Annotated in this window: 25 protein-coding genes, 1 tRNA gene and 2 pseudogenes (2 of these 28 running past the window's edge); 16 read left to right on the plus strand and 12 right to left on the minus strand. The window is 72.8% G+C overall.

The window, feature by feature from the left end; all coding sequences use genetic code 11:
* From LTT61_RS22010 to LTT61_RS22035, 6 genes are all read left to right on the plus strand, one after another.
* Nucleotides 1-477, plus strand: partial view of a hypothetical protein gene (locus tag LTT61_RS22010; RefSeq protein ID WP_233015956.1) — the 3' portion only. Its footprint begins 273 nt before the window's first position; 477 of the gene's 750 nt are visible here — the last part of the coding sequence; its start codon lies off the left edge, out of view; it ends in the stop codon at nt 475-477.
* Between the two features lie 2 nt (nt 478-479).
* Nucleotides 480-2,330: an AfsR/SARP family transcriptional regulator gene (locus LTT61_RS22015; protein ID WP_233015957.1), complete on the plus strand. Its 1,851-nt coding sequence runs from the start codon at nt 480-482 to the stop codon at nt 2,328-2,330.
* Between the two features lie 707 nt (nt 2,331-3,037).
* Nucleotides 3,038-4,222: an AAA family ATPase gene (locus LTT61_RS32680; RefSeq protein ID WP_269821781.1), complete on the plus strand. Its 1,185-nt coding sequence runs from the start codon at nt 3,038-3,040 to the stop codon at nt 4,220-4,222.
* Nucleotides 4,223-4,263: 41 nt separating this feature from the next.
* A complete protein-coding gene (locus LTT61_RS22025) occupies nt 4,264-6,045 on the plus strand; it encodes a VWA domain-containing protein (protein WP_233015958.1) in 1,782 nt (593 codons plus the stop codon).
* Between the two features lie 375 nt (nt 6,046-6,420).
* Nucleotides 6,421-7,203 carry a hypothetical protein gene (locus LTT61_RS22030; protein WP_233015959.1) on the plus strand — a complete coding sequence of 261 codons (783 nt, stop codon included), beginning with the start codon at nt 6,421-6,423 and terminating at the stop codon, nt 7,201-7,203.
* A gap of 93 nt (nt 7,204-7,296) precedes the next feature.
* Complete coding sequence (locus tag LTT61_RS22035; protein WP_233015960.1) at nt 7,297-7,704, plus strand: hypothetical protein; 408 nt, start codon at nt 7,297-7,299, stop codon at nt 7,702-7,704.
* A gap of 105 nt (nt 7,705-7,809) precedes the next feature.
* Here LTT61_RS22035 and LTT61_RS22040 read toward each other — a convergent pair whose 3' ends face one another.
* The 6 genes from LTT61_RS22040 to LTT61_RS22065 all read right to left on the minus strand — a co-directional run bounded on the left by LTT61_RS22040 (nt 7,810) and on the right by LTT61_RS22065 (nt 15,487).
* Nucleotides 7,810-9,228 (minus strand): cutinase family protein, encoded by a 1,419-nt coding sequence (locus LTT61_RS22040; protein ID WP_233015961.1) that lies wholly within the window; start codon nt 9,226-9,228, stop codon nt 7,810-7,812.
* Between the two features lie 26 nt (nt 9,229-9,254).
* Nucleotides 9,255-10,238, minus strand: coding sequence for an NlpC/P60 family protein (locus LTT61_RS22045; RefSeq protein WP_233015962.1), 984 nt, complete (start codon nt 10,236-10,238; stop codon nt 9,255-9,257).
* Between the two features lie 7 nt (nt 10,239-10,245).
* A complete protein-coding gene (locus tag LTT61_RS22050) occupies nt 10,246-11,157 on the minus strand; it encodes a replication-relaxation family protein (protein ID WP_233021141.1) in 912 nt (303 codons plus the stop codon).
* A gap of 139 nt (nt 11,158-11,296) precedes the next feature.
* Nucleotides 11,297-13,774 carry a type IV secretory system conjugative DNA transfer family protein gene (locus LTT61_RS32685; protein ID WP_269821782.1) on the minus strand — a complete coding sequence of 826 codons (2,478 nt, stop codon included), beginning with the start codon at nt 13,772-13,774 and terminating at the stop codon, nt 11,297-11,299.
* Nucleotides 13,771-14,790 (minus strand): TRM11 family SAM-dependent methyltransferase, encoded by a 1,020-nt coding sequence (locus tag LTT61_RS22060; RefSeq protein WP_233015963.1) that lies wholly within the window; start codon nt 14,788-14,790, stop codon nt 13,771-13,773. The genes LTT61_RS32685 and LTT61_RS22060 overlap by 4 nt, the downstream gene beginning before the upstream one ends.
* Nucleotides 14,791-14,839: 49 nt before the next feature.
* Nucleotides 14,840-15,487, minus strand: coding sequence for a hypothetical protein (locus LTT61_RS22065; protein ID WP_233015964.1), 648 nt, complete (start codon nt 15,485-15,487; stop codon nt 14,840-14,842).
* A gap of 474 nt (nt 15,488-15,961) precedes the next feature.
* Between LTT61_RS22065 and LTT61_RS22070 the strand changes: the two genes are divergently transcribed.
* The 5 genes and pseudogenes from LTT61_RS22070 to LTT61_RS32985 form a co-directional block, all read left to right on the plus strand.
* Nucleotides 15,962-16,888, plus strand: a complete 927-nt coding sequence (locus tag LTT61_RS22070; protein WP_233015965.1) for a hypothetical protein — start codon at nt 15,962-15,964, stop codon at nt 16,886-16,888.
* Nucleotides 16,885-17,283, plus strand: a complete 399-nt coding sequence (locus tag LTT61_RS22075; protein ID WP_233015966.1) for a pilin — start codon at nt 16,885-16,887, stop codon at nt 17,281-17,283. Before LTT61_RS22070 ends, LTT61_RS22075 begins: the two co-directional genes overlap by 4 nt.
* 362 nt (nt 17,284-17,645) lie before the next feature.
* Entirely contained in the window at nt 17,646-19,157 is a 1,512-nt protein-coding gene (locus tag LTT61_RS22080; RefSeq protein WP_233015967.1) for a hypothetical protein, read from the plus strand.
* Nucleotides 19,154-22,108: a PrgI family protein gene (locus tag LTT61_RS22085; protein WP_233015968.1), complete on the plus strand. Its 2,955-nt coding sequence runs from the start codon at nt 19,154-19,156 to the stop codon at nt 22,106-22,108. Before LTT61_RS22080 ends, LTT61_RS22085 begins: the two co-directional genes overlap by 4 nt.
* 983 nt (nt 22,109-23,091) lie before the next feature.
* Nucleotides 23,092-23,754 (plus strand): annotated as a pseudogene (locus LTT61_RS32985) (recombinase family protein); the annotation flags it as partial.
* Between the two features lie 354 nt (nt 23,755-24,108).
* Here the strand turns inward: LTT61_RS32985 and LTT61_RS22095 are convergent.
* The 4 genes from LTT61_RS22095 to LTT61_RS22110 form a co-directional block, all read right to left on the minus strand.
* Complete coding sequence (locus LTT61_RS22095; protein WP_233015970.1) at nt 24,109-24,357, minus strand: hypothetical protein; 249 nt, start codon at nt 24,355-24,357, stop codon at nt 24,109-24,111.
* A 317-nt stretch (nt 24,358-24,674) separates the two neighbouring features.
* Nucleotides 24,675-24,747, minus strand: a tRNA-Arg gene (locus LTT61_RS22100).
* A gap of 78 nt (nt 24,748-24,825) precedes the next feature.
* A complete protein-coding gene (locus LTT61_RS22105; protein WP_233015971.1) occupies nt 24,826-26,091 on the minus strand; it encodes a hypothetical protein in 1,266 nt (421 codons plus the stop codon).
* A gap of 71 nt (nt 26,092-26,162) precedes the next feature.
* Nucleotides 26,163-27,626: a flavin-containing monooxygenase gene (locus LTT61_RS22110; protein WP_233015972.1), complete on the minus strand. Its 1,464-nt coding sequence runs from the start codon at nt 27,624-27,626 to the stop codon at nt 26,163-26,165.
* 507 nt (nt 27,627-28,133) lie between these two features.
* On the opposite strand from LTT61_RS22110, the gene LTT61_RS22115 reads away from it, so the two are divergent.
* On the plus strand, nt 28,134-29,771 hold the full coding sequence (locus tag LTT61_RS22115; RefSeq protein WP_233015973.1) for a long-chain fatty acid--CoA ligase: 1,638 nt from the start codon (nt 28,134-28,136) through the stop codon (nt 29,769-29,771).
* A 5-nt stretch (nt 29,772-29,776) separates the two neighbouring features.
* Here LTT61_RS22115 and LTT61_RS22120 read toward each other — a convergent pair whose 3' ends face one another.
* Together LTT61_RS22120 and LTT61_RS22125 are read right to left on the minus strand one after the other, a co-directional pair.
* Nucleotides 29,777-30,346, minus strand: a complete 570-nt coding sequence (locus LTT61_RS22120; protein WP_233015974.1) for a hypothetical protein — start codon at nt 30,344-30,346, stop codon at nt 29,777-29,779.
* Between the two features lie 174 nt (nt 30,347-30,520).
* On the minus strand, nt 30,521-31,567 hold the full coding sequence (locus tag LTT61_RS22125; RefSeq protein WP_233015975.1) for a nitronate monooxygenase: 1,047 nt from the start codon (nt 31,565-31,567) through the stop codon (nt 30,521-30,523).
* A 218-nt stretch (nt 31,568-31,785) separates the two neighbouring features.
* Between LTT61_RS22125 and LTT61_RS22130 the strand changes: the two genes are divergently transcribed.
* From LTT61_RS22130 to LTT61_RS22145, 4 genes and pseudogenes are all read left to right on the plus strand, one after another.
* Entirely contained in the window at nt 31,786-32,619 is an 834-nt protein-coding gene (locus LTT61_RS22130; protein WP_233015976.1) for a M23 family metallopeptidase, read from the plus strand.
* A gap of 704 nt (nt 32,620-33,323) precedes the next feature.
* Entirely contained in the window at nt 33,324-40,739 is a 7,416-nt protein-coding gene (locus LTT61_RS22135; RefSeq protein WP_233015977.1) for a non-ribosomal peptide synthetase, read from the plus strand.
* A gap of 68 nt (nt 40,740-40,807) precedes the next feature.
* Nucleotides 40,808-51,139: pseudogene (locus LTT61_RS22140) on the plus strand (amino acid adenylation domain-containing protein); the annotation flags it as partial.
* A 367-nt stretch (nt 51,140-51,506) separates the two neighbouring features.
* Nucleotides 51,507-57,671, plus strand: partial view of a non-ribosomal peptide synthetase gene (locus tag LTT61_RS22145; RefSeq protein ID WP_233015979.1) — the 5' end (the start) only. The gene runs 9,105 nt beyond the window's last position; 6,165 of the gene's 15,270 nt are visible here — the first part of the coding sequence; it begins with the start codon at nt 51,507-51,509; its stop codon lies beyond the right edge, outside the window.

The following is a 57,671-nucleotide window of genomic DNA, read 5'->3' on the forward strand; positions in this document are numbered from 1 at the left end:
ATTGTCGCGGCACTGGCCGTGGTCCTGGCGGTCACCCCGACCGGCGGCCGGGACGCCGGTCAGCAGGTCCAGTCCACCGCCGCACTTCCGAGCCCGGACATCACTGCCCAGGGGCCGTGTGCCGGGCTCTCGGGTGAAGTGGTCACCGACCGCGCCGGTGACCCCGCCACCCTGGCCGGGGTAATCGCCTCGTTCGAGGCCGCCTACTTCCTCGACCGCGACGCCGCCAAGGCGATGCCGCTGCTCGCCCCCGAAACCGGGATCACCGCCGACGCCCTCGCCGCGGGCATCTCCAGCATCCCGCCGGGCACCCGGCACTGCGTGGCCATCGACCCGATCGCCCCGGGCACCGCGAACGTCCACATCGCCGAAGTGCACCCGGACCGCACACGGGTCGATTACCTCCAGCTGATCAACACCCGCCCCGCCGATACCGGCACCGCGCTGCTGATCTCCAACTTCCAGAAGCGGGGATAGCCATGAGATCGGGCTCGCAGGCGCCCCTGCTGATCGCGGTCGCCGGACTGAGCCCCCGGGCCGGAACCACCACGACCACCCTCGCCCTCGCTCACACCTGGCCCGGCCCGCAGACCGCCCTCATCGTGGAAGCCGACCCAGCAGGCGGTCAGCTCGCCGAAATGACCGGCGGGGACCCGCAGCTGGGGCTGGCGAGCCTGGCCCACCGAACCCGACCGGGTCAGCGCGTCACCCCTGATCTGCTGGCCCAGCACGTGCAGTTCCTACCCGGAGGTGAGGCGCTGCTGGCCTCCCCGACCCGCCACGACCCCACACGAGCCGTCCCGGCCGCAGAACTGCTCACCGATCCCGAGGTGGACTGGCGCGGTCTCGGGGCGACAGTACTCGCCGATTGCGGCGTGCCCGAGCCGGATTCGGACCCGCACCCGGTCATCGACGCCGCCGACGCCTGCCTGTTCGTCATGCGAGCCGAGCACATCGACCCCGGGCTCGCCATCGCGCGCATCCATGCCCTCGCCCGCCACGGCAGCCTCCGGGGCGTCGTGCTCATCGGCGGCACCCGCGACTATGCCACTGCCCTCGGTGTCCCGGTCGTGGGTACGCTGCCCGCCACCCGCACCGGTGCCCGAGCCCTACTGACCGGCCGTCGCGTCCGGCGGGCCGCGCAGCTCCTCCCGTCCGCCGGGCTCATCGCCACCGCCGTCGAGCTGCAGCTGCGTACAGCCCGCCACCCGGCCCGGCCCGCGCCGCCGCCCGCACCCTACGACGCCCACCACGACTACCCCAGCCGTCGTGACGACACCGGGCCGAGGGTCTACCCGATCGACCCGCTGCCACCACCGCGCCCAGCCGCGTCGGAACCCGTGGAGAAGGAACTACCGGTGCTCAGCGCAGAGCCATCCGCCCCCCACGGTGTCCTTGCGGACCGAGCCGAGGACGCCGGCCAGCTGGGTGAGGACGTCGGCCAGCTGGGTGAGGACGACCTCGCCGCCCCACCGGAGTTCCCTCCGGCCTCCGTCCCACCGGAGGCCGACTCGCCCGCGCTGTCGATCGTCGTGTTCGGGGCGACGCGGGTGTTCTGGCGTGCGCCCGAGGCCGGTGAAGCGGTGGAGGTGACGAGTCAGTTGCAGCCGCGCAGCCGCGAACTCGTGGCCCTGCTGGCACTACATCCGGACGGGTTGAGCCGATCTCGGTTGATCGATCTGATCTGGGGCGGGCATTCCCCGGAGCGCTCGGCCGCGCTCAGCAACGCCCTCTCGCGGCTACGTGCCTCGATCACCACCGCCACCGGCGGGCAGATCACCGGAATCTTGACCCACGACCGGCTGCACTGCCGCCTGTCGGCCGCCGCGGTGAGTGTCGACTACTGGGAGTTCCTCGTCGCTGTCGCCGCGCGCCGCCGCTCCAGCGGCGACACCGACCGCAGCGCCGCCTGCCGGACCATCACCGCCATCGCCACCAGCGACCTGGCCGCCGACCTGACCGGCTCCTGGATCGAACCGCTGCGCGAATCCGCCCGCCGCGACGCCCACAACGCACTGGACTGGCTGGCCACCCACGACGCCGAGGACGACCCCCGCACGACCCTCGGACTGCTCGAGATGACAGCCGAAGCCGACCCCTACAACGAGACCGTGTGGCGCGACATCCTGCGCCAGCACGCCCGCCTGGGCGAATATGCCGCCCTCGCTCGCACCTACACACTCATGACCCGAAAACTCGGCGAGATCGGCGAAACCCCGAGCCGGAAAACCCGAGAACTCCTCGAACACCTCCGCCGAGGAGAAGACCGAATCCATTCCGGCCCGAACCCCGGCCGGGCACGCAGAAATCAATCATCCCCACACACCTGAAATGTGGGAACATCCGGTAGTCTATTACCGGGCGCGGCCGAACCCGCTGGAGTTGCACGCCCGGAATCGTCACTGCGATTTTCAGTTCGACGGAAATATTCTCCCCGATTCGTCAAATCGGATCTTTACTGAGATCCGGAGTGTCTCTCCCGGAGACCTTCGTAATTTTAATTGTGGGAAATGCGTGGGGAAGTGCATGGGGAAATGCGTGCGGAAATGCGTGGGGCGATCAAACCTCCCCACCCCCGATAGTCATATCGCCAGGTAGGGCGGCAGATATCCGGGCGGATATCATCCGGGATTGTCCATACACAAAGCTATATGGACATGCGATGGCGGCCCGCCGATGCTGATCTCCCGTGTTCGTTCCACGCCTGTCTCCCGCTTTCCATTTCCTTTTCCCTGTCTCATTTCCGTTCTTCCTGTTTCATTACCTCTTTTTCTATCGCGTTGGTCGGTGGCGTGCGATCGTGCGCGGGCATTGCCGTGTGTGGTTCGGGCGCTTATTGCGCAGCGTGACTCGTCGTTGTCCGGAAAAATTCCGGGAAATTCGCGCACTTTTGGGGTTGTGAGCCTGTTCGAGGTCGAGCTAGCGTCGAGCCGTTCCCGGAATTCGCCGGGGAATTCGCAGAAATCCGAATGGCGGCCCCGCCGCACCTGTGCCGGAAAGGCGCGGGAATTCGGAGCTGAACTTCCAGGAGTTGCAAATGCCCACCACACCCGCCACCGTTGCACCGGCCGCCGGTCGTCTGCCGAATGGGGAATTGCGGCGCATGGTCGCCGGTGCGCTGGCCGCCGACCCGGGCCGCGAACAGTCCCCCCGCGAAATCGCCAAGGGGCTCAACCGGTCCTCCGGGGCGGTCGGCAACGCCCTCGAGGCGCTGACCGCCGCCGGGCACGCCGAGCGCACCTCGGCCGCCCCCCGCCGCTACCGCGCCACCGCTGCCACCGCCACCGCCGCCGCATCGGCCGCCACCACCCCGGCAACGCCGCCCGCCCCGGCGGCCCCGGCCCCCAGCACGGCGAAACCGGCCCGCCGCCGGAAGAAGAACGCCACCCCGGCCGCGCCCGCCGCCCCGGCGGCCCCGGCCCGCACCGGCAACACGGTGGCGCGGCCGAACGGGCAGGACTACCACCTGCGCAAGTTGGCCGGGCGCGCCGATGTCGAGGTGCTGCACACGATGCGCACCGCCGAGGTGCCGGTGCTGCTGTACGGGCCGCCCGGAACGGGCAAGACCTCGCTCATCGAGGCCGCCTACGGTGACCTGCTGACCGTGCAGGGCGACGGCGACACCACGGTCGCCGACCTGGTGGGCGAGTACACCCAGAACCCGGACGGCACCTTCGTTTTCGTGCACGGGCCGATGGTCCGGGCCATGCGCGAGGGCCGGGTGCTGTTCATCGACGACGCGACCCTCATCCCGCCGACCGTGCTCTCGGCGGTGTACCCCGCGATGGACGGCCGCCGCGAGATCGTGATCAAAGCCCACGGCGGCGAGGTGGTCAAAGCCGAGCCCGGATTCTTCGTGGTGGCCGGGCACAACCCCGGCGTGCACGGGGCGGTCCTGTCCGATGCGCTGGCATCCCGGTTCGCGTTCCAGGTGGCCGTGGGCAGCGACTACGACCTCGCCACCCAGCTCGGGGTCGACCGGCACGCGGTGAAAGTGGCCCGCGCGCTGGCCACCCGGCAGGACAAGGGCGAGGTCGGGTGGGCACCGCAGCTGCGCGAGCTGCTCGCCTTCGCCAAGATCGCCGCCGCCACCGACCAGGCCACCGCCCTGGCCAACCTCGTAGGGGCCGCACCGGAAGAGGACCGCGATGTCGTGGCCGCCGTGGTGAAAAGCGTGTGCGGCCGTAACCACGCCCCCCTCGCCCTCGGCCCCCGACTCTGACCGCCCACCCGCCCGCCCCACACAGAAAGGCACCCGCCGCCATGACCGGCCACGTGATCACCACCCCGCCCGCACACCCCGCCGCGCCCGCTACCCCGGGCACCGGCCCGGCCACCCCCACCCCGCCCGCCACCGCCGCGCCCGCCCCGGCGTCGGTCCCGGTGACCGGCGGATGGGCGAGTCTGTCGGCCGCGATGACGACCGAGGCCGCGCCGATCGCCGACCGTGACGACCTCACCGTAGCCATCGCCCCCGGCGCGGCATTCGGGAACCCGGCGGTATTCGTCCCGAGCCAGGCGGCCATCGAGATCGACGGCACCCGCCTCGCGATCGACCCGGCCCACGCGCACCCCGAACGCAACAGTGACCGCAACCGCTACCCGGCGGTGTGGGGCGCGCTGGTACACGAGTGCGCCCACGCCAAACACTCGGTATGGGAGGCACCCCGGGTCGCGCACCCGGAGGTGGTCGATGCCGCCTACCTGCTCGAGGAGTCCCGGATCGAGGCCGCCCACATCCGCCGCCGCCCCGACGACCGGCACTGGTTGCGCGCCTGCACCACCGAGATCGTGATCGGGGACAACGGCGGCGCGCTCGCCGCCGCCCGGACACCGGCCACCCCCTACAACGCGGCCCGCAACGCCGCCCTCATCCTGGCCCGCCAGGACGGCGGCATCCTCACCGAGGCCGAGTGCGCGCCCGCCGCCACCGCGATCGAGGCCATCCTCGGCACCGACACCCTCGCCAAGTTGCGCGCCATCTGGCGCGAGGCCCACACCGTTGCCGATACCGACACCGCCGCCATGCTCGAACTCGGCCAGCAGTGGTTCGACCTCATCGGCCCCGACCCCCACACCGACCCCGACCCGGGCTCGGTGCTGGGATCCGCGATCGGGGAGACGGTGAGCAACATCGGCGACGCGGTGGCCGCCTCACCGGCCGACCCCGACCCGGCCGAGGTCGCCGCCGCCGCACGCGAGGCCGCCGAGCAAGCGGCCGACGCGGCGGCGAAGCAGGCGCGCAGGGTATTCGGCAACGCATCGAGCAGGGGCCGAACCGCGAGCCGCCACAGGACCCGCGCGGCGCGGGCGGACGAGCGCACCGCCGCGCGGCTGCTGGCCCGCACTCTCGATACCGCCGCCACCCGCGAACGGGTCGCGGTGAAAACGACTTCCGCGCTGCCGCCGGGCCGGTTGCGGATGCGGGGCGCGCTGGTACGGGAAGCGCAACGCGCCGCCGGGGCGATCCCGACCGCCGAGCCGTTCACCCGCATCACTCGCAAGATTGTGGAGGTGCCGCCGTTGCGAGTCGGTATCGCCTGCGACGTGTCGTCCTCGATGAGCAACTACGCCGCCCCGGTGGCCTCGGCCGCGTGGATCATCGCCCACGCCGCCGAGCTGGCAACCATGCCCGCCGACACCGCGACCGTCACCTTCGGGGCCTCGGTCGAACCGATCACCTACCCCGGCACCACCCCGAGACGGATCACCGAATTCGATTGCCCGGACTACCTGCACGTGATCGATGCCGCTGTGAACGCCCTCGACGGTGCCCTCGATCTGGCCCGGCCCGGCGCGACCCGTCTGCTGGTGATCATCTCCGACGGGTTCTACTACGGCACCCAACGCGACAAAGCCCAGCGCCGCGTCAACGCACTGCGCGCGGCGGGATGCGCGGTGCTGTGGCTGGCACCGCACAACCCCGACCCGGAAGCCGACGACCCGGACCCGCTGGACGGGGTCACCGTGCACCTGGTCACCGACCCCGCCACCACGGCCACCGCCATCGGCCGCGCCATCAGCGCCGCCGTGCGCGCCGCCTGATCGCCCCGGGTGCCCCGGGCGCGCTACGCGCCCGGGGCACCCGGTCGCACCGGGGGCCGCGCCCGGCTACCGGCACGCCCCACCGCTCGCCCGGCCCCGCGGCGAGGTCGTCGGCGTGAGGCACCCGGCCTCGGCGCGCATGCGTAGCCGCGAGTCGAATTCCTCTCGTGCCGTGCGCATTCCGAAAATCGAAGAGAGGAATTCGGGGCCGCGACCAATTTCCACATTCCGCTTGACATCACACGCCCTATCGAGCGGTCATGGAACCCGGAACAGCACCGACCCCCCCGGGGGGAAACGCCCCCATCGGTGCGCATTCTGTCCGAACGTGGCGTCACCGATTCCACCCGAACCCCCATGTTGGAAGGAACCCCCATGTCCAAGAAAAAGAACACCCGCACCGTGCCCCCGGCACCGCCCGCACCGGCCCCGGAACGCGGTTCGCGGTCGGGTGGGGTGGCCGGGCCGCGCCGCGACAGCACCCCCGCGTTGTGGGCGGCGCTGCGCGCCCACCCCGGCAGCACCACTGCCGCGCTGGCCGACACCGCCGGGGTCGGACTGTCCACCGCGCGGCGTCTGCTGGCCCAGTGGGAAACCGCCGGGCACGCACAGTCGCACACCGACCCCGAATCGCCCCGGGCCCCGAAAACCTGGTCCCCGGGCACGGGCGCACCCGCCACCGTCGAAGCGGAACCGCCCGCCGAACCGGCCCCGGCGGAACTGGCCACGCCGGAACCCGGGTTGCCCGAGCCGGTGGGTCCGGCCCCCGTCGCCCCCGGCCCTGTCGCCCCGGCCGACGACGCGGCGGTCCCCGGCGCGGACGTGCCCGCCGACCCCGGCACCACGGGACAGACCCCGGTGGTCGCCCCCACGGGCGACGTTCCCGCCGCCCCGGACCCTGCCACCCCGGCCCCGGCCGATACCCCGGCAGCGGCGCAGCAGGAGTCGACGGTGCGACGGCTGCCCGCCGGGGGGTTGCGGGGACTGGTCGAGGACTTCCTGCACGACAACCCGAGAGAGGAGTTCACCCCGCACCAGATCGGCAAAGCCCTCGACCGGTCCAGCGGCGCGGTCCACAACGCCCTGGTCAAGCTCGCCAAGGACGGGACCGCTCAGCAGACCGGCGAGGCCCCCAAGAAATTCCGTTTCGCGTCCTGACGACGGGGCGATGCCGGAATCCCCGGAGACTCTAACTCCGGGGAGTCCGACACCGCGCCTCTCAATGTATCTTCCTGAGAAAGGTGCTCGACCATGTACGTCACTTCCACCCCGGCGATCCTGGCGTCCGCGCTGCACAAGGTGTTCGCCGACTCCGCACAGGCCCCCGACAGCATCGCGCTGTGGCTCGACATCGCGGCCGAGGCCGCGCGTGAGTTCAGCATGCCGGTGATGCCTTCGGTGCTCCCGTGGGTGCCGGTGTTTCTGAACTACCGGCTCTACCGGACCGAGGGCGAGTTCTTCCCGCTCACCGGGTCGGTGCGGATCACGACCGGGCCGCTGGTCGGCAACACCTTCGCCGATCCCGACAGCGCCGCACGGGCGGTGGTCGTCGCGACCCCGGCCCCGGTGGCCGACATGATGCGGAAGGTGTCGCCGTCGTGGCGGTTCCGCTCCACCGGTACCCCGGCGGCGTTCACGCCGCGCGCAGGCCACATCTGATCTCCTGACTCCGCCTGCCGACTGAAACGGCCGGTGGTGCCGAGCATGTCGCTCGGCACCACCGGCCGTTTCGCTGTGCGCAGCGGGTGACCGCGTGGCGGTCGCCTATTTCGTGCGGTCGATCACCTGGGCGATCCAGTCGCTCGGTGCGGGGGCGGCGGTGTCGTAGCCGGTGGCGTCGAACACGGCCGCACCGCCGCCCTGGGGGGCCGTAGCACCGGTGCCGGTAGTGGTGCCCGCCCTGGTGGTGGTGGCGGTGTTGTAGGTCTGGGTGAGTGCGGGGAACCGGGTACCGGTGAACGCGCTGGCGGTAGCCGAGAGGAGATCGGCCGCGATCGGTGCAAGCCCGGTCAGCGCCAGCAACGCCGCGACGGGATCGCCGTCGGCGAGGCTTTCCACGGCGGTCCAGGCGATCTCCTGGGCTCGTCCGATGTCGGTGGCGATGCGGGCGATGTCGAGTCCTGCCAGGACCCCGACGACCTCTGCGGCGATCAGGGCGACCCCGGAGGTGTCCAGCGGCGCAGCCACCGTCAACGCGGCGGCCACCAGCCGCAGATCGAGTCCATCGGCCAACGCGACCAGGGGGTTGAACTGGTTGTTCAGATCACCCGACACACGGTGCAGGCCGGGCACGTCACCTGCGGCGAGCAGGCCCGGCAGCTGAGCGAGATCGGCCCCGATCGCGGGCACCTTCGCGGTGAAGCTCGCGAGCCCGTTGAGCACGGTGACCACCTGAGCGAGCACCTGCGACGGGCCGAGCTGCCCGGTCCAGGCCGTGCCGGTGGTCGTGGTCGGTGCACTCGGTGCGGTGGGGACCGTCGCGGTGGTCGTGGGGGAGACGGTGGCGGGCGGGGCCGAGGGGGCGGTGGCGAGTGCGCGGCTGACCGCGGTGAGGACCGGTGCGGACTCGGTGGTAGTCGAGCAGTAGCTGTCGCCGTCGAGGCAGAGCGTGCGGACTCGCCCGGTCAGCTCGCCGAAGCCTTGCGGACGCGAGCCGGTGACGCCCTGTCCGGGAACCGAGGGGCCGAGCTGGAGGGTGACTGGGTCGCGGCGCGGGTCGGAGACGAGCGCGACGGCCACGACTCGGGAGGCCGGGACCGGACCTTTGTTGTTGCCGATGCTGGTGGCGAGGTCGCCGGTGACCTCGGCGCCCTGGCCGTAGCCGGCCAGAACGACTCGCGTGTCCGAGCACAGCTCCGAGAACGCCGCGGTGAGTTCTGCTCCGCTCACCGAACCGGCACCGCTGGCTGTCGGAGTGAGCGTGCGGACCTCGATGTCGCTGCCGTAGCGGGCGGTCAGTGACACCCCGAGCTGGGTGAGGATCCCGGGCATGGCCTGTCCGGTGGTGGCGGGGGCCGTCTCGTAGGTGCCCGGTACCAGCAGCGCGGTCCAGCGCGGGCACTGCGCCCCATCGCGGCCCGGTGTCGGTTCAGCGGTGGCGACACCGGCCGTGGCGGTGGTCGCGGCGATGGCCGCGCACAGTGCCAGCGCGGCGCGGCGGCGATGGTCTTGGTGGTGGTGCATGGGGGTTCTCCGTCCGTGTGAGGTGATCAGGAGGTGGGGCGGGAGTCGTCGTGGGCGGGGGTGGGCCTGGTGGCGGTGTAGTAGTCGTCGCCTTTCCACCGGTAGGGCGAGATTTGAACCGGCTCGGAGAAGGTGGGGGCGTGCACCATCTGGCCGCCGCCGAGGTAGATGCCGACGTGGTGGACGTCGCCGTCGGTGCTGTAGAAGAGCAGGTCTCCGGGTGCGAGCTGGTCCTCGGGGATGGTTGCACCGGTGTGGACCTGGTTGTAGGTGGTGCGGGGGAGGGAGATTCCGGCGGCTCGGTAGGCGGCTTGGGTGAGTCCGGAGCAGTCCCAGCCGCCGTTGACCTCGGGTCCGTTGCCGCCCCACACATACGGCAGGCCGAGCTGGGCGCAGGCGAAGGCGATCACCCGGGCGGCAGCCGGGGGCGCGGGCGAGGCAGCGTGGCAGTCGCCGCTGCGATAGCGGGTGGCCTGGTCGAGGACTTGGGTGACGTACCAGTCGGCGTGGTTGTAGGCGAAGATCGCGGCGTGCAGGTCTGCGGGGGCGCCGGAGTCGCAGAGGTAGAACGCGGCAGCGTGGATCGCGTCGGAGGGGTTGTAGCGCGAGGGCGGGCTCGCGCCACCCGGAGGCAGCCGATGGCGGCTGACGACGGAGTCGAAGGTCGGTGCCAGGAATTGCATCGGGCCGCCCGCGCCGGAGGCGTTCTCGCCCGAGGACACGCCGGGAAGCGGTGAGCGGCCGTGGTCGGTCTCGACCTTGCCGATTGCCGCGAGCACCGACCAATCCAGGCCGGGGCAGTCCCCGGCAGCGGCCTGATAGAGCACGAGCATCTCCGCCGGGATGTCCTGGTCGGCTTCGGTGCTCGGGGTCGAGCCGGTGCCGGTCGAGGTCCCCGGGGCGGGGGTGAGCGCGTGGTCGAAGACGACGACGGCGCTGACCACGGCCGCGATGACGACCGTGAGGAACACCCACGCCCCGAATCCCGCTCCGAGTGCCTTGACCAGCATCGCTACCTCACCACAGCTCCGACGCCGGGAGGCTCGGTGGCGGAGGGGCCAGAGCGACGGTTCCGCTCGACGGTGCCCAGATCGACTCCGGGTCCAGGCTGTCTTGCAGTGGGGTCCGTTGCGGCCAGAGGGTGCTGAGTTCGCGCAGGTACCTGCGGCCGGTGTCGGTGTGAAGCGGCAGCCACACCTGATCGGCCGGGCTGGTGCCGGGGATCGAGCCGAGGAATTCTGCGGCGGCGGTGGCGACCGGCACCGCTTCGGGATCGGGCAACCGCTCCCACGTCCGGCGCAGAGCCACACGGGCATTGGCCTCTCGCAGCGTGGTCGGTACCCACAGCAGGACCGGAACGACGACGCCGGTGGTGCGGGCGAGTTCGGCGAAGCCGTGCAGCTTGGCCGCGACCCGGGGCAGGGAGGTGGTCCCGAGGTCGTATTCGAGGAAGAAGTCGAGCAGGTCTTCGCCGTGGGTGTAGCGGCCGTGGGCGTCGGGGCGGGCGAGGTCGCCCCAGAGCCGTTGGCAGCGGGTCTGGGACCACCACCGGACCACTTGCCCGCCGTGGGGGTGGGTGAGCAGGGCGGTGAACCATTCGGCGACGCCGAGGGTGTGGGTCAGGTGCAGGCTGTGGGCGACCGAGAGCGTGCTCTGGTGGTTGTAGCCGAGCTCTCGCACACTGACTCCGGCTTCCGCGGCGAGGATCGCCGCTCCGGCCGGGGCGAGGGTCCAGTGGTAGGGGGCGCTGCCGCGAGTGCGCATCGGCCGGAAGCGGTCCAGGACCCGGTAGGTGTGCAGAATGGGCAGGCGGCGGCGGGCGATCTTGGCGGTCGGGAATGCCAACTCGGCGAGCTGGCCGGTGGTCAGGACCCGGTGCTCGTAGACCATGCGCAGAATCCAGCGGTCGCGCCCGGTCAACGCCCGCACCACCGAACTGTTCTCCGGCGGCATTGTCGATGACCAGGCCGGGCGCGGGGCACGGGTGTCGGCTTGCCTGTCGGGACGGGAAATCATCGGTCCGGGAGCCTTCCTCTGGGCTGGGCTGGGCTGGGCTGGGCTGGGCGGGTCAGGGCTGCGGGGAGGTGGCGGGTGCGGCCGTGAGCCGGGCTTGGGCGGCGGCGGCGATCTCGCGGGCGCGGCCCGGGATCGGCGGGTGCAGGGGCCGGGTGGTGAGGGTGAAGGGGCGGGCGTTGCGGCCGTCGACCAGCAGGCGGGCGGCGGCGTGGAAGGCGTCGAGGTGCGACAGGTCGTGCTCGGAGAGCCAGGGCTCGGTGTGGCGGGCCAGGTCGCGGGCGTCGTCGGGGCTGACGGCGAAGACGATCTTGTTGCGGGCATTGGCCGAGATGCCGTCACGCAGCTCCCGGGAGAGCTGGCCGAGGTTCTGATGGGCCAGCAGCAGCGACAGCCGCAGTCCCCGGGCCTCGGCGAGCATGTCCTCGATCGGCGTCGACAGGTTGAGGAAGTTCTGTGCCTCGTCCAGCACCAGAGCCGCGTCGGGCCGATCAGCGGCGGGCACCCGCGCCCGCGCGGTCACCGCCTGCCACGTCCGGGCCACCAGCAGCGACCCGACCAGGCGGGAGGTCTCCTCTCCCAGCGAGCCTTTCGGCAGGCGCGCCAGGCAGATCCCGCCCTGGTCGAGGATGTCGGCGAACTCGACGGTGGAGGGCCCGCCCGCGATGGCCGAGCGCACGAACGGGCGCAACAGGAACGCCCGCAATTTGTTGAGCAGCGGCCCGGTGAGCTGGGCACGGCCGGTGTCGGAGAGGGTCTCGTAGCTGTCCCAGAACCCGCGCAGGACCGGGTCTTTGGTGGTGCGGGTGACCCGGGCGCGGAAGGCGGGCTCGGTGAGCAGCCGGGGCAGGTCGGCCAGGGTGGCGGTGCCGGGCTGGGCGCACAGGGTGAGCAGGCTGGCGCGCATGATGTCGTCGGTGCGTGGCCCCCACCATTGGTGGAAGATCCGGTGGAACACGGTGACGAGGTTGTCGACCGCCAGATCCATTCCCGCGCGCCCGATCCGGCCGATGTCGAGGGGGTTCACGCACGGCGGCGGGGCGGAGGAGTCGGCATCGAAGAGCACCACCCGCTCACCCATCCGCACCGGCAGCCGGGACAAGATGTCGGTGACGAGGTCGCCCTTGGGGTCGATGACGATCACCCCGCGCCCGGCCTCGGCGTCATCGAGGATCGTGCGCGCCAGCAGGGTGGACTTGCCGACACCGGTGGGGCCGAGGATGTGCAGGTGGTGGCGGGCGTCGGAGATTTTGACGGCCACCGGGCGGCGCGTCCCGGTATCGGCCGTGCCCAGCGGCTTCGTGTGCTCCCCGCCGACCGGGATCTCCGGTGCGGGGGACAGGGCACGGGCACCGGCGCGCTGCAGGCCGGGTAGCCCAGTGTCGGTGGGCAGATGCGCGATCGTGGCCAGCTCGGGCACCGACAGCACATCCCCACGCCCAAGGTGCCTGCGCCGGATCAACCGCTCGAGGCGTAGGCGAGGCCGTCGCCGGTAGTAGTTGTGATCGGTGCACGCCCCAAACACCGTGGCGAGAGCGTCGGCGCGACCGCGCGCCACCGAGCGCGCTTGCGCTCTCGGCGCGGCCTCGCCGGGGTCGTCGGAGACGGGGATCGAGGCGGCGTAGCGGACCACGGTCTCCCAGTGCGCGCCCCGGGCTTTGGCCGCTGCGGCACGGGCGGCGGCGCTGAACTCCAGCGAGGTCTGGCGGTCGGCGTGCCTCGCACCTGCCACCCCGGCTGGGGTGTGGGAGGCGCGGGTGGCGACCGTGCCGGGGGTGAGCAGGTCCAGGGCCTCGCGGAGCAGTCCGGTCACGACGCCGACCGGGGTGGTGGTGCTCGCCGCGGCGCGGGTGGCTCGCGCGACGCGGCGGCCGGTGACCGGGCGGGCGAGGATCTGCACGCAGGCGGCCTGTCCGGGGCCGAGGTCGTCGGCGGCGGTGATCAGGTTGCGCACCAGATCTCCGGAGTGATCGGTACTCAACGGCAACCCTTCGCGGCGTCCGAGCCGCAGTTCGCCCCCGGCCACGACCCGCCGCACGCCCTCCACCGCGACCGGGAGCGGGGGCCCGGCGGGGGTGAGGGTGTCGGTGTGCGCGCCGGGCCAGGCCGAGGCGATGGCGCGTTCGACGAGTCCGGGCGGGATCACACCGGGCACCCAGAGCCGGATCGCGGCCCCCTGCTCCGGGGTGACGGTGTACTCGAACCCCAGATGCGGTTGCCCCCACAGCACCCGTGCCCAGGCCGGGCGCAGCTGCCCGATGAGGTGCGCCCAGAACGCGAGCGCGCCCTTGGCGTCGACTTCGGGCGGGGTGAGCACGGTGATCTGGCGAGCACGTGCACTCAGCCGGCGCCGACGTGCTTCGGTGAGAATTCGCGCCGCGGCGAGGACCGCGAGCACGGCCCCGGCCACGCTCAGGACCGACACCGGCCCGAGTGCATGTCCGATCGCCTCGCCCAGATCGCGCAGCGTCGTGCCGGGCGCGAGTAGCGCCCGGCCCAGCCATCCCTGTTCGGGGTTGGGTGCGGTGTTCACGCGGCCACCGATCCCGGGCCGCTGGCATCGCGCGGCGGCAGCGTCGCGGCGGTGCCGAAGGGGAATCGGCCGCTCGCGCGGCGACGCTCGACCGCGTGGGTGGCCTCGGCGGCGTCGGGCTTGCGGAGAACGACGACGTCCTCGTGGGCGATGAGGTGGATCGGCAATCCGGCGGCGCGCTGTTTGACGACGAAGTCGCGCTGGAAGAAGCTCGACCGAGCCACGAGCTCGCCCTCGGTGAGGCGGCCCAGCAGGGCCACGCACCGCTCCACCGGCACGAGCCCGGCCAGCTCGCCGCAGGTGTAGAGGTGACTCGGCAGGGGCACCAGCTCGGCGTGCTGCCGCCACGGCCGCGCGGTGATCACGACATGACCACCGGGAGCGAGGTATTCGGCCGCCCCGGCGAGGATCTTGGTGAACCCGGTGAGCAGGCGGCCGAGACCGACGTTGGCGAGGTTGCCCCGGTCCAGCACCCGGCCGTAGCGGTGGTTGGTTTTGCGTATCGGCTCAGCGCCGTTGGCGCGCACGTGCCCGTGCAGGGAATCGCCATAGGGCGGGGAGGTGATGACCAGACTCGCCCGGCCACGCAACTCGGCCGGGATTAGCTCACCCAGCTTGCGGGCATCGCCGTGGTACACCTCGGCGTCGAGCTTGATCCCGGCCTCGCGAGCGAGCCCGATGTTGGCGCGCGCCAGCTCCGCCCACGGCGACTCGTACTCGACGCCGACCGCGCGGCGGCCCAGATACAGGGACTCCACCAGCGTGGTACCGATCCCGCACATCGGGTCCAGCACGAGGTCCCCGGGGCGGGTATAGGTCTCGACCGCGTGCTGCACGATGGCGGGGAACATCTTCGCGGGATGAGCGGTGCTGCCGGGGTGGTATCGGCCCCGCCGCTGCGCTGTCGGCGCGGTCTGGGCCGTCGCCCACACCGACACCGGCGGGGCGGTGGAACCGATCTGGGAGGGGATCGCGGAGTCGGGGCCGGTGGGCGCGGCGGCATGGTCGAAAGTCATGGCGGCGTCCTTCGGATCGCGGTTCGGGCGGGGCGAATGGCGTGCGGGCTCAGACATGGGCGGGCTGGAGGAAGACGAAGACGTCGGTGTGGGCGACCCGGTGGCGCGCGAGGCCGGAGGGGGCCGGATCGGCGGGCGCGGCGGTGATGGCGGTGCCGCGCACGGGCGCGGCGATGATGTGCTGGAGGTAGAGCAGATCGGCGGCCTGCGCGGCGGCGACGACCGAACCGGCGGGGTCCTCCAGGACGCCGGAGGCGCTGTGGCGGCAGCGCGAGAGAACGACCAGCAAACCGTCCGATGCCATCACGTCGGTCGCGAGCGAGGTGACGTCCTCGGCGGCGGCGATCGGGTCGAGGTGATCGGCGAGCAGGCTGGCCACGACCAGATCCACCGGCTCCCCGGAGAAGCTCCGGTCGGCCGGGGCGTCGAGGCCGTGGCGGTCCAGCTCACCAACCGCGGCGAGCGCGTCGGCGGTGTCGGGCTCGATAATCCGCAGCGCACCCCGGACGGTCGGAGCGGGCCAGCCCAGCAGCATCACCCGCGATCCCGGCGCGGAGAACTCGGCGATCGTCTGCGCCAGGACCGGGCCGGGCCAGCGGTCGCCGGGATCGAGCGGGGCGGGCCCCAGCGCCCACAGAGTCGAGGGAACCCGCACGGCGGCGGAGGTGGAACGAGGTCGGCGGGAACGGGCGGACATGACGGCCTCCTGAGCGAGAGAGCGGTGTGTACTCGCTAACTTCCGCCAAAAAGCCGAAATCGGGACACGACGCTCGAAACTATTTTCTGAGAATCTCGGGAGCCGAAAAGGACGCGCCGGAGCGCCGCTCGGTAAGAGGGTGCGGTCAAAATTTCCCGAGGAAATTTTCCAATGGTTGCCCAGGAGGAGCGGGGGTCTATCCGCGTGCTATCTGAAATATATCCAAGTCACATCCTGGATCTATCCGAACATGTATTTGGCCTGCTAAGAGGGGGCAACCCTCTCACAGTCACTCCGACTGTTGAGAGTGTTTGTTGCGTAGCGCGATATCAGCCAGCTCGCACCGGGATAGGGCTCGGATATGTTTCGGGTGGCTTCTGGATGTGGTTCGGATAGGGTTCGGATGCATTTCGGATAGGGGTGTTCGGTGTCCTTGTGAGGTCGGAAGTTTGCGATCGATCAAGGAGATTCGTGGTGACGAATTCACACGTCGTGAAATATGGGGCACTCCTCGAGAAGCCGGGCTCGCCGCTGGCTGTGGTGCGGTCCGGTTTCGAGCAGATCGCCGCCGGGGCGCTGCCCACCGATCCGCGCCCGGTGCCGACACCGGAGTCCGCTCGCGGCGGTCCGGTGCGGACGTGGGCGGCGCTGCGTGAGCGGCTGTGGGACTCGGCGACGCCGATGGCCGAAGTCGACGCGATCTGGGTGTGGCTGCTCGAACGAGTCCGCGCCCAGGACGAGGGCGCGATGCTGGTGTGCGCCGGACTGGCCGCGCCGATGCTGTCGCGCACCGCCAGCGCGTACACGACGTCGAACACCACCACTCGCCACGACCTCGAGTCCGAAGTGCTGACCGCGTTCCTGTCCCACCTGCCGCGCGTGGGCCTGCAATCCCCGGGGGTGTGGCATCGGCTGCGCTGGGGTGCCTACCGCGCCGTCCTCAAAGCGGCAACCCAACAGCGAAGCGGCGCGACGGTGGTCGGCGACCTCGACCACGACCTGGCCCCGCTCGGGGAGCGGGTGCGGGTGCGGGCGATGGTCTCCGAACCGGGCCATCCCGAGACCGTCCTGGCCCAAGCCGTGGCCGCCGGAGTGATCTCCGCCGACGCCGCCGAACTCATCGCCGCGTCGCGGTGGGAAGGCCGATCGCTGACCTGCTTGGCCGCTGAACGCGGTGTGTCGCTGTGGAAGCTGCGCAAGCAGCGACCCCGCGCCGAACGCGCCCTGCTGGCGTGGCTGTCCGACCGCGCCCGCGACCCCGGGCGCACCAGCACGGTCGAAGCCGAGGCGGTCACCGCCCTCGCACCGCCGGACCGGTCACCGCGGCGAGGCCGCCGGCCGAACCGGCACCCGGTGACCTCGGCGCAGGCGAGCACCGAGCACGGGCAGGTGGCGGCATGAACACCAACCAGGGAAATCTCGGTGCGGCGCCCCAGACATCGGCTCGACACGGGCGGCGCTGGACTCGACCGCTCGCGGTGCTGGGCACGACCCTGGCGCTTCTGGGCCTGCTCGCCGGATCGGCCTCGGCGGCACCGCCGCACACGGAGGTACTGGCGATCGTCTCGTCGCTGGGGGAGGTGATCGACAACGCGCGCAACTGGATCGTGGGGATCCTCGCCGGGCTGGCGACGCTGTTCCTGACCGTCGCCGGGGCGCGCTATCTGCTCGGTGGCGGTGATCCGTCCGAGATCGAGAAGGCCAAGACCGCGTTCCGTGCCGCCTGCCTCGGCTACGCGCTGGCGATGCTGGCACCGGTCATCGTCGCCGTGCTCAAGTCCATCATCGGAGCCTGACCGTGCACGCCTCGGCCCAGGCCCCGCCCGCACCCGTCCGAATCTCACCGGCCACGCGCACCGCTGCCGCCGCCCTAGCGGCGGTACTCGCCGCGGTTCTGATCGCCGTTCTCGGCGCGGCCGGTGCCGCCGCCCAACCCGCGACACCGACCGTCCCGGTCACCCCGACACCGGCCACACCCGCCCCGGCGTCCACTCCGCCGCCCCCGACCACTGCGCCGCCACGGTGGGTGACTCCGCCCTCCACCACCCCGAGCCCGGCCACGCCCGCCCCGGCAACACCGGGCACGACGACCCCGGCACCCGGACCGGGTTCGGGTTCGGGTTCGGCCGAGTGCGGGGTCACCAACATCAACGGGTGTGTGGAGAACGCGATCGACGGGTTCTTCCAGCGGATCGTGGAGACCGCGCTCAACCCGCTGCTCGAGCTGCTCTCGAAAACTCTGCTCACGACTCCCGAGCCCGGCTCGATCCCGCAGATCGGTGCGCTGTGGGACCAGTCGTGGCAACTCGTGACCGCCCTGTACGTGCTGGTGGTGATGGCGGCCGGGGTGCTGCTGATGGCTCGGGAGACCCTGCAGACCCGGTGGTCGATCCGTGAGCTCGTGCCCCGGCTGGTTGCCGGGTTCGTCACCGGGGCGTTGAGCATGACGATCGCCACGGCGGCGATCGGGTTCGCCAACGCCCTCGCTGCGGCGGTGGCCGGAGACGGTGTCGACTCCGGCTCGGCCGCCCGAGCGCTGACCGAGCTCGCGGTGACCGGCACGCAGAGCCGGGGCTTCTTCCTGCTGTTGAACCTGGCGCTGGTGGTGATGCTGCTCGTGCTGCTCATCAGCTACGTCGTGCGAGTCACCATCACGATCCTGCTGATCGTCGCCGCCCCGCTGGCTCTGATGTGTCATGCACTGCCCGGCATCGACGGTGTAGCGCGCTGGTGGTGGCGTTCGTTCGCGGCGTGCTTGGGGATCCAGGTCGTGCAGTCGCTGACGCTGGTGATCGTGCTGCGGGTGCTGCTCACCCCGGGCGGATGGCACCTCTTCGGCCCCGACGCCAACGAGATCGCGGACACGACCGTGGCTCTGGCGCTGATGTTCCTGTTGATCAAGACCCCGACATGGCTGCTGTCGGTGCTGAAGATCGGCCAAGGCCGCTCGTTCGTCGGGTCGATGGCGCGGGGATTCATCGCCTACAAGACCCTCGGCCTGCTCAAAGGAGCCTCGGCGAGCAGCGCCCGAACCGCCACCCCGGCGGCCTCGGCACCGCGGACTCCACGATCCGCTCGTCCCCCGCGAGCACCGCGCACGGCCGCCGCCAGCACCAGGGACCCGTTCGCGCGGGTCCGCTCGACGCGAGACGGGCAGTTGATGCTGCCCCTGGACGGGGTGCGCCGCGTCACCCGGCGACCCGGCCCGGCACCGGCCGAGGCGACCGGCACCCCGCCGCCGCGCCCTGCCCGCACGCCGAGGGGACGCCAGCTCGCGTTCGACTTCACCCCACCGGATGCCTACCGGGGCATCCGCGCCGGGGCCGGGGGCCAGTACCCGCTCCCGATCCCGGTGCGCCGGGTTCGCGCCACACCCCCGCCCCCGCCGCCGCCGGAGCGTCCTGGCCGCCGGGCGGCACCGCAGCAGCTCGCCTTCGATTTCACCGAGCCCGCCCCGGCCGATCCCTACGCCCGTCTCCGCCCGACCCGCAGCGGGCAGTACCCGCTGCCGTTCCCGGTGACCCGGGTCAGACCCGTTCCACCGCCGCCGAACCCACCAAGGCCGCCAGCACCGGCGCGTCCGGCCGGGCGGCAGCTGCATTTGCCCATGCCCGACCTGCCCGTGCGCCGCCGCGCACCCCGCCCGCCGAGAGGAGGCACCCTGCGATGAGCACCCTCGTGCGCATCCCCGCCGACGTCGACCGCTCCGACCGCATCCTGGGCCCCTTCACCGCCCGCCAGCTCGCCGTCCTCGCCACCACCGCCCTGCTGCTGTACTCGGGGTGGGCCGCGACCCGGACGGTCATCGCCCCGGCGGTGTTCGCCGCCGTCGCGGCCCCGGTGCTCGTCGTGGTCGCGGTCGCGGTCCTCACCCGCCGCGACGGCCTGTCGGCCGACCTGCTGCTCGTGGCCGCCATCGGCCACCGCCTCCGGCCACGCCACCTCGTCAAGACCCCTATGCAGCCGTCCCCGAGCTGGATCACCCACCGCACCACCAGAACCCGGACGCGCCCACCGAGCCTGGCCCCGTTGACCGCGCAAGCGGCCCGGCTCCCGGAGTCGGTGACCGCCAGCGGTGGCGCAGGGGGCGGTGTCGCGGTGATCGACCTCGGCGCCGACGGCCTCGCTGTCATCGCCGTCGCCGGAACCCTCAACCTGAGCCTGCGGACCCCGGCCGAACAGGACAGCCTGGTGGGTCAGCTCGCGGGCTGGCTACACACCCTGCGCCAGCCGGTGCAGATCCTGGTGCGCTCGGCCCGGTTGGACCTGACCGAGCACATCACCGGCCTGCACGCCGCCGCCGAGCAGATGTCACCCGACCTCGCCGCGGCAGCGATCGACCATGCCGATCATCTCGCCGAGCTGATCACCCGCGAGAACCCGACCCACCGGCAGGTGCTGCTCGTCTGGCGCGAGCAGACCGACACCCTGGCAACGACCGGGCTGCGCGCGCGGCTGCCCGGCCGGGGCCGTTCCCGGCGGGCGCTGTCGGGCGGTGCCCGCCGGGCGGCCGAGTCCCGGCTGCTGCGCCGCATGAGCGAGGCCGCCGACGTCCTGTCCCCACTCGGTATCTCGGTCACCGCCCTCGATCACGTCGCCGCGACCGCCGTGCTGACCAGCTGCACCAACCCCGAGGGCCTGGTCTCAGCCGCCGCCGATATCACCGCCGCCGACACGGTCATCACCACCGACATCGACACCACGACACCGGATCCATTCGGTGCGGGCATCGACCGGTTCGCCCCGGAATCGCTCACCATCGGCACCCGGCACCTCGAGATCGGCTCGGACTGGACCTCGACGCTCGCGGTCACCGGATACCCGCGCGAGGTGACCGCCGGCTGGCTCGCGCCGTTGCTCTCCCATTCCGGCCGGGTCGAGGTCGCGGTGCACATCGAGCCCGTCGATCCGGCCACCGCCGCCACCCGTCTGCGCCGCCAGCAGGCACGCCTCGAGTCCTCCCGGATGCAGGACATCAGCCGGGGCCGACTGACCGACCCCCAGATCGATGTCGCCGTCGAAGACGCCGCCGAGCTGTCCGCGCGGGTCGCCCGCGCCGAAGCACGCCTGTTCCGGGTCGGGGTCTACCTCACCGTGCACGCCACCTCCGAAACCGAACTGGCCGACGAAGTCGCCGCCGTCCGCGCCCTGGCCGCAAGCCTGCTCGTGGACACCTGCACCCTGTCCTACCGCGCCGCTCGAGCGTGGGCGACCACACTGCCGCTCGGGACGGACCTGATCCGGGTGCAGCGGACCTTCGACACCACCGCCCTCGCCGCGGCATTCCCCTTCGACTCACCCCAACTGCCCGCCGCCGACCCCGCCCAAGCAGACCGCCCCCACGGTGTCCTCTACGGCCGCGACGCCGCCGCCGGGCTGCTGTTCGTCGACCGCTTCGGCCCCGAGGCCCACAACCACAACCTCGTCGTGCTGGGCCGCTCCGGTGCGGGCAAGTCCTACCTGGTCAAGACCGAGATCCTGCGAGCGCTCTATCGCGGGATCGAACAGGTCGTCATCGACCCCGAGGACGAATACCGCCGCCTGGCCGAGTCGGTCGGCGGCACCCACATCCGCCTCGGCGCACCCGGCGTGCGCATCAACCCGTTCGATCTGGAGATCCACACCCGATCCGACGGCCGCCGCAGCGCCCCCGCCGACGCCCTCACCCGGCGCAAACTCTTCCTCCACACCCTCACCCAGGTGCTACTCGGCGAGCAGACCGCCGCACAGCGATCTGCCCTGGACGCCGCGCTGGCCGCCACCTACGCCGCCGCCGGGATCACCGACGACCCCGCCACCTGGACCCGGCCCGCACCCACCCTGACCGGGCTACGCGACCAACTCGACCAGCTCGCCTCGCCCGCCGCGACCGAGCTGGCCGCCGGGCTGCACCCCTACGTCGGCCAGGGTGCCTACGCAGGGCTGATCGACGGGCCGACCACCACGCAGCCCGAGGGCGGGCTGATCGTGTTCTCGCTGCGCGAGCTGCCCGAGGAGCTGAAAACCATCGGCACTCTGCTCGTGCTGGACGCCACTTGGCGGCGGGTATCGAACCCGGCACAGCGGCGGCCCCGCATGATCACCGTGGACGAGGCATGGCTGCTCATGCGCCAGCCCGCCGGAGCGGCGTTCCTGTTCCGGGCGGCGAAGAGCTTCCGCAAACACTGGGCGGGATTGACCGTCGCCACCCAGGACTGCGCGGACGTGTGCTCGACCGAGCTGGGGCGCGCGATCGTGTCCAACGCCGCCACCCAGGTCCTGCTGCGCCAGGCACCCCAAGCCATCGACGAGGTCGCTACCGCGTTCCACCTCTCCGACGGCGAGCAGCAGTTCCTGCTCTCGGCCGCACGCGGTTCAGGGCTGCTGGCGATCGGGGGGACCGACCGGGCGGTGTTCGGATCTCTGGCCTCCCACACCGAGAACGCGCTCATCACCACCGATCCCGGCGAACTGGCCGCCCTCACCGACGACCCCGGCACCGATATCGACATCGACTCCCTGCCACCACTCACCGAGCCCAGCACCTCCGGTGGACACGTCGCCTCCGACTTCGCCCGCGGTGAGGCCGACACCGAGACCGGCGGGCACCCCGAGCAGAGACACGACCGACGAGCCGCCTGACCGATGGCCCACCCCGCCGCCGCCGGGCACAACCACCACCGCCACCACCACCGCGCTGGCCGTCCGCCCGTTCCCGTCCCTGTCGCCACCCCGATCCACGACCCCGGATCCGACCAGCGCCAGAACCAACCCGAGCAGGGCGATGCCCGTTCGCCCCCGCCAGAACGGCCCTGGCCGCCGTAATCCGCGCGGTTCGGCCCCCGGGGTGGGTTTCGGCGGTCGATCCGGCAGAAACGGTCGAGGAGAAGGCATTTGACGACCCGCCCGCTACGGAGCGTTCATGGACCCCCGTGACCGGGGTCGCCCGGTCACCGACTCAGTTCCACAACCACGAAACAGGCACCGCCCGGCCCCGTTCATCGGCCCGGTGCGGTGCAACAAGGAGAGGAATTCATGGACCAGGAATTCTCGGACGAGGCAGTGGTGATTCCGTTGAACAGGCGCGCTCGCCGTTCCCGCAACCGCGACGGGGCGCCGATGGAAGTCGACGCCCGTGCTGATGGGCTGACGGCGTCGTTCCAGATCCGCTACGTCACCGGGGCCGAGGCCAAACGCACCGCTGAGCGCCAAGCCCGCGCCATAACGGCTCTGCTGCGCTGGCTCGACAGCCACGACCAGAACCCGGCAACCGTCGAGGTTGTCGATCTCGACGCACTGGCCCTCGACAGGGACGAGGAGAACGCGGCATGAGCCTGCCCACCCTCGCCGGGTCCGACGGCGCTGACCTGCTCGGGGTAGGTGGCTCGTCCCCGGTCCCGGTCGCGGTGTTCCTGCGCACCTCCACGCGCGATTTGCAGGATCCCACGTTGTCGCTGCCACGCCAGCTCGACAACTGCCGCAAGGTGTTGCCGAACGGGTTCGTCATCGTCGCCTTCTTCTACGACGTGGAATCCTCTCGCAAAGACCTCGAACTGCGTGGACTGGGCAACGCGCACGAGGCGTTCGACATCCCGATCCCGCGAGACGGCGGCCTGGCCGACCTGATGGCCGAGGCCCGCCACCCCCACCGCCGGTTCGAAGCGGTCGTGGTCGAAGAGATCGAACGCGCCGCCCGCTGGACCCACCAGTCCACCCAGCTCGAACACGAGCTGGAAAAAGTCGGGGTGCCGCTGTTCGCCGCCGACGAGGGACCGATCTCGCTGTCGGAGAAGCGCGCCACCCAGATCCTCGTACGCCGCATGAAACAAGGCGTCGCCGAGTGGTTCCTGCGCCACACCCTCGAACAGTCCTGGGAAGGCTTCCGCGAACACACCGTTCAAGGATGGAACATCGGCAAAGCCTGCCACGGCTACCTCAACGAGAAAGTGCCACACCCCGTCGCGGCCAAACGCGAGGAAGGCCGCACCAAATCCCGGCTCATCGTGGACCCCGAACGCGCGCCCGCAGTGGTGCGGATCTACCAGCTGCGCCACGACGAGAGACTCGCCTACCAGGTGATCTCGGACCGGCTCAACACCGACCCCGACCGCTTCCCGCCACCACAGCCCAACAGCGGCAAACGGGCGCGGGGACGATGGACACCGTCGTCGGTCCGCGAAATCCTGGTCAACCCGAAATACACCGGCCACATGGTGTGGAACCGCCGCGCCAGCAAGAAGGGCGGCGCGCTCAACCCTCCCGAGAAATGGGTCTGGTCACCCGAGCCCACCCACGAGCCCCTGGTCACCCGCGCGATGTGGGAAACGGTGCAGAAGCACCGGACCGCCCGCCAGGGGTCACGGATGGGCGGAAGGAACACCCACCCCGACACCCACCGCACCTACGTGCTCCGCTACTACGTCCATCACAAGCAGTGCAACAAGAGGATGTTCGGCAAGACCCGCAAGGGCTACGGCTACTACACCTGCCAGCCCAAACTCGACCTCGTCGGCAAACCTGAGGAATACACCGACCACCCCCGCTCGGTGTACGTGCGCGAAGACAAGCTGCTCGACTGCCTCGAGACCTTCTTCAACGAGCGGGTCTTCGGCCCCGACCGCACCACCCTGCTCCGCCACCAGCTACGCGGGCAGGCATCGCACAAGGGCAACGACATCGCGCAGCGGGTCACCGCGATCGAGAAGACCCTGACCGAGATCGCCCGACGCCAGGACAACCTCCTCGATGAACGCGAATCCCGACCGATCACCAGCGGCGACGAGCTGGCCGACGCCTGGGCCGAACGGCTCCGCCACCGCTACGCCGAACTCGAACAACAACGCCGGACCAAGAACGCCGAGCTGGACATCCTGCGCGAACAAGCCGCCCACCAGCAACCAGACGAACCCGCACTCCTCGACAACCTGCCCCGCCTAGCGCTGCATCTCACTCGCGCACCCGACGTCCTACAACGCGACCTATACGAGGCATTCGGCATCAAGATCGTCTACGACCACACCAACAAACACGTGACCATCTACGCCACACTGACCGAAGAAACACTCCCCGCCGCCGTCACAGCCGTTGGCACGCTGACCCCGGCCACACCCCCCAAACCGGCCCCCGTGCCGCCACCAGCGCACAGCGGCGGCCGCACGGGGCAACCCGGTGGTACGCAAGCGACCACCACAGTTGCCCATGTTCTACGTGCCCCCGGCAGGATTCGAACCTGCGACACCGGCTTTAGGAGAGCCGTGCTCTATCCCCTGAGCTACGAGGGCGGGGCCGGGGCCGCTGGGCGGTCCGGGTAGGCGGCAGTCTACCGGGTGGGGGTGCTGGGAGCCGCATCGTGGGTGGGGTCAGTAGGGCGGGTCGAGGCCGCCCGAGTCGTAGGCGCCGCCTTCGTAGCCGCCGAGGTCTTCGTAGCCGCGGGGGCCGTGGGGGCGGTGGCCGTTGCGGGTGGCGCCGTTGTACTCGGCGCCGTTGTTGCCGGGGGCGGGGTGGGCGGCGGTGATGCCGTAGCCGTTGGCGCGGTATTGGGGGTCGTCGTAGGGGAGGTCTCGTTGGGTTGGGTCGGGGCCGCCGGGGTGGGGTTCGTTGTGGTGGGGAGGCGAATCTCGCTCGGGTGGTGGAGCTTTCGACTCGGTTGCCGAATTCGGGTTGGCCGGGTGGTCGCCTGCGGGGCCGGTGACGGGGAAGGAAGGGGGCTCGGCTGGTTGGCTTTGCGCGGGAGGCGCGGAGGTCGGGGGCCGGCCCGGTTCGGCGGGCTCTTTGCGGTCGAGGCCGATTCCGGCTCCGGGACGGGGAGGCTGCGGGGCGTCGGAGAAGAGGGCGGTGAAGAGGGAGTCGGAGCCGGGGGGCCAGGCGCCGGTGGCGAGGGCCGGGCGCCACCATTGCTCGGAGTACCAGCCCGCGGGGATGAGGCGGTCGGCTATGCGGCCGCCGGGGTGGTGGTGCGGGGTGGTCGGAGAGGGGTGGGGAGAGAGGTCGATTCGGTGGCCCCGGAAGGTGCGGGTTCGTGCTTCGGGGATCTCGCCCGCTTCGGTTTGGGCGGGGAGGGGGGTGAGCTCGGGGCCCGGGTTCATGCGCATGGCTACCCGGGCCGCTCGGATGTAGTAGAGACCTTCGCGGGCGGTGAGCTCGGCTTGCTCGGTTTCGGCGCGGGCGAGGAGGAAGCCGGCTACGCGGCGGCGGTCGGCAGCGGCTTCGAGTGCCTGGCGGGCGGCTTCGGTTCGGGGCGTGTGCACGTCGAGTGCCTGGTTGAGCTGGGTGAGGGCGTGGTGGGCGGGGGACAGCGGCCCGGGTGCGTGTTCCGGGGTGAAACCGATGCGTGGGGTGGGGGCGGGCGAATCGGAGGTTCCCGGACGCGGCATGGGCGGATCGTCGGCGCGGTGGCCCGGAGCATCGGCGAGGAGCCCTCGCTCGTGAGCGGGCGACGTCGGGTCGCCGGCGCGCAGCCCTGGATCGCTGACGGAAAGCTCCGGATCGCCCCTGGAAAGCTCCGGGTCGCCGACGGAAAGCTCCGGATCGTCCCCGGCGGAGCCGCCCCGCCCAACCCCCCGCTCCCGCAACAGATACAACCCCGCCACGGCGACGATCAGCACAGCGAGCAGCACCCACAGCATCGCGCACCTCCTGCTCGGAACCGGTGCGCATCAGATTACTGGAGAATTGCTACAGGGGTGCAGAACCGCAACTACGAGGACTTTGTGTATTCGCTGTAGTCGGCCGGGTCGAACCGGCGGGTACGCCAGCGGTAGAGGACGGTGGCGCCGGGCCAGTTGTTGGTGATCCGGCCGGCGGCATTGCGGTACCAGCTGGTGCAGAAGTTCCAGGGGGTGTCTTTCAGGCGGCCCTGGAGGTAGTCGTCCCAGTCCTGCTCGGTCTCGACCCGGGCGGCGACGGCGGTGCCGGGGCGCTCGGCCAGGTGCCGGACCGCCTGGCGGATGTAGCGCGCCTGGGATTCGAGCATGTAGATCACCGAGCCGGCACCGATATTGGTGTTGGGGCCGTACATCATGAACAGGTTCGGGAAGTGCGGGACGGAGAGGCCGAGGAAGGCCCGCGCACCCTCGGCGCCCCACACGTCGGCGAGTTTGCGGCCGCCGACTCCGGAGATGGTGATCGGCGCCAGGAATTCGGTGCCCTTGAAGCCGGTGCCGTAGATGATCACGTCGACCTCGTGCTCGACGCCGTCGGCGGTGCGGATGCCCGCGGGGGTGACCTCGGTGATGGCGGTGGTCTCCACGGTGACGTTCGGCCGGGCGAGCGCGGGGAAGTACTCGTTGGAGAAGAGGCCGCGCTTGCAGCCTGCGGCGTAGTCGGGGGTGAGCTTGGCGAGCAGCTCGGGGTCGGTGACCTGCGTTTTCCGGTGGCGGTCGGCGAGCGTGACCACCGGGGCCTTGATGGCGGGCAGGTCGGTGAGGGCAAGGGCGAGGAACTCGAAGAAGGCCCAGATGGCGAAGCGCTCGGCGAGCCGGGTGGGGGGCAGGTACTTGAAGAGGGCGTGGTGCACGGCGGTGTACTCGACGTCGGGCTTGGGCAGCACCCAGGCGGCCGAGCGCTGGAAGAGCGTCAGCCGCGCGGCCTCGGGGGCGATCCGCGGAATGTACTGCACGGCACTGGCTCCGGTGCCGATGCAGGCGATCCGCTTGCCCGCGAGCTCGATCGAGTGGTCCCACTCGGCGGAGTGGAAGGCGGCGCCGGTGAAGGTGTCGATGCCGGGGATGTTCGGCAGCGCGGGCCGGGAGAGCTGGCCGACGGCTGGGATCAGCACGTCCGCCTCCAGGCGGTCGCCCGCGGCGGTGCGGACGGTCCAGCGGGCGGTGCGCTCGTCGTACTCGGCGTCGGTCACCTCGGTGCCGAACCGGATGAAGCGCGCCAGGTCGTGCTTTTCCGTGACTCCGCGCATGTACTCGTGGATGTCGCGCTGCTCCGAGAAGCGGCGCGGCCAGTCGGATTTCGGCTCGAACGACCACGAGTAGAGCGGGGACGGCACGTCGCAGGCCGCGCCGGGGTAGGTGTTCTCCCGCCACACGCCGCCGAGGTCGGCCGCGCGCTCCAGGATGGTGAAGTTCTGCAGTCCGTTGCGGCGCAGCTCCATGGCGAGACCGAGGCCGGCGAAGCCGGCGCCGATGACGATGATCGACGGCGAAGTCATTCCTCCAGCCTAGGTGCTGAAACCGCAGGTCCGAAGAGAACGGCGGACAGCGAATCGAGATTTTCGGCCATATCGAGGTCTTGCGTAATGAAGTCCCCGCGAAGATTCTGCATGTGCATTTGTTCACGCACTCGGGCACCGATCGTGGTGAAGAAACAGCAGGTCAGGAGATTTCGTGCATTTTGGTTCCGCTCCGGTTCATCTCGATCAGGTCGCCCTCCGGCGAACAACTGGCCGCCGCGGTGGCCGCGGGGTTACAACGGAACACGGCTCGACGGCCGGATCGGAAGTCGGCGGCGTCGCAGGGGGTGTCGCCGGCGGCCGGTCCGGTCTACCGCCTTCCTCGGATCCGATGGCAGCCGCCCTCAATTCCGGTACGGCCGTGTTGTTCCTACCGGTCGTCACACCAACCGCCTACCCTTCGGTAGCATCGCCGGTGTGATCTGGCTCATGCCCGAAAACCGCTGGTAGCGGGCGGGCGCGGGCCCCGAGAAGGGAGTTTTGCGAATGTTGAGCACCATGCAGGACGAGCCGTTGTCGCTGGCGACGTTGCTGCGGTACGCGTCGACCTTCCTCGGGGATTCGACCGTCTCCACCTGGACCGGCTCCGGCGTGCGGAGCCTGACCTACCGCGAGCTCGGCGCCGAATCGGCCCGGCTGGCGAACGCGCTGCGCGGGCTCGGAATCGACGTCGGCGACCGGGTCGGCACCTTCATGTGGAACAACAACGAGCACATGGTCGCCTACATCGCGGTGCCCGCCATGGGCGCGGTGCTGCACGCGCTGAACATCCGGCTCTTCCCGGACCAGCTGGTCTACGTGGCGAACCACGCCGAGGACCAGGTGGTCATCGTGGACGGCACGCTGCTGCCGATGTTCGCCCAGTACCTGCCGAACCTGAAGACGGTGCGGCACGTCATCGTCGCCAACGGCGACGCCGCCGCGCTGGAGGCGCCCGCGGGCGTGCAGGTGCACTCCTACACCGAACTGCTCGCGGCCCAGCCGGACAGCTACGACTTCCCGGTGATCGACGAGCGCTCCGCCGCCGCCATGTGTTACACCTCCGGCACCACCGGCGACCCGAAGGGCGTCGTCTACTCGCACCGCTCGAACTGGCTGCACGCCATGCAGGTGCTGAGCCCGGCCAGCATGAACTTCTCCGAGCGCGACTACGTGCTCGCCATCGTCCCGCTCTTCCACGCCAATGCCTGGGGGCTGCCGTACGCGGCGCTCATGTCCGGCGCGAATGTGCTGATGCCGGACCGCTTCCTGCAGCCGGGGCCACTGCTGGAGATGATGGCCGACCAGCAGCCGACCTTCGCGGCCGCGGTGCCGACCATCTGGGGCGGCGTGCTCGCCGGGCTGGCCGCGAAGCCGCAGGACATCAGCCACCTGCGCTCGGTCGTCGTCGGCGGCTCCGCGGTACCGCCCGCCATGATGAAGGCCTTCGAGGAGCAGCACGGCGTCAAGATCGTGCACGCCTGGGGGATGACCGAGACCTCGCCGCTCGGCAGCGTCGCACAGCCGCCCGCCCGGGTGACCGGCGAGGAGGAGTGGGGCTACCGGATCAGCCAGGGCCGCTTCCCGGCCTCGGTGCAGGCGCGGCTGGTGGACGACTCCGGCGCCGTCGTCGCGAACGACGGGAAGTCGCTCGGCGAGCTCGAGGTGCGCGGGCCGTGGATCACCGGCTCCTACTACGCCCCGGACGGCGCCGAGATCGACCCGGACAAGTTCGACGACGGCTGGCTGCGCACCGGCGACGTCGGCATCATCAGCCCGAACGGCTACCTCACGCTGGTGGACCGGGCCAAGGACGTGATCAAGTCCGGCGGCGAGTGGATCTCATCGGTCGACCTGGAGAACGCCGTCATGGCGCACCCGGCGGTGGCCGAGGCGGCGGTGATCGGCGTGCCGGACGAGAAGTGGGACGAGCGGCCGCTGGTCGCCATCGTGCTCGCCGAGGGCGCGCAGGCCGAGCCGGACGAGCTGCGCGACTACCTCGCGGACAAGTTCGCCAAGTGGCAGCTGCCGGAGCGCTGGACCTTCATCCCCGAGGTGCCGAAGACCAGCGTCGGCAAGTTCGACAAGAAGCGGCTGCGGGCGCAGTACGCCGACGGTGACCTGGAGGTCAGCACGCTCAGCTGAGCTCCTCACCACTCCAGCATGGGCAGCGGCGACGTCGGATGGGTGCGTAGCCGCTGCCCGGCCAGGGTGATTAGGCGGCGGTGGAAGCCTGCGTCCGGGTAGCGGCGGGTGAGCGCGCGGTAGCCGCGGCGGCGGACGCCGAAGCGGCCGAGCAGGGCGAGTTCGACGTCGACGGCGTCGGCTCGGCGGAAGATCTCCACCGGGTCGTCGGCCGCACCGGCGGGCCGGAGCTTGTGGTGGTGCTCGATCATGGCGGTGACCGTCGGGATCAGCTCCGTCGCATCGGTGTCGCGAAGGTGCCGCTCGGCGAGCTCGATCGACGGCGGCAGGTAGTCGAAGGTGCCCGCCGACCAGATGCCGAGGTCGTGGAAGACGGCGGCGACCAGGAACTCGGTGCGGTCGCTCGGGCGCGGGACGCCGGGCGGGGCGACGAGGTCGCACAGTTCGAGTACCCGCAGCACGTGGTGCGTGTAGCCGGTCTCGTCCGCGCCCATGGCGGCGGTCCACGGTGCGAGCATGGCGCCGATGTCGGCGGCGTGCGCGTCGCCGGGCGTGGTGCTGTCGGTGCCGCTCATGCGCGGAGAATACGCGCGGTTCCGCGGGGAAGGTATGTCGAGCGGGCGGCGTGCGGGCTCGCGCGGCGGCGATGAGGTCGCGCGGGCCGCCCCTTGTCCCGCGCGGACGCACGCGCGTGGCCCGCGCGCCCGCACGCGCGCGGGCGGGCGGGCGGGCGGGCGGGCGGGACAAGATCAGCCCGCCGGGAATCGGCGGGTGAGGGTGCGCGTGAGGGCGTTCTTCGCGTCGGCGGCGAGCTGCCGGGTGAGCTCGCCCGCGGGGAGTTCGGGTGCGAGCGCATGGGTTTGGCCTGCCCAGAGGTTCACGGCGTCGGGGTTGCCTTCGGCCCGGGCGGCGGCGCGCAGGCCCGCGGTGGCGTGGTGGATCTCCGGGTAGGCGACGGGGGCGGCGGCGCCGAACTCGTCCATGAAGGCATTGCGGATGCCACGTGCCCTGCGCCCGGTGAAGGCGCGGGTGAGCGCTGTCGGCGCGGCGCCGCCGATCGCGGCGCGGTGCACCGGATTGGTCCCCGCCTCCGGCGAGCGCAGGTAGGCGGTGCCGAGCTGCGCGGCGGCCGCGCCCGCGGCGAGCGCGCCCGCGACTCCGGAACCGGTCGTGAGCCCGCCGGTGGCGACCAGGGGAACGTCGAGAACCGCGCCGATCAGTTGCAGCAGCGCGAGCAGCGAGAGCGGATCAGCGGCATCGTCCGCGCGGTCGTCGCGGAAGACGGCGCGATGCCCGCCCGCCTCGGCTCCCTGCACGACCAGGACGTCCGCCCCGGCCGCGACAGCCTGCTCGGCCTCGTCCACGGAGGTGACCGTCACCCACACCTCGGTCCCGACCCCGTGCAGCCGCGCGATCTCGGCGGCCGAGGGGCAGCCGAAGGTCACCGTCACCACCGGCACCGGCGATGCGGCGAGCAGATCCAGCTTGGCGGCCCAGTCGTCGGTGTCGTGCCGAGCCGCCCCCACCTCGAAGCGGGCGCCGAGCGCCGCCAGGTACTCCGCGTACACCGCGGGCGCGGCGGGCGGACCGGGCGCGAAGAGATTGACTCCGAACAAGCCGGAGGTGAGCCCCCGCAGAGCGGAGATCCGGGCGCTGACCTGCTCGGCACTCAGATACCCGGCGGCGAGTACCCCGAGCCCGCCCGCGTCGCTCACGGCCGCGGTGAGTTCGGGCGTGGAGGGGCCGCCCGCCATCGGGGCGAGCACGATCGGTAACCTGATCTCGTCGATGATCACGGCCTCAACTCTCCCCGATGACCTGCTGTGATCCAGATCGCGCGCCGTGCTCGGAATCCGAAGGTTGCGGAATGGTCACGACCGGGTAGAGTTCCCATCACGACGGATGCCGAAACGTTATCCGAACAGGTTTCGCCGAAGCGCCCGTTCCTCTGTCGGTTCGAACGCAAGGACGAGCTTTGTCGCAGCACCGGGTTGGCCCCGATTCGATCACCGTCATGGACCTCATCGGCGCCGCCGAGACCGGCAGGCCCACCCGGCATCGGGCCGAGATCTCCACGGTCGACCGCGTGAAGAACGCCGCGGGTGTCGCGGTCGCCGCGGGCGCCCTCATCGGCACCGCGGGTCAGATCGCCCCCGCGCTCGCCTACGCCGCGCCGCTGCTCCCCACGCACGACGACAACGCCTCGGCCGAGCCCATCGCGTTCAAGAGCATCGCCGAGGCGCCGCTCGCCGAGCAGCTTGCCGCCGCCGTGCAGCCGGTGGCGCAGCCCGCCCCGGCACCGCAGCCGGTGGCGCAGGCCGCCCCGGTCGCGCAGCCGGTGGCCGCGCCGTTCGGCATCAACAACCTGCCGCCGGAGCTCGCCGCCCCGCTGGCCCAGGTCGAGGACATGCTGAAGGGCGTCACCCAGCAGGTGGCTCCGGCGCAGGCGGTCCGCCCGGTGGCCGGTGCGGTCAGCTCCGGCTTCGGCACCCGCTGGGGCGCCTTCCACTACGGCGTCGACTTCGCCGACGCGATCGGCTCGCCGATCCACTCGGTCAGCAACGGCACCGTGATCGAGGCCGGGCCCGCCTCCGGCTTCGGGCTCTGGGTCCGGGTGCTGCAGGACGACGGCACCACCGCGGTCTACGGCCACGTCAACGAGATGCTGGTGCACGAGGGGCAGCGGGTGAACGCGGGCGACGTGATCGCCACCGTCGGCAACCGCGGCCAGTCCACCGGCCCGCACCTGCACCTGGAGATCTGGGATCAGGGTGGCAACAAGACCGACCCCATCGCCTACCTGGCCGCCAAGGGTGTGCCGCTGCACTGGGGTCCGTCCGCGCACTGAGCGTGCCGGTTCGCGTGAGCGTGACCCGCGCGTGCCAGTTCGCGCCCAACTGACCCGCATGGCGGGAGCGAACGCCGCGGCGGGGCTGCGCGTCGGCATCACCGACCTCGGGCGCACCGCCGCACCGCCGCTGCGGCGAGCGAACCGCCCGTCGGCGCCACCGACCTCGGGCGCACCGCCGCGGCGAGCGAACCGCCCGTCGGCGCCACCGACCTCGGGCGCACCGCCGCGGCGAGCGAACCGCCCGTCGGCGCCACCGACCTCGGGCGCACCGCCGCGGCGAGCGAACCGCCGGTCGGCGTAGGTGCCCCGTTCGATGAGGCATCTGCGGCGAGCGAACCGCCAGCCGTAGGCGGCCCGGCTCGATGAGACATCCGCCGGTCGTAGGCGGCCCGGCTCGACGAGACATCCACGGCCGACCCGCCGCCGCGCCGATCGCGCACCCGGGGTGACCCGCAGCGCGCCGGACCGGAGCGGACCCCCCCGTGACCTCGATCACCCTCGGGCAACGAGCCGGCCCGCACCCCCGATAACCCCCGGTCCGCCCGAGCAGCACCCGAGCCGGATCGGCGCACCATGCCTTGCTTATATGATTGCCAGGCTGTGCCGGCCGGAACGAGCCACCTTTTCCTGGGGCTTTCCGGCGGACCCGTCGAAGTGTGGCAAGGCTCGAAGCGCTCGAAGCGAGAGGTGAGATCAGTCGAATGGATGGTGTCCGTCGTTCTGCTCGTGGCAACCGCCGACGGCGTCCGGGGAGCCCGCTGTTCGGACAGCTGCTCACCGCGGCGGTGGAGTCCGCCGCCGACTCGGTGGCCATTCGCTACAACCCCACCGGTGACCCGGCCGACCAGCGCGAGCTGACCTACCAGCAGCTGGACCAGAGCTCGTCCCGGCTGGCGCGGGAGCTGATCGAGCGCGGCATCGGCCCCGGTGACGTGGTCGCGGTCGGCATCGCGCGCAGCGCCGACTCGGTGCTCGCGGTGTGGTCGATCGCCAAGACCGGGGCGGCCTACGTCCCGGTCGACCCCGCCTACCCGGCCGAGCGGATCGGGCACATCGTCGCCGATTCCGGCGCGGTGCTCGGGCTCACCACCGCGGCGCACCGGGCTGCGCTCGGCGACGGCGTCGAGTGGCTGGTGCTGGACGACCCGGCCCAGGCCGAGCGGATCGCCGCGCGCCCGGCGCACCCCGTCTCCTACACCGACCGGGTGCGCCAGCTGGACGAGCGGCACCCGGCCTACGTCATCTACACGTCGGGCTCCACCGGCAAGCCCAAGGGCGTCGTGGTCACGCACGCCGGGCTGAACGGGCTGGTCGCCGCCGAGCGCGAGCACTACGGGGTCACCGGCGAAGCGCGGGTGCTGCACGTCTGCTCGCCCAACTTCGACGTCTCGGTGCTGGAGCTGCTGCTCACCTTCACGGCGGGCGCGACCCTGGTCATCGCGCCGCCCGCGGTCTTCGGCGGCTTCGAGCTGGCCGATCTGCTGCGCCGCGAGCGGGTCACGCACATGCTGATCACCCCGGGCGCGCTGGAGTCGGTGGACCCCGACGGCCTGGACGACCTGCGCACCGTCGTGGTGGCCGGCGACAAGTTCGGCCCGGAATTGGTCGGGCGCTGGGCTCGGCCCCCCGGTGCCTCCGGCAGCACGAGCGAGCGCGCCTTCTACAACGGCTACGGCCCCACCGAGGCCACCATCCTGGCGACGAGCACCCCGCCGATGGACCCGGCGCAGCCGGTGACCATCGGCGCCTCCATCCCGGGCGTCGGCGCCTTCGTGCTCGACAACCGGCTGCGGCCGGTGCCCGCCGGGGTGGTCGGCGAGCTGTACCTGACCGGGCCCGCGCTGGCCCAGGGCTACCTGAACCGGCCGGGGCTCACCGCGGAGCGCTTCGTGGCCAGCCCGTTCGGCGCCGACTCCGGCGCCCCGGGGCTGCGGCTCTACCGCACCGGCGACCTGGTGCGGCGCAGCGAGACCGACGGCCCCGACGGCGGGATCATCGAGTACCTCGGCCGCTCCGACTTCCAGGTCAAGGTGCGCGGCTTCCGGATCGAGCTGGGCGAGATCGACAACGCGCTCACCGCGCACCCGGACATCGACTTCGCGGCCACCATCGGCCGCACGCTGCCCTCCGGCGCGACGGCGCTGGTCTCCTACGTGCTGCCGCGGGCCGGCGCCGAGCTGGACGTCCCCGCGCTGGACGCGCACCTCGCGCAGACGCTGCCCGGCTACATGATCCCGGCCGCGATCATGGCGCTGAATGCCATCCCGCTCACCCCGGTCGGCAAGCTGGACCGGGCCGCGCTGCCCGAGCCGGTCTTCGCGGCACGGGAGTTCCGCGCGCCCTCGACCCCGGTCGAGGAGATCGTGGCCGACGTCTTCGCGGCGCTGCTGCTTCCCGGCGGGCCGGACGAGGGCCGGGTCGGCGCGGACGACGACTTCTTCGAGCTCGGCGGCAACTCGCTGCTCGCCGCGCAGGCCGCGGCCAGGATCGGCACCGCGCTCGGCGCGCGGGTGCCGGTGCAGCTGCTCTTCGAGGCGACCACGGTCGCGGCGCTGGCCGAGCGGGTGCAGCAGCACGCGGGCTCGGCGGTCGGGGAGGAGCTGACCGCGGGCGTGCGCCCGGACCGGGTGCCGCTCTCCTACGCGCAGCAGCGCATGTGGTTCCTGAACCGCTTCGACCCGGAGTCGGCGGTGAACAACATCCCGGTGGCGGTGCGGCTCACCGGCGCGCTCGACGTCGCCGCGCTGCGGACCGCCGTCACCGACCTGGTGACCAGGCACGAGGTGCTGCGCACGGTCTACCCGGAGGTCGACGGCGAGGGGTACCAGCTGGTGCTCCCGGTGCACGATCCGCGGGCCGTCCCGCTCTTCGAGCCGGAACCGGCCGCCGAGGCCGCCGTGCCCGGGCTGGTCGTCGCCACCGTGACCGGCGGCTTCGACGTCACCGATGCGCCGCCGCTGCGGCTGCGGCTGCTCCGGCTGAGCGACACCGAGCACGTGCTGATCTGCGTGGTGCACCACATCGCGGGCGACGGCTTCTCCATGGGCCCGCTGACCCGCGACCTGATGACCGCCTACGTGCGGCGCCGGGACGGCGGCGCGCCGGACTGGGCGCCGCTCGCCGTGCAGTACGCCGACTTCGCGCTCTGGCAGCGCAGGGTGCTCGGCGCCGAGGAGCAGCCGGACTCACTGCTCGCCCAGCAGATCTCGTACTGGCGGGAGACGCTGGCCGGGCTGCCGGAGCAGCTGGAGCTGCCCGCCGACCGCCCGCGCCCGCCCGCCGCGTCGAACCGCGGCGCGGTGCTCCGCTTCGAGGTCGACGCGCACACGCACGCCGGGCTCACCGCGCTCGCGCACCGGGGCAACGCGACGCTCTTCATGGTGGTGCACGCCGCGCTCGCGGTGCTGCTCGGCAGGCTCTCCGGCACCTCGGACGTCGCCGTCGGCACCCCGACCGCGGGCCGCGGCGACGCCGCGCTGGACGACGTGATCGGCATGTTCGTCAACACCCTCGTGCTGCGCACCGAGCTCGACCCCGCGGTGTCCTTCGCCGACCTGCTCGCCGAGGTCAGGGCGAAGGACGTGGCGGCCTTCGGCCACGCCGACGTCCCCTTCGAGCGGCTGGTCGAGCTGCTCGACCCGGTGCGCTCGCCCGCGCGGCACCCGCTCTTCCAGGTCATGCTGACCTTCCAGAACCTGGCCCGCACCGAGCTGGAGCTGCCCGAGCTGACCGTCGGCGGGCTGGATCTCGCGGTGCCGCTGGCCAAGTTCGACCTGCAGTTCTCGCTCGCCGAGCACATCGACCGGCAGGGTGCGGCGCACGGCATCGCGGCCGAGATCACCTACGCCACCGACCTCTTCGACGAGGCGACGATCCGCCGGGTGGCCGAGCGCTTCCAGCGGGTGCTCGCCGCCGTCACGGCCGACCCGCTGGTCCAGGTCGGCGCCATCGAACTGCTCGACGCCGACGAGCGGAAGGCCGTGCTCACCGGCTGGAACGCCACCGAGCGCGAGCTGCCCGCCGACGAGACGCTGGTCTCGCTCTTCCAGGCCCGCGCCGCCGCCACCCCGGACGCCGTCGCGCTGGTCGGCGCCGACGGCGAGCAGCTGACCTACGCGCAGTTCGCGGCGCGGGTGCACCGGCTGGCCCGGGTGCTCACCGCCGAGGGTGTGGAGCCGGATTCGCTGGTGGCGCTCGCCATCCGGCGATCGGTGGAGCTGGTGGTCGCCATGTACGCGGTGCTGGAGGCGGGTGCCGGGTACGTCCCGCTCGACCCGGACCAGCCCGCCGACCGGATCGACTACGTGCTGGCGACCGCCCGCCCGACCATGGTGCTCACCACCGCCCGCGACGAATTCGAGACCGTCGCCGCGCCGGTCACCGTGCTGGACGCGCTCGACCTCACCGGCACCGCCGACACCCCGCTCACCGAGCCGGAGCGCGGCGGCCCGGTGCGCGCGGGCTCGATCGCCTACGTCATCTTCACCTCGGGCTCCACCGGCAAGCCGAAGGGCGTCGCGGTGAGCCACCGCGCCATCGTGAACCGGCTGCTCTGGATGCAGGACGAATACCGGCTCACCGCCGACGACGCGGTGTTGCAGAAGACCCCGGCCACCTTCGACGTGTCGGTGTGGGAGTTCTTCTGGCCGCTGCAGGCGGGCGCGCGGCTGGTGGTCGCCACCCCGGACGGCCACCGCGACCCCGCGTACCTGGCGGAGACCATCGCCGCGCGGGGCATCACCACCGCGCACTTCGTGCCGTCCATGCTCGCGGTCTTCGTCGCCACGCTGGACGAGGCGGCGGGCACCGCGGGCAGGCACGCCGGGCTGCGTCAGGTCTTCGCCTCCGGTGAGGCGCTGCCCGCGCCCACGGCGGCCAGGCTGCGCGAGCTGACCGGGGCCAGGCTGCACAACCTGTACGGGCCGACCGAGGCCGCGGTGGACGTCACCTACCACGAGGTCGTCGCGGCCGACACGGTGAGCGTGCCGATCGGCCGCCCGGTCTGGAACACCAGCCTCTACGTACTGGACGCCAGGCTGCGGCCGGTGCCGCCCGGCGTGCCGGGGGAGCTGTACCTGGCCGGACGGCAGCTGGCGCTCGGCTACCTGGGCCGCTCCGACCTCACGGCGGACCGCTTCGTGGCCGACCCGTTCGGCGCGGACGGCAGCCGCATGTACCGGACCGGCGACCTGGTGCGCTGGAACTCCGGCGGCGAGGTCGAGTACCTGGGCCGCACCGACTTCCAGGTGAAGCTGCGCGGGCTGCGGATCGAGCTGGGCGAGATCGAGGCGGCGCTGCTGGAGCAGCCCGGCGTCGACCGCTCGGTGGTGGTGCTGCGCGGGGACACCCCGGCGGGCGAGGCGCTCATCGGGTACGTGGTGCCCGCCGCGGGCGCGACCGTCGAGCCGGAGGCCGTGCGCACCGCGCTCGGCGCGCTGCTGCCCGGGTACATGGTGCCCGCGGCGCTGGTCGTACTCGACGAGTTCCCGCTGAACGCGAGCGGAAAGCTGGACCGCAGGGCACTGCCCGCGCCGGTCTTCGTCGGCGCCACCGGGTTCCGCGCCCCGCGCACCCCGATCGAGCAGACCGTCGCCGAGGTCTTCGCGAGCCTGCTCGGCGGCGGCGAGATCGGGCTGGACGACGACTTCTTCGCGCTCGGCGGCAACTCGCTGCTCGCCACCAGGGTGGTGGCGCGGGTGAACGAGGCGCTGCAGACCGACCTCTCGGTGCGCACCCTGTTCGAGGCGCCGACGGTGGCCGCGCTGGCCGGGCGGATCGTGCCCGGCTCGCGCACCGGCGGGCGCCCCGCCCTGGTGGCGGCGGTGCGCCCGGAGCGGATTCCGCTCTCGCCCGCGCAGCAGCGCATGTGGGTGCTGAACCGGTTCGACCCGGACTCCGGCGTCTACAACATCCCGTTCGCGCTGCGGCTCACCGGCACGCTCGACCTGCCCGCGCTGGAGCGCTCGGTCTTCGACGTGCTGGAGCGGCACGAGTCGCTGCGCACCCGGTTCCCGGTGGCGGGCCCGGAGCAGCAGCCGGTGCAGGAGATCCTCGCGCCCGCCGCGGCGCTGCCCGGCGGGCTGCCGGTGGAGCAGCCGGGCGACCTCATGGGCCGGGTGGTCGAGCTGATGTCGGCCGGGTTCGACGTCACCGCGGCGCCGCCGGTGCGGATCGCGCTGCTCGAAGGCGACGCGCCCGGCGAGTACCTGCTGGTCGTCGTGGTGCACCACATCTCCGGCGACGGCGCGTCGCTGGCCCCGCTCGCCCGCGACCTGATGACGGCCTACCTGGCCCGGATCGCGGGCGAGGGGCCGAACTGGGCGCCGCTGCCGGTGCAGTACGCCGACTACGCGCTCTGGCAGCGCGCGGTGATCGGCACCGACGACGACCCGGCCAGCGTCGCCGCCCAGCAGCTCGGGTACTGGAAGCAGAACCTGGCCGGGCTCACCGGCGCGCTGGAGTTGCCGCAGGACCGGCCGCGCCCCGCGCTGCCGTCGATGCGCGGCGCGGCGAGCACCTTCACGCTCTCCGCCGAGGTGCACGCCGGGCTGGCCCGGATCGCGCGCGAGCACAACGCCTCGCTCTTCATGGTGGTGCACGCGGCGCTCGCGGTGCTGCTCTCCCGGCTCTCCGGCAACCGCGACATCGCCGTCGGCACCCCGATCGAGGGCCGCGGCGAGCGCGCCCTCGACGACCTGGTCGGCATGTTCGTGAACACCCTGACGCTGCGCACCGCGGTGGACGCGGGCAGCACCTTCGACGCGCTGATCGAGCAGGCGCGCGAGGTCGACCTGGCCGCCTTCGCCAACGCCGACCTGCCCTTCGAGCGGATCGTCGAGGTGCTGCTGCCCGGCCGCAGCGCCGCCTTCCACCCGCTCTTCCAGGTGGTGCTCGCCTTCCAGAACACCGAGCAGGCCACCCTGGACCTGCCGGGGCTGCGGGTCTCGGCGCTGGACGCCGGGGCCGCGCAGGCCAAGTTCGACCTGCAGCTGAGCGTCTCGCCGACGCACACCGCGGACGGCGCCCCCGGCGAGCTGGTGGCCCAGTTCACCTACGCCACCGACCTCTTCGACGAGGCCACCGTCGCAGGCTTCGGCCGCAGGCTGGAGCGGGTCTGCCTGGCGGTCGCCGCGGACGCGCAGGTCGTGGTCGGCGACATCGACATCCTGGACGAGGCCGAGCGGGACCGCGCGCTGGCCGCGCCGGAGCCGGAGACGGTGGCCGCGAGTACCAGGGGCACCGCGCTCACCCAGGCGCTCTCGCTGGCGGTGGAGGACGACCCGGAGGGGCCCGCGGTGGTCTCCGGCGAGGACGCCGTCACCTACCAGGAGCTGGACGCCAGGTCGTCGCAGCTGGCCAGGGTGCTGATCGGGCGCGGCTGCGGGCCCGGCGTCGGGGTCGCGGTGCGGCTGGAGCGCGGGGTCGAGCAGGCGGTCGCGCTCTGGGCCGTGCTGAAGGCGGGCGCCGCGGTGGTGCCGGTCGGCACCGAGGAGACGGTGCTTCCGCCCGGTGCGGACATCAAGGTCGGGCTGGTGCTCGGCGCCGCGCCCGGGTCGGCGGAGAGCCTGGAGTGGATCGCGCTGGACGACCAGGCGGTGCGCGCCGAGATCGGCAGCGAGTCGAGCCGCCCGGTCACCTACGCCATCCGGACCAGGGCGCTGCGCGGCGGCGACCCGGTGTTCCTCGGGCCGGTGCCCGCGGCGGCGGCGGGCACCAACGGCGGCACCAGGTCGGTGAGTTACGACGGGCTGGCCGCGATCGTGGACCGGCTGCGCGCCCGCACCGAGCTGACCTTCGAATCGCGGACCTTCCGGCACGGGCGCCCCGAGTCGTTCGCCGCGCTGGTCGAGGTGGCCGCGGCGGGGCTGGCAGGCGCCGCGCTGGTGGTGCCGGAGCACGGCCTCGGGGCCGACCCGGCGGCGGCGCTGGCCGACGAGTGGGTGACCCACCTGCTCACCGACCGCGCCGGTTTCGACCGGATCGACAGTGCTCCGCTCGCCGACCTGCAGGCCGTCGTCCTGGACGAGGGGTCGGTCACCGACCCCGGACGCTGGGCCGACGTTCCCGCGGTGTTCGGCATGCATGATCTCGCCGGTGGCACCGGCGCCATCGAGTAAGTGAGTCTCCCCATGTCCCCGGTGCTCCGATGACCCGCCCCGCCCGTACCCGCCCGACCCGGACCAGGGGACCGCGCACGATCACGCTGCCGCAGCTGCTGGCGACCGCGGTCGAGGCGAACCCGGAGGGCGCGGCGCTGGTCTTCGCGGCGGCGGAGGCGAGCGGCGCACCGGTGGGCTACGCCGAGCTGGACGCGCGCTCCAGCCGGCTGGCCCGGCTGCTGATCGAGCGCGGCGTCGGCCCGGAGGACCTGGTCGCGGTCGGGCTGCGGCGCTCGGTGGAGTCGGTGCTCGCGGTCTGGGCGGTCGCCAAGACCGGGGCGGGCTTCGTCCCGGTCGACCCGAACTACCCGGCCGACCGGGTGCGGCACATGCTCACCGACTCCGGCGCGGCGCTCGGCCTGACCGTCGCCTCGGCCCGCGCCGCGCTGCCGGACGACACCGAGTGGCTGGTCCTCGACGACCCGGCCACCGTCACCGAGCTGGAGAACCTGCCGCCGGACGCGGTGACCCAGGCCGACCGGGTGCGCCCGGTCCGCGCCGAGCACCCCGCGTACGCCATCTACACCTCGGGCTCGACCGGGCTGCCCAAGGGCGTGGTGGTGACCCAGGCCGGGCTGGCCGGGTTCTGCGCCGAGCAGCGCGAGCGGTACGGGGTGGACGCCGCTGCCCGCACGCTGCACTTCGCCTCGCCCTCGTTCGACGCCTCGGTGCTGGAGCTGCTGCTCGCGCTCGGCGGCGGCGCCACCATGGTGGTGGTCTCGCCCGAGGTCTTCGGCGGCACCGAGCTGGCCGACGTGCTGCGCCGCGAGCGGGTCACGCACGCCTTCGTCACGCCCGCCGCGCTGGCCTCGGTCGACCCGGCCGGGCTGGACGCGCTGCGCGTGGTGGTGACCGGCGGCGAGGCCTGCCCGCCGGACCTCGTGCGGCGCTGGGTCACGCCGCTGCCGGACGGCACGCGGCGCCGGTTCCACAATGCCTACGGCCCCACCGAGGCCACCGTCGCCACCAATATCACCGCCCCCATGCTGCCCGGCGAGCCGGTGACGATCGGCGCGCCGATCCGCGGGATCGCGGCGCACGTGCTGGACGCCAGGCTCATGCCGGTGCCGGACCGGGTGGCGGGCGAGCTCTACGTCGCCGGCTCCGCGCTGGCCCGCGGCTACCACGGCAAACCCGGCCTCACCGCGACCCGCTTCGTCGCCGACCCGCTCGGCGCGCCCGGCTCCCGGCTCTACCGCACCGGCGACGTGGTGCGCGGCGCCGCCGACGGCGAGCTGGAGTACCTGGGCCGCAACGACTTCCAGGTGAAGATCCGCGGCTTCCGGATCGAGCTCGGCGAGATCGACGCGGTGCTCACCGAGCAGCGAGGCGTCGACTTCGCCGCCACCGTCGGGCACGAGCTGGACAGCGGGGCGACGGTTCTCGTCTCCTACGTGCACGGCGACGCGGTGCAGACCGCCGCGCTGGCGAGCGCGGCCGGGCAGCGGCTGCCCGCGCACATGGTGCCCGCGGCGATCGTGGTGCTCGACGAGATCCCGCTCACCCCCGGCGGCAAGCTGGACCGGAAGGCGCTGCCGGCCCCGGTCTTCGCCGCGCGCGAGTTCCGCGCGCCATCCGGCAGGCTGGAAGAGCTGGTCGCGGGCGTTTACGCGGAGCTGCTGCGAGCCACCGAGATCGGCGCCGACGACGACTTCTTCGAGCTCGGCGGCAACTCGCTGATCGCCACCCAGGTGGTCGCCAGGCTGAACGACGCGCTGGAGACCAGGATTCCGGTGCCGACGCTGTTCGAGGCGCCGACCGTGGCCGGGCTGGCGCTGCGGCTGGTCGAGTTCACCGAGAACCCGGCGCGGCTCGCGCTCACCGGCGGGCCGCGCCCGGACCGGATCCCGCTCTCCCCGGCGCAGCGGCGCATGTGGTTCCTGAACCGCTTCGACCCGGAGTCCACCGCCTACAACATCCCGATCGCGGTGCGGTTCAGCGGTGACCTGGACGTGGCCGCGCTGCGCGCCGCCGTCGCCGACCTGGCCGCGCGGCACGAGGTGCTGCGCACGCTCTACCCGCAGACCGAGGACGGCCCGGTGCAGGTGGTGCTGCCGGTGGCGCAGTCGGTGCCAGAGGTGGAGTACCGCACGGTGACCGGCGAGCACCTCGGCGACGCGGTCGCCGAGGTGCTCGGCACGCTCTTCGACGTCACCGCCGAGGTGCCGGTGCGGGTGGCGCTGCTCGCGGTGCGGCGCGCGGAGGGGCTGCCGCCCGCGGAGCACGCGCTGGCCATGGTGGTGCACCACATCACCGCCGACGGCTCCTCGATCGGCCCGCTGACCCGCGACCTGATGACCGCGTACGTGGCACGGGCGGGCGGCACCGCCCCGGAGTGGGCGCCGCTGCCGGTGCAGTACGCCGACTACAGCCTGTGGCAGCAGGAGCTGCTCGGTAGCGAGCGCGACCCGGATTCGGTGGCGGCCAGGCAGATCGCCTTCTGGCAGGACGAGCTGGCCGGGCTGCCGGACCAGATCGAGCTGCCCGCCGACCGCCCGCGCCCGGCCGTGCAGTCCTACGCCGGCGGCATGGTCGAGGTGCGGATCGACGCCGAGACGCACCGCGCGCTCGGCGAGCTGGCCAGGGCCAACGGCGCCACGCTCTTCATGGTCGTGCACACCGCGCTCGCGGTCTGGGCCGGGCGGCTCTCCGGTGCGAACGACGTCGCCGTCGGCACGCCGATCGCGGGCCGGGACGAGGTGGCGCTGGAGCAGCTCATCGGCATGTTCGTGAACACCCTGGTGTTCCGGACCAGGCTCGATCTCGGCGCGCCCTTCACCGACCTGCTGAAGCGGCAGCGCGACACCGACATCCAGGTCTTCGCGCACGCGGACGTGCCCTTCGAGCGGCTCGTCGAGGTGCTCAACCCGGAGCGCTCCACCGCGCGGCACCCGCTCTTCCAGCTCGGGCTCTCCTTCCAGAACCTGGCCCCGACCACGCTGGAGCTGCCCGGGCTCACCGTCTCCGCGGTCGACTTCGAGACCGCGATCTCGCAGTTCGACCTGCACTGGATGATCGGCGACGCCTACGACCCCGACGGCGCGCCCGCCGGGATCGGCGGCGTCGTCACCTACGCCACCGCGCTCTTCGACGAGTTCACCGTGCGCGGCTTCGTCGACCGGTTCGTCCGGGTGCTGCGCGCGGTCGCGCAGGCACCGGAGACGCCGGTCGGCGACCTGCCGCTGCTGCAGCAGCACGAGCGCGACCGGCTGCTGCTCGCCCGCAACGCCACCGCGCACCCGGTGGACCCGGCGGCCACGCTGGTCTCGCTGCTCGACGCCACCGTCGCGGAGCACCCGGCGGGCACCGCGCTGATCGGCCCCGCGGGCAGCACGCTCGACTACGGCGCGCTCGGCGCAAGGGTGAACCGGCTGGCCAGGCACCTGATCTCGCTCGGGGTCGGGCCGGAGACCAGGGTGGCGCTCGCGCTGCCGCGCTCGGTGGAGCTGGTCGTCGCCATGTACGCGGTCTCGGTGGCGGGCGGCGCCTACGTGCCGCTCGACCCCGCGCAGCCCGCGCAGCGCACCGGCCACATCCTGCGCACGGCCGCCCCGATCTGCGTCCTCACCGACCTGGCCACCGGCTTCAGCACCCCCGAGGCCCCGGTGCTCGTCCTGGACGACCTGCGGCTCGACGGCTACGCCGACGGCCAGGTCGAGGATGCCGAGCGGCTCGCGCCGCTGCACCCGGCGAACACCGCCTACGTCATCTTCACCTCCGGCTCCACCGGCACCCCCAAGGGCGTCGCGGTGCCGCACGGCGCCATCGTCAACCAGCTGCTCTGGAAGCGCGCGGAGTTCCGGCTCGGCGCCGAGGACGCGGTGCTGCTCAAGACCGCCGCCACCTTCGACCTCTCGGTGTGGGAGTTCTGGTCGGCGGTGGTGTGCGGCGGCTCGCTGGTGATCGCGGACGCCGACGGGCACCGCGACCCCGGCTACCTGAACGAGCTCATGGCCAGGGAGAAGGTGACCACGCTGCACGTGGTTCCCTCCATGCTGGACGCACTGCTCACCGAGGCCGACGGCAGCCTGCCCGCCTCGCTGCTCCGGGTGCTCGCCATCGGCGAGGCGCTGCCCGCGGCGGTGGCGCAGCGGTTCCGCCGGGCGAACTCGGCGGAGCTGTTCAACCTGTACGGCCCGACCGAGGCCGCGGTCTCGATCACCGCGCACCGGGTGACCGGCGCCGACCAGCACGCCGTCTCGATCGGCGACCCGGAGTGGAACTGCCAGGTCTACGTGCTCGACCCGCGGCTCAACCCGGTGCCGATGGGCGTGGCGGGCGAGCTGTACCTGGCGGGCGCGCAGCTGGCCCGCGGCTACTTCGGCAGGCCGGAGCTGACCGCGGACCGCTTCGTCGCCAACCCGTTCCGGGCGGGCGACCGGATGTACCGCACCGGTGACCTGGCCGGCTGGAACCCGCTCGGCGAGCTTGAGTACCGCGGCCGCACCGACTTCCAGGTGAAGGTGCGCGGCTTCCGGATCGAGCTCGGGGAGATCGAGGCCGCGCTGCTGGAGCAGCCGGATGTGGCGCAGGTGGCCGTGCTGGCCAGGCCGGGGCCGGACGGCAGCGGCGAGCGGCTGGTCGCCTACCTGGTCGGGAAGGCCCCCGACGTCGAGCGGGTGCGCACCGCGCTCGCCGCCCGGCTGCCCAGCTACATGGTGCCCGCCGCCTTCGTGCTGCTCGACGCGCTGCCGCTGACCGTGAACGGCAAGCTCGACCGCGCCGCGCTGCCGGAGCCGCAGGCCGAGCAGGCCGTCTTCCGCGAGCCCGATGGCCGGGCCGAGCTGGTGCTGGCCGAGGTCTTCACCGAGCTCCTCGGGGTCGAGCGGGTCGGCGCGGACGACGACTTCTTCGCGCTCGGCGGCGACTCCATCGCCTCCATCCAGGTGGTGGCGCGGGCCCGCACCCGCGGCGTGACGATCAGCCCGCGCGAGGTGTTCGAGCACCGGACCGTGGCCGCGCTCGCCGCCGCGTCGACCGCCGAGCCGCCGGACGACGGCCTGCTCCCGCTCACCCCGGACGGGCTGCGGCTGCTCGCCGACGCCCCCGCCGGAATCGAGCTGCGCGCCATCGAGCTCGACGTCCCGGTCGGCACCGCCACCGACCAGGTCTGGGCCGCCGCCGACGGCGTGCTGGCCAGGCACCCCATGCTCTCCGCGCGGCTGGTCCGCACCGAGGAGGGCGAGCCCGCCTTCGAGCTGGTGCCGCCGGCCGGCCGGGCCGAGGCGTACTGGCTGTTGGACGCGGCCGAGGTGGAGCCGGGCGAGTACGACCAGGTGGTCGAGGCCGTTGCCGCGCAGCTGGATCCGGCCGCCGGGGCCAATATCCGGTTCGTGCTGATCACCCCGGCCCAGCCGGACCAGGGCGGCACGCTGCTCGTGGTCGGCAACGGCCTGGTGCTCGACGACGCCGCCTGGCGGATCGTGGTGGACGAGCTGAGCGCGGTGTGGTCCGGCGGGCACGCCGCGCCCGCCGTCACCGGTACCGGGGCGGGCGGGCTGGTCCGCGCGCTCGCCGCCCGCGCCGCCGCCCCCGCGACCCTGGCCGAGCTGGAGTGGTGGCGCGCCGCCGTTCCGCGCGGCGGCCGGCTGTACCCCGGCGACCTGCGCATCCGCGGCAGGCTCTCGGCCCGGATCACCAGGGAGGCCGCGGGCGCGGTCGCCAGGGTCGCCGACGCCTACCACGCCACCGTGGAGGAGGTGCTGCTCACGGCGCTGGCGCTGGCGCTCGCCGACCCGACCGCGCCGGAGCAGATCGGCAGCGTCGTCCGGCTCACCGCCGATGCCAGGACCGGCGACCCCGCCGACTTCAGCGGCTCCGGCACCGCCGCCGCCGATTTCGTCGCCGCCTTCACCACCACCTACCCGCTCGCGCTGCGGCTGACCGGGATCGACTTCGCCGAGGTGCTCGACGGCGGCCCGGCCGCCGGCGTCGCGCTCGGCCTGGTCAAGGAGATGTGCCGGGCGGTGCCGGCGGGCGGCGTCGGGTTCGGGCTGCTCCGGCACGCCAACCCCGCCACCGCGGGCGAGATCGCCCGGCTGGACCGCGGCCTGCTCGGGCTGCGCTACCGCGATCTGCGCCCGGCCCGGGTGCGGGTCGACTCCCCGGTCGACGACCTGGTCCTCGACCTCACCGTCGACGCCACCCCGGACGGCCTGGTCGCCCGGTTCGACTACGCCGCCGCCGTGCTCGACCTCCCCGACGTGCAGACCTTCGCCGAGCGGTGGGTGCGCGCGCTGGGCGGGCTCGCCGAGCACGGCAGGCACCCGGAGGCGGGCGGCCACACCCCGTCCGACTTCCCGCTTGTCCCGCTCGACCAGCGCGACGTCACCCGGCTCACCAGGGGCTACCCGGAGCTGGTCGACGTCTGGCCGGTGACGCCGCTGCAGTCGGGCATGCTCTTCCACGCGCTGCTCGCCGCCGGCTCGGTGGACGCGTACACCATGCAGTTCGGGCTGCACCTGACCGGGCCGGTGGACGCCACCCGGCTGCGCGCCGCCGCCGAGCTGGTGCTGGTCCGCTACCCGAACCTGCGGGTCGCCTTCGCCGAGGACGGCGCGGGCGAGCCGGTGCAGGTGGTGCTGGACGCGGTCCGGCTGCCCTGGCGCTTCGTCGACCTCGGGCACCTGGCCGAGCTCCCGGCGGACGCCGCGCGGGCGCGGGTGGTCGCGAACGATTTGGCCACCCCGTTCGACATGCACGAGGCGCCGATGCTGCGCTTCACCCTGATCCGGACCGCCGCCGAGCGGCACCAGCTGCTGGTCACCGCGCACCACATCCTGGTGGACGGCTGGTCGATGCCGCTGCTGCTCCGCGACCTGCTCACGGTGTACGCGCTGGTCGGGCGGGTGCGGCGGCCGCTGGGGGAGCCGATCGGCTCATACCGCGACTACCTGCTCTGGCTCGCCGCGCAGGACCGCGGCGCCGCGCGCACCGCCTGGCGGGCCGCGCTGAGCGGGATCGAGGAACCCACCGCGCTGGTGCCCGCGCTCCCGGAGTCCGGGCCGGGCGAGGCCGGGATCGGTGAGGCGGGGATCGGTGAGGCGGGGATCGGCGAGGCCGGGTTCACCCTCTCGGTCACCCGCTCCGAGGCGCTGAGCCGGCTCGCCGCCGAGCTCGGCGTCACGGTGAACACCGTCGTACAGGCGGCGTGGGGGCTGCTCATCGGGCGCAGCACCGACCGGGACGACGTGGTGTTCGGCGCCACCGTCTCCGGCCGGCCGCCGCAGCTGCCGGGGGTGGAGACGCTGGTCGGGCTGTTCGTGAACACCGTTCCGGTCCGGGTCCGGCTGGAAGCGGGCGCCACGCTGGCCGCGCTGCTTCGCACGCTGCAGCTGGAGCAGGCCGCGCTGCTCGACCACCACCACGTGGGGCTGGCCGAGATCCAGGAGCTCGCCGGGGTCGACCCGCTCTTCGACACCCTCGTCGTCTTCGAGTCCTTCCCGATCGACAAGGCCGCGCTGGAGCGCGCCGGGCTGGAGCAGCCGGGCGGGATCGACGGCATGCACCTGGCCGGGGTCGACGTCGTCAACAACACGCACTACCCGATCACCGTCATGGTGGTGCCGGGCAGGCAGCTGCAGGTGACGCTGAAGCACCGCAGGGACGTGGTGAACGACGCCGCGGCCGCGCTGCTCGCCGAGCGCTTCGCCGCGGTCGTCGACCGCTTCGTGCGCGACCGCAACGCGCGCGTCGCCGAGGTGGAGCTGCTGACCGACGCCGAGCGCGCGGTGCTCGCCGCGGCGAACGACACCGAGGTGCCGGAATTCCGGGACGAGGCCACCCTGCTCACGCTCTTCGACGCGCAGGTGGCCCGCACCCCGGACACCCCGGCGGTGATGTACGAGGACACCAGGCTCAGCTACAGCGAGCTCGACCTGCTCGCCCGCGCGCTGGCCCAGGTGCTCACCGAGCGCGGCGTCGGGCCGGGCAGCCTGGTCGGCATCGCCATGCGCCGCTCGCTGGAGCTGGTCGCCTCGATCTACGCGGTGCTCCGCACCGGCGCCGCCTACGTCCCGATCGACCCGGACCACCCCGCCGAGCGCAGCGAATACGTGCTGACCAGCGCCGCCCCGCTCTGCGTGCTCACCACCGCGCGGGACGCCTTCACCACCGAGAGCGAGGTCGAGGTGGTCGAGCTGGATTCGCTCTGGCTGCCCGACCCCGATTCGCTGCAGGCCGAGCCGCCCGCCTCCCCGGCGCTGCCGGACGGCGCCGCCTACGTCATCTACACCTCGGGCTCCACCGGGCGGCCCAAGGGCGTGGTGATCACGCACCGGCAGATGGTGAACCAGTTCCGCTGGGCGCAGTGGACCTACCCGCACGGCGCGGGCGACCTGGTGCTGCACAAGACCCCGATCACCTTCGACATCTCCACCTGGGAGCTGTTCTGGCCGCTGCAGACCGGGGCAACGGTGCTGATCGCGGAGCCGGACGGTCACCGCGACCCCGCCTACCTGCTGCGCGAGCTCACCGAGCGCCGGGTCACGGCGGTGCACTTCGTCCCGTCCATGCTCGCGGCGTTCCTGGACGAGCTCGCCGAGCTGCCGCGGGTCGAGCTGCCCGCGCTGCGCTGGGTCTTCGCCGCGGGCGAGGCGCTCACCGCCGAGCTCGCGGCCCGCTTCGCCGAGCTGCTGCCGGAGGCGTACCTGGTGAACTGGTACGGCCCGGCCGAGGCGACGGTGGTCACCGCGTACGCGGTGAGCGGCCGGGTGCGGCGCGGCGGCATCCCGATCGGCGCCCCGGTGGCGAACACCGAGGCGCTGGTCCTGGATCGGCAGCTGGCGCCGGTGCCCTTCGGCGCCGCGGGCGAGCTGTACATCGCGGGCGTGCAGCTGGCGCGCGGCTACGCCGACGCGCCGGGGCTGACCGCGGAGCGTTTCGTGGCGCACGGCGGCGGGCAGCGGCTCTACCGCACCGGCGACGTGGTGCGCTGGCGGCCGGGCGGCGACGGCGCGCCGGTGCTGGAGTACCTGGGGCGCAGCGACTTCCAGGTCAAGCTGCGCGGCCAGCGGATCGAGCTCGGCGAGATCGAGAGCGTGCTGCTCGGCCACCCCGCCGTGCGGCAGGCCGTGGTCACGCTGGTGCGCGGCGAGAACGGCGACCGGCTGGTCGGCTACCTGGTGCCGGAGCCGGGCGCGGGCGAGGCGCAGCGCGCGGTGCTCGCGCACGCGCGCTCCGCGCTGCCCTCCTACATGGTGCCCTCGGCGCTGGTCCTGCTCGACGCCATGCCGCTGAACGCCAGCGGCAAGCTGGACCGCAGGGCGCTGCCCGCGCCCGAGCTCAGCAGCAGGCCCTACCGGGCCGCGCTCTCGCCGCTGGAGCAGACCGTCGCCGGGCTCTTCGCCGAGGTGCTGGAGCTGCCGCGGGCAGGCATGGACGACGACTTCTTCGAGCTCGGCGGGAACTCGCTGCTCGCCACCAGGCTGGTCGCGCGGCTGCGCGCGGTCACCGGCGTGGACGTCCGGGTGCAGTGGCTCTTCGCCGACGCGACGGTTGCCGCGGTCACCACCCGGGTGCGCGCGGTCTCCGCCGGGCAGGATGTGCCCGAGCACGATTCCGACGCCGCGCTCGGCGTGCTGCTCCCGCTGCGCGGCAGCGGCCGCGCGGAGCCGCTCTTCTGCCTGCACCCCATGTACGGCCTGGCCTGGAGCTACGCCGGGCTCGCCGCGCACATCGACCAGGACCGGCCGATCCTCGGCATCCAGTCGCCCGCGCTCACCGAGGACGGCTACCTGGCGGGCTCGCTGCCCGAGATCGCCGAGCGCTACCTCGCGGAGATCCGCGCGGTGCAGCCGCACGGGCCGTACCACCTGCTCGGCTGGTCGCTCGGCGGCATCGTCGCGCACGCCATCGCGACCACGCTGCAGGCCGATGGCGAGGAGGTCGCGCTGCTCGCCATGCTGGACAGCCACCACGAGATCGACATCTCCGACTTCCGCTCGGCGCTGCGCGCCGCGCTCGGCGAACTCGGCATCGACGACGCGGTGCTCGGCGCGCTGCCGGACGACCCCGACCACGACCTCACCGAGCTACCGGACGCGGCGCTCGCCCTGCTGCACGCCGCGGTGCCCGCGGAGGCCGCGGTGCTCACCCCGGAACGGGTGCGGCGGATCTACCGCAACGCGGTGCGCTCCGCCGAGCTCATCAACCGGTACCGGCCCGAGGTCTTTCGCGGTGCGCTGCAGTACTTCAGCGCCGCCGTGCAGCCGCGCCCCGGCGCGGCGGCGGCGTGGCGGCCCTACGTGGACGGCGATGTCGTCGACCGGCCGGTGGACGCCACGCACGACCAGATGGCCGAGCCCCGTGCGCTCGCCGAGATCGGGCCGCAGTTGGACCGGCTGCTCGATCGTCGCTGACCGGGTAACTGGCTGCTCGCTGTTCAGTTGCTATCCAGCATCTTGTCGGTGTGCCGCAGCGATAGCAAGTCAGCTGGTCGTATGACGTAGATCTCCGGGGCTGGCTTGCGTGAATCGGGGGGTGCCCGGCACTCTGGAAGGTGATCGGCCTCGATCATCGAACTCGATCAGGCGATTTATCCCCACATGAAATGATGAATGGCGGGTAGGAGCCCATCGCACGCGAATCGCGGTGATAGGGAACATTCATCACTGTGTGCCCGTGTGGGGTCCTCGGTAGGCGTGCGGTGTTCCTCGATGATGGGTGGGTAATCGTGTTGCTGGTTGGTATGCCTGAAGGAAGCTCGATCATCGGGGGGGCCCGCGCATGACCAGCTCGACCAGAACCAGGCCCACCCGCGTCCGGCGCGCCAGGCTGGTCGCGCTGCCACAGCTCATGGCCGCCGCCGTCGAGGCGAACCCGAACGGCACCGCGGTGGTCTTCGCCGGGGCGGACCGCGGCTACGGCAGCCTCGGCTACGCCGAGCTCGACGAGCGCTCGAACCGGTTGGCCCGGTTGCTGCTCGACCGCGGCATCGGCCCCGGCGACCTGGTCGCCATCGGCATCCCGCGCTCGCCGGAGTCGGTGCTCGCGGTCTGGGCGGTGGCGAAGACCGGGGCGGGCTTCGTCCCCGTCGACCCGCGCTACCCGAGCGACCGGGTGGCCTACATGGTGCGCGACTCCGGCGCGGTGCTCGGGCTCACCGTCACCGCCGAGCGCGCCGAGCTACCCGGCGACGTGGAGTGGCTCGCCATCGATACCGCGGCGGCGCAGCGCTTCTCGCTGGAGCCGATCGCCGCCGTCGACCGGCCGCGCGCCCTGCGCGCGGCCGACGCGGCCTACGTCATCTACACCTCGGGCTCCACCGGAAGGCCGAAGGGCGTCGTCGTCACCCAGGCCGGGCTGAAGGGCTTCTGCGACGAGCAGCACGAGCGGTACCGGGTCGGCGCCGAGTCCAGGACACTGCACTTCGCCTCGCCCTCCTTCGACGCCTCGGTGCTGGAGCTGCTGCTCGCGCTCGGCGGCGCGGCCACCATGGTGGTGGCCGACCCGGCGATCGTCGGCGGCGACGAGCTGGCCGGGCTGCTGCGCCGGGAGCGGGTGACGCACGCCTTCATCACCCCCGCCGTGCTGGCCTCGCTGGACCCGGCCGGGCTGGACGAGCTGCGCGTGGTGGTCGCGGGTGGCGAGGCGTGCCCGCCGGAGCTGGTGCGGCGCTGGGTGCGGCCGCGCGGCAACGGCCGGTTCCGCGAGTTCTACAACGGCTACGGCCCCACCGAGACCACGATCATGACCAATATCAGCGGCCCGCTGGTGCCCGGCGAGACCGTCACCATCGGGGCGCCGATCCGGCGCGTGCTGGAGTACGTGCTGGACGAGCGGCTCGGCCCGGTGCCGGAGGGGGTCGCGGGCGAGCTGTACATCACCGGCGCGCAGCTGGCGCGCGGCTACCACGAGCGGCGCGGCCTCACCGCGGCCCGGTTCGTGGCGAACCCGTTCGGCGAGAACGGCTCCCGGCTGTACCGCACCGGCGACCTGGTGCGCAGGCTCAGCTCGGGGGAGGTCGAGTACCTGGGGCGCAACGACTTCCAGGTGAAGATCCGCGGGTTCCGGATCGAGCTCGGCGAGATCGACGCGGTGCTCGCCGCGCACGAGTCGGTGGACTTCGCGGTGACCACCGGCGTCGAGCAGGCGACCGGCGCCACCGTGCTCGTCGCCTACGTGCACGCCGCGGCGGGCGCGGCGATCGAGGTGCCGGAGCTGACCGAGTGGGCGGAATCCAGGCTGCCCTCGCACATGGTGCCGACCGCGATCGTCGTGCTGGAGGCCATCCCGCTGACCCCGGTCGGCAAGCTGGACCGGGCCGCGCTGCCCGCGCCGGTCTTCGAGCACCGCGCCTACCGCGCCCCGGAGACGCGGGTGCAGAAGGTGGTCGCCGAGGTGATCGCGGGGGTGCTCGGCGCCGACGGGATCGGGCTGGACGACGACTTCTTCGAGCTGGGCGGGAACTCACTGCTCGCCACCCAGGTCGCGACGCGGATCGGCGCGGCGCTGGAGACCAGCGTCCCGGCCCGGGCGCTCTTCGAGAACACCACGGTGGCCGGGCTCGCCGCCGCGGCGGAGCGGCTCGCCGGCCGCGGCGGCAGGCCCGCCCTGACCGCGGGGCCGCGGCCGGCGCGGATTCCGCTCTCGCCCGCACAGCAGCGCATGTGGTTCCTGAACCGATTCGACGGCGGGTCGGCGGCGTACACGATCCCGGTCGCGGTGCGGCTGCGCGGCGAGGTCGACGCCGCGGCGCTGATCCTGGCGATCGCGGACGTGGTGCAGCGGCACGAGGTGCTGCGCACGGTGTACCCGGAGACCGACACCGGGCCGGTGCAGGTGGTCATGGCCGCGAGCGCGGTCGCGGAGCCCGCCGTCCGCGGGCTCGACGCCGCGGAGCTGCCCGCCGCGCTGGCCGAGCTGATCGCGACCCCCTTCGACGTCACCACCGAGGTGCCGCTGCGGGTCGCGCTGTTCGAGCTCGGCCCGGACGAGTGGGTGCTCGCCATGGCGATCCACCACGTCAGCGGCGACGGCTCCTCGATCGCCCCGCTCACCAGGGACCTCATGGTCGCCTACCTGGCCCGCGCCGCGGGGGAGGCGCCGCGCTGGGCGCCGCTGCCGGTGCAGTACGCCGACTACAGCATCTGGCAGCGCGCGCTGCTCGGCGCCGAGGACGACCCCGGCTCGGTCGCCGCCGCGCAGCTCGCGTACTGGCGGACGGCGCTCGCCGACCTGCCCGACCAGCTGGAGCTGCCGACCGACCGGCCACGGCTGCCGGTGCAGTCCTTCGCGGGCAGCTCGGTGCCGGTGGAGATCTCCGCTGAGGTGCACTCGGCGCTCACCGAACTGGCCCGCGCCGGGGGCGCGACGCTGTTCATGGCGCTGCACACCGCGCTCGCGGTGCTGCTCGCCCGGCTCGCGGGCACCGACGACGTGGCGGTCGGCACGCCGATCGCGGGGCGCGGCGAGGCGATCCTGGACGACCTGATCGGCATGTTCGTGAACACCCTCGTCCTGCGCACCCGGTTGGCGCCGGGCGACCGCTTCGACGCGGTGCTGGCCAGGCAGCGGGAGAGCGACATCCAGGCGTTCGCCAACGCCGACGTCCCGTTCGAGCGGCTGGTCGAGGTGCTCGACCCGGCCCGCTCGCAGAGCAGGCACCCGCTGTTCCAGGTCGGGCTCTCCTTCCAGAACTTCGGCACCACCGAGTTCGAGCTGCCCGGGCTCACGCTCTCCGGCCTCGACCTCGAGATCGCGCTCTCCCAGTTCGACCTGCACCTCGTGGTCGGCGACGAGTACGCGGCCGACGGCTCGCCCGCCGGCATCTCCGGCGTCCTGACCTACGCCACCGCGCTCTTCGACCGCGCGAGCGCCGAGCAACTGGTGCAGCGCTTCCTCCGGCTGCTCGACGCCGTGCTCGCCGACCCCGGCATCCCGGTCGGCGACATCCCGCTGCTCGACGCCGCCGAGCGGCGCAACGTCCTCGCCTGGAACGAGACCGCGCACCCGGTGCGCTGGACCCGGCTGCACCAGGGCTTCGACGAGCGCGCCGCCGCCGATCCCGGCGCGGTGGCGCTGGCGGGCGAGTTCGGTGAGCTCGGCTACGGCGAGCTGTCGGCCGCCGCGAACCGGGTGGCGCGGCTGCTGCGCGCGGCCGGCGTCGGCCCCGAGGTCTCCGTCGCGCTCGCGCTCCCGCGCGGCCCGGAGCTGGTCACCGCGATGCTCGGGGTGCTGCGGGCCGGGGGCGCCTTCGTCCCGCTCGACCCCGCGCACCCCGCCGAACGCGTGCGGCACATCCTCGACACCGCCCGCCCCGCGGTGCTGATCACCGAGCCGGGCACGCGGCTTCCGGTCGAGGTCGACCCGCGGATCGCCCGCCGCACCCTCGCCGATGCGGCCACGCACTCCGCCGACCCGCTGCCGCAGGACACCGTGCCGGACCGGCGGCACCCGGCCTACACGCTGTTCACCTCCGGCTCCACCGGGCGGCCCAAGGGCGTCACCGTGCCGCACGGCGCCGCGGCCAACCAGATCGCCTGGATCGTCGCCGAGTACGGCATCGGCCCCGCCGACGGCTACCTGCAGAAGACCGCGCCCACCTTCGACCTCTCCATCTGGGGTTTCTTCGTGCCGCTCGCGGCGGGAGCGCGGATGGTGCTCGCCGAGGAGGGCGGGGAGCGCGACGCCAGGTACATCGCCGAGCTGATCCGGCGGCACGGCGTCACCGTCACCGACTTCGTGCCGTCGCTGCTCGCGGTCTTCGCCCAGCACGCCCGGCCGGCGGAGCCCGCCGGGCTGCGCGACGTCCTCGTCATCGGCGAGGCGCTGCACCCGGAGACGGTGGCGGCGTTCCGGCGGGTGAGCCGGGCCCGGCTGCACAACCTGTACGGCCCGACCGAGGCCGCCGTCTCGATCACCGCGCACCCGGTCACCGAGCTCGACAGCGCAGTGGTGCCGATCGGCGCGCCGGAGTGGAACAGCACCGCGCACGTGCTCGACGCCAGGCTGCGGCCGGTCCCGCCCGGGGTGCGCGGCGAGCTCTACCTCGGCGGCGCGCAGCTGGCCCGCGGCTACGCGGGCCGCCCCGAGCTCACCGCGGAGCGCTTCGTCGCCGACCCGTTCGGCGCGGGCACGCGGCTCTACCGCACCGGCGACCTGGTGACCAGGCGCGCCGACGGCGAGCTGGTCTACGCCGGCCGCGCCGACTTCCAGGTCAAGTTCCGCGGCCAGCGCATCGAGCTCGGCGAGATCGAGACCGCCCTGCTGACGGTGCCTGGCGTGGCGCAGGCGGTCGTGCTGGTTGCCGACGGCGACGTGGGCCAGTTCCTGGCCGGGTACGTGACCCCCGCGCCCGGCCGCGACCTCGACGGCGACGCCGTCCGGAGCGCGGTGCGCGGCGCGGTGCCCGGGTACATGGTGCCCGCGGTGGTCACCGTGCTGCCCCGGCTGCCGCTCAACCCCTCCGGCAAGCTGGACCGGAAGGCGCTGCCGGTGCCCACCTTCCGGGCGCGGGAGTTCCGCGCGCCGGTCACCGCGGTCGAGGAGACCGTGGCCGGGGTCTTCGCCGAGGTGCTCCGGGTGGAGCGGGTCGGCCTGGACGACGACTTCTTCGAGCTGGGCGGCAACTCGCTGCTCGCCACCCAGGTGGCGGCCCGGCTCGGCGCCGCGCTCGACACCACGCTGCCGGTGCGCGCGCTCTTCGAGGCGGGCAGCGTCGCCGCGCTCGCCGCCCGCGCCGAACAGCACGCGGGCAGCGGCGGCCGTCCGGCTCTGACCGCCGTCCGGCGTCCTGACGCGGTGCCGCTCTCGCTGGCCCAGCAGCGCATGTGGTTCCTGAACCGCTTCGACCCTGATTCGGCGGTCTACAACATCCCGATCGCGGTCCGGCTCAGCGGTGAGCTGGACACCGCCGCCCTCGCCGCGGCCGTGCGCGACCTGGTCGCCAGGCACGAGGTGCTGCGGACCGTCTACCCGGAGACCGCCGACGGCCCGGTGCAGCGCGTGCTCCCGGCGGACACGCCGGTCGGCGGGCTCTACCCGGTGGCGGTGCGCCCCGGCGAGGTCGCCGAGCGGGTGACCCGGATCGCCACCACCGGTTTCGACGTGACCACCGAGGTGCCGCTGCGGATCGCGCTCTTCGAGGTGGCGGGGACCGCCGAGTACGTGCTGGTCTTCGTCGCGCACCACATCGCCGCGGACGGCTGGTCGGTCGGGCCGCTGACCCGCGACCTCATGGTCGCCTACGCCGCGCGGTCGGCGGGCGCCGCGCCGGAGTGGGCGCCGCTGCCGGTGCAGTACGCGGATTTCGGCGTCTGGCAGCGGGAGCTGCTCGGCGCCGAGGACGACCCGGCCAGTCTGCTCGCCATCCAGACCGGGTACTGGCGGAAGACGCTGGACGGCCTGCCCGACGAGCTGGCGCTGCCGACAGACCGGCCGCGGCCGAACGTCTCGCACTCCGCCGGGGCGAGCCTGGATTTCGAGATCCCCGAGGAGCTGCACCGCGGGCTGCGCCGGCTCGCCGCCGAGCACAACGCGACGCTCTTCATGGTGCTCCAGGCCGGGCTCGCCGTGCTGCTCGCCCAGCTCTCCGGCAGTGCCGACATCGCCATCGGCACCCCGGTGGCCGGGCGCGGCGAGGCCGAGCTGGACGACCTGATCGGCATGTTCGTCAATACCCTCGTGCTGCGCACCGAAGTAGCGCCCGCGGACGGGTTCGGCGCGCTGCTGCGCCGGGTGCGGGAGACCGACCTGGCGGCGTTCGCGCACGCCGACGTGCCCTTCGAGCGGCTGGTCGAGGTGCTGTCGCCGCCGCGCTCGCAGGCCAGGCACCCGCTCTTCCAGACCGCGCTGACCCTGGTCAACGCCCCGATGACCGAGTTCGAGCTGCCCGGCCTCCGGGTCGCGGGCATCGAACCACCCGCACAGCCGGCCAAGTTCGACCTGCAG

It is taken from the genome of Nocardia asteroides (genome assembly GCF_021183625.1).
Taxonomy (GTDB): domain Bacteria; phylum Actinomycetota; class Actinomycetes; order Mycobacteriales; family Mycobacteriaceae; genus Nocardia; species Nocardia asteroides_A.

Bases quoted from the DNA above. Each gene is read 5' to 3' on its own strand.
- LTT61_RS22035 (WP_233015960.1), top strand. From the start codon at position 7,297: ATGTACGTCACTTCCACCCCGGCGATCCTGGCGTCCGCGCTGCACAAG.
- LTT61_RS22060 (WP_233015963.1), bottom strand. From the start codon at position 14,790: ATGACTTTCGACCATGCCGCCGCGCCCACCGGCCCCGACTCCGCGATC.
- LTT61_RS22045 (WP_233015962.1), bottom strand. From the start codon at position 10,238: ATGCTGGTCAAGGCACTCGGAGCGGGATTCGGGGCGTGGGTGTTCCTC.
- LTT61_RS22110 (WP_233015972.1), bottom strand. From the start codon at position 27,626: ATGACTTCGCCGTCGATCATCGTCATCGGCGCCGGCTTCGCCGGCCTC.
- LTT61_RS22085 (WP_233015968.1), top strand. From the start codon at position 19,154: ATGAGCACCCTCGTGCGCATCCCCGCCGACGTCGACCGCTCCGACCGC.
- LTT61_RS22075 (WP_233015966.1), top strand. From the start codon at position 16,885: ATGAACACCAACCAGGGAAATCTCGGTGCGGCGCCCCAGACATCGGCT.
- LTT61_RS22130 (WP_233015976.1), top strand. From the start codon at position 31,786: ATGGACCTCATCGGCGCCGCCGAGACCGGCAGGCCCACCCGGCATCGG.
- LTT61_RS22120 (WP_233015974.1), bottom strand. From the start codon at position 30,346: ATGAGCGGCACCGACAGCACCACGCCCGGCGACGCGCACGCCGCCGAC.
- LTT61_RS22135 (WP_233015977.1), top strand. From the start codon at position 33,324: ATGGATGGTGTCCGTCGTTCTGCTCGTGGCAACCGCCGACGGCGTCCG.
- LTT61_RS22065 (WP_233015964.1), bottom strand. From the start codon at position 15,487: ATGTCCGCCCGTTCCCGCCGACCTCGTTCCACCTCCGCCGCCGTGCGG.
- LTT61_RS22105 (WP_233015971.1), bottom strand. From the start codon at position 26,091: ATGCTGTGGGTGCTGCTCGCTGTGCTGATCGTCGCCGTGGCGGGGTTG.
- LTT61_RS22030 (WP_233015959.1), top strand. From the start codon at position 6,421: ATGTCCAAGAAAAAGAACACCCGCACCGTGCCCCCGGCACCGCCCGCA.
- LTT61_RS22025 (WP_233015958.1), top strand. From the start codon at position 4,264: ATGACCGGCCACGTGATCACCACCCCGCCCGCACACCCCGCCGCGCCC.
- LTT61_RS22015 (WP_233015957.1), top strand. From the start codon at position 480: ATGAGATCGGGCTCGCAGGCGCCCCTGCTGATCGCGGTCGCCGGACTG.
- LTT61_RS22115 (WP_233015973.1), top strand. From the start codon at position 28,134: ATGTTGAGCACCATGCAGGACGAGCCGTTGTCGCTGGCGACGTTGCTG.
- LTT61_RS32680 (WP_269821781.1), top strand. From the start codon at position 3,038: ATGCCCACCACACCCGCCACCGTTGCACCGGCCGCCGGTCGTCTGCCG.
- LTT61_RS22040 (WP_233015961.1), bottom strand. From the start codon at position 9,228: ATGCACCACCACCAAGACCATCGCCGCCGCGCCGCGCTGGCACTGTGC.